The organism is Comamonas suwonensis, assembly GCF_012844455.2.
GTDB lineage: Bacteria > Pseudomonadota > Gammaproteobacteria > Burkholderiales > Burkholderiaceae_C > Comamonas > Comamonas suwonensis.
In genome coordinates this window covers 1-56,419 of record NZ_JABBCQ020000018.1, presented here as the reverse complement: position 1 = coordinate 56,419, position 56,419 = coordinate 1, and the positions used below count along the sequence as shown (strand labels likewise).

Here is a 56,419-nt window from a genome sequence, read left to right as displayed (position 1 = left end):
GTGCACGCCATGGTGAAGGCCTTCAAGACACGCTGGCCACAACTGGGCGTGACGCTGCACTTTCACAACACACGCGGCATGGCACTTGCAAATGTGCTGGCTTCTATTGATGCCGGTGCTGACAGGTTTGATGCATCCATTGGCGGGCTGGGTGGCTGCCCTTATGCGCCTGGTGCTTCGGGCAATGCCTGCACCGAAGAGATCGTGCATGCACTGCAGCTCATGGGCTATGACACCGGCACCGATCTGGCGCAGATCGTCGCGGCTGCAAGGGCCTTGCCTGCGCTGATCGGGCATGAGACACCCAGCCAGATTGTCAAGGCTGGCACACGCTGGGATCTGCACCAGCCGCCAGCAGATTTTGCAGACATCCAAGAGCGTGCTCTGGCCAAGGCCTGAGCCTGCGCAGATGCAACACAGTGGCAGCTCTTTCGGGGGAAAGGGCTGGCGCTGTCAGATATACCAACAAGGAGACAACATGACATTTCAACGTCAACGCCTATCTTTCGTGCTTGCTGTGGCGGCTGCCGCCGCAGGGCTCAGTGCCGCGCCAGCCATGGCGCAGGGCGCTTACCCCAGCAAGCCCGTGCTGCTGATCGTCCCAACCGCTGCGGGCGGGACGACAGACCTTTCCGGCCGCATGGCGGCGCAGGCACTGGCCCCGGTGCTTGGCCAGTCGGTGGTGGTGGATAACAAAGGCGGTGGCAATGGTGCCATTGCTGCCAATCTGGTCAAGCGTGCCGATGCCGATGGCTACACCCTGCTGATGCAGTACTCGGGCTATCACGTCATCTCGCCCCATCTGGTCAAGGTCAAGAGCTGGGAGCAGGGTGACTTTGCGCCTGTGGCCAATGTGCTGTCCGCTCCGCAGATCATTGTGGTGCGCGCTGATTTGCCGGTGAAAACGCTGGCTGAGCTGGTCAGCTATGCCAAGGCGAACCCCGGCAAGCTCAACTACGCCTCGTCGGGCAATGGCTCGCTGCAGCATGTGACGGGTGCCATGCTGGAGCAGCAGGCTGGTGCCAAGATGGTGCACGTGCCGTACAAGGGGACAGGCCCGGCGCTGCAAGATTTGCTGGGTGGTCAGGTGGATCTGACCTTCGGCACCGCGCCGCCCTTTATGCCCCATGTGCAAAGCGGCAAGCTGCGTGTGCTGGCGGTGACGGGCAAACAGCGTCTGCCCAGCTTGCCTGCAGTGCCGACCACGGCCGAAGCGGGGTATGCCGGCGTCAACGCCACATCGTGGTTTGCCATTTTTGCACCCAAAGCCACGCCCCAGCCGGTGATTGACAAGCTGACCGCCGACATCAAAAAAGTGGTGGAAGACCCCGCTTTCAAGAAAAAAGCCGAAGAGCAGGGCGCCCGCGCTGACTATATGAACCCGCAGCAGCTGGGTGCCATGGTCAAGACCGAATACGCCAACTGGGCGCAGGTGGTGAAGTCTTCCAAAATCGAAGCGGAATAAGTCGTCGCTTCCGTGCGCTAGCGCACACTCAAGGCCTGATTTGTCAGGCCTTTTTTGATGAAAAAAGGCGGTAGTGCATATAGATAAAGCGCTAGCAGCTATCAAAAGCATAGTTTTTGTTTTGATGGGTTTTGGCAGTCAAAGCGCATGAAAATAGCGCTTATGTCTTCCTCCATGCACTCCGCTGAACTGCTGGCCCAGGTGGCTGCGCTGCCGCCACTGCCCGGTGTCTATCGCTATTTCGATGCTGCAGAGGTCCTGCTCTATGTAGGCAAGGCCATCAACCTCAAGCGCCGCGTCTCCAGCTATTTCCAGAAAGACCATGGCGGCACGCGCATTGGCCATATGGTCAGCAAGATCGTGCGCATGGAGACCACGGTGGTGCGCTCTGAGGCCGAAGCGCTGCTGCTGGAAAACAACCTCATCAAGACGCTGCACCCCAAGTACAACATCTTGTTCAGGGATGACAAAAGCTATCCCTATCTCAAGATCACCGGTGTCGCGCATCGGGATGGCAAGGAGGGCGAGCCGGCGTTTCAGGAGTTCCCCCGCATCGCCTACTACCGCGGTGCAGTGGACAAAAAACACCGCTACTTTGGCCCTTATCCCAGTGCATGGGCGGTCAAAGAAAGCATTCAGCTGCTGCAAAAAGTCTTTCGCCTGCGTACCTGCGAAGACACGGTTTATGCCAACCGCACGCGGCCTTGCCTGCTTTATCAAATCAAGCGCTGCAGCGGCCCCTGCGTGGATTTGATCTCGCCCGAGGCCTATGCGCTCGATGTGCGCAATGCCGAAGCCATGCTGCGCGGCGAAACCAGCGAACTGCTCAAGCAGCTGGAAGTGCGCATGATGGCCCACTCCGACCAGCTGGAGTTTGAGCAGGCCGCCGAAGTGCGCAACCAGATCACAGCGCTATCGCGCGTGCTGCATCAGCAGGTGATTGAAACAGCAGACGATAAGGATGTGGATATTCTCGCGGTGAAGGTCCAGGGCGGTCGTGCCTGCGTCAACCTTGCCATGGTGCGGGGCGGGCGGCATCTGGGCGATCGGCCTTACTTTCCCGTCAATCTGGGTGATGCCACCTCGGTCTACTTCAGCGAAGAAGAGGCTGATGTCGCCGTGCAAGAGCGTCCTGTGGAAGAGCTGGTGCTGGAAGCCTTTATTGCGCAGCACTATGTAGATGTTGCCGTGCCGCCCACCCTGATCGTCAGCCACTTCGTAGAGAAAAAGCTGATTGGACTGCTGACTGAGCAGACCGGTGTCCGCATCACGGTGGTGCAGCAGCCGCGCGAGCAGCGTCGTATCTGGCTGGAGATGGCGCAAAAAAATGCGGATATTCAGCTGGCGCGTTTGCTGGCCGAGGAAGGCTCGCAACAGGCCCGCACGCGCGCACTGGTTGAAGCACTGGATCTGCCTGTTGAGAATCTGGATACCTTGACCATTGAGTGCTTTGACATCTCGCACACCAGCGGCGAAAGCACCAAGGCTTCCTGCGTGGTGTTTCATCACCACAAGATGCAGAGTAGCGACTACCGCCGATTCAATATCGAAGGCATTACCGGCGGCGACGACTATGCAGCCATGCGCCAGGTGTTGACGCGCCGCTACAAGCCGGTGGCCGATGCTCAGCGCGAAGCGGGTGGTGCCGAGCTCTCAGGCAAGCAACCACACCTGCCGGACCTGGTGCTGGTCGATGGCGGCAAGGGCCAGGTCAGCATGGCGCGCGAAGTGTTTACCGAGCTGGGGCTTGATCTGTCGCGCATCGTGGGCGTGGAAAAAGGCGAGGGCCGCAAGGTCGGCCTGGAAGAGCTGGTGTTTGCCGATGGACGAGAAAAGGTCTACCTGGGCCACGACTCTGCGGCGCTGATGCTGGTGGCGCAGATACGGGACGAAGCCCACCGCTTTGCCATCACCGGCATGCGCGCGGCGCGAGCCAAGGTGCGCACGGGCTCTAGCAGCCTGGAAGAAATTCCGGGCGTGGGCCCTAAAAAACGTGCGCGTCTGTTGCAGCGTTTTGGTGGTGTGCGTGGCGTGGGTGACGCGAGTGTGGAAGATCTCATGACGGTTGAAGGCATATCTGCCACATTGGCCGAAGAAATTTACCGCGCGCTGCACTGAGTGACAGCAGTGCATGTAGCGGGATATGCCGTTGTGTGCTGCTGCGCGTGACACAATGGCGCTCATGTTCCTGACCATCCCAACCTTGCTGACCTGTACGCGGATAGTGGCGATTCCGCTCATCGTCGGGGTGTTTTATGCGCCGCTGGATACACCGACTCGCAACCTCATTGCGACCATCATGTTCATTGTGTTCGCTGCCACCGACTGGTTTGATGGCTATCTGGCACGCAAGCTCAATCAGACATCGGCTTTTGGTGCGTTTCTTGACCCGGTGGCCGACAAATTTCTGGTCTGCGCAGCCCTGCTGGTGCTGGTTCATCTGCAGCGCACCGACGTGTTTGTCGCGTTGATCATCATCGGCCGCGAAATAGCGATCTCTGCGTTGCGCGAATGGATGGCGCATCTGGGTGCCAGCAAGAGCGTTGCGGTCCATATGATCGGCAAGCTCAAGACCATGGCACAGATGGTTGCCATTCCCTTTCTTCTCTACGACGGCGTAGCCTTTGGCGTGATGGATACAGGCGTCTGGGGGCAGTGGCTGATCTGGATTGCCGCCGTCCTCACGGTATGGTCCATGGTTTATTACCTGAAAAAAGCACTGCCAGAAATCAGAGCCAGACTCTGAATTTCGATTCTGATTACCTCAAAGCGCTTGCCTGTCAAGCGCTTTTTGCTATCTATTTCGTAGTTTTAGAGGTGTTTGGTGTGATTTGATGACAGATGCTGGATCGTTGCAGGGCTGCAGGCTTTGCGGCTGATTGTCAATCGGTGAAGCCGACACGAAACTATCGTTTAAAAAAGCCGTGATGAATGGCAGAACTGGCTCAAAAACCGCATAGAATCTGGTCCTGTCGCTGGAATGCGCAGCGTGAACTGACATCAAGAACGTCAGCCGCTTCAAGTTAAAAATGGGTGCAAAAATACTCAAACTGAAGCGCTGAAATTTGTCTTCATCGCGACTGGTTTCTTGCTGTGCAAAGTTTGCGCTAGAAGAGACATTCCATTTACTGATTTCTCGAGAGGCATCTTGTGAATAAAACCGAACTGATTGAGCACATCGCTAACAACGCCGATATTTCCAAGGCAGCCGCAGCGCGCGCTCTGGACTCTACGATCGACGCAGTGAAGAAAACACTGAAAAAAGGTGGTACAGTATCGCTTGTTGGTTTTGGAACATTTGCGGTTGGCAAACGAGCAGCTCGCACCGGTCGTAATCCACGTACTGGTGAGTCCATCAAAATCAAAGCGGCCAAAGTGCCAAAATTCCGTCCGGGCAAAGCATTGAAAGATGCTCTGAACTGACAAAAAAGTTTAAGTGGGTCCTTAGCTCAGTTGGTAGAGCGGCTCCTTTACACGGAGTAGGTCGGCGGTTCGAGACCGTCAGGACCCACCACTTTAAAAGCAAAGAAAAAGGGCTTAGAGCAATCTAAGCCCTTTTTCTTTGGGCTGGCAACCCACGAATAGGCCGCCAAAAGCCGCCTCTACCAACCGAAAATCGTTGTCTACCAGCTTGCATGGATTAGCAAAGTGCCTCTTTTCATGAGGTTAGGTATGGCAGGCAAAAACAATTTCCAACGGCTTCTGGTAATTCACGTTGAAAACGGTGTGCTCGAGAGGCCGCTGTTTCTCAGGTTTTCTGCAGAGGCCGAGGGAAGCGAATGTGCTGCCAGGTTGGAGGCGCTACTTGTGCGGGAGATCGCCCCTGGAGCGCCCGTCTCCGACATAGTGCTTACGGTTAGCGGCCTAACCCGGGAATATGAGCGGGAAGCGCACCCATTCGCTAAAGACTTCTCCGCACTTCACACGATCATCAAAGTCCTGCGACCGGGAAATCAATGTAAATTGGGCGGACAACTGGATTTGATGATGAAACGCATAAACAGGATTGCAGCCACCAGCATCCAGTGGAAGGTTAGGGTACTGGACCGCGCCACAGGCTGGGCGATGCGCAAGGTCTTTTTGACTATGCCGCGATGAAGCCGCTCTGGAATGCATGCCGTTGAGTCAGTGATGCGTTTGCGCAGAATATTCAGTCTGCGCTAGAGCTATGTGAATCTGGAGAGAAAATCTTCCAGAATAAGATCAAGCGTGTCCCTTCTTCGGCAGCGCTGGCGTCACGCCCCTGTCGGGTTAGGGGCGTTGAAGTAGGTTTGACCTGCTTCGGTTGGTTGATGATCAATGCCTGCCACCATCCCGGCTCGGTGGAGCGCTTGTAGGGTTACATTCTTGCGCTTGGCAGGCTTTTAAATAGAGGTTCCAAAAGCGGCGGCCTTCTTGGTAGTGCGCCTGCTTGCCCGGTATTGCCTTGGCAAATATGCAGTAGGGGCAGTTAACGTGCTGGATCAGTAGGCTTGGCCTTTTGAAAGGCCTACCGCGCTAGTGCTGGTTATCGTGACTTTTCGATGTGCTTGAAGTCGATCGCCCAGACTCATGGACTTGCGGTTTAGTTACCGCCAGTGAATTACTGGATTTCGGCAAACTATTCACGAGGCTCCACTCCATCGGCCATGTTGGAGAGTAGACATCCATTCTGAAATGGCATCGCCTCGGCTGATGGATTTCAGGCTCTCCACTTGAACGCCGGCTATCTTCAGCGAGCGTCGTGTAGCCCACTTGGATTTGCGAATTGCAGGTGTCCACTTTGGCACCCAGAGGAAGCTATCGCTTTCCTCAAATTCTTCGCGTTTGGCTCGGTACGCGATGTTTGTAAAGCTCGGATACCGGAAGAATGCTTTGCACCCTGAGTACCTGCAAGGTGAACTGGTGCGCTACATCAACCATCATCGAACCAAGATGAAATTGAACAGTCTGAGCCCGGTGCAATACCGAACTCAGGCCAAATACCCGTAATTTAACTGTCCAACTTTAAGGGGTAGTTCATAGGGGAGGGGTGCGGGATGGTTGATTGGTTCACGCCCTCTGCCACGCTGTTGCCTTGGTCGCGGGCTCGGTGGCTCATGGCTCAATCCTCGCTAGGCATCGTTTGCCAAACTCGAGTGGCTTTAGCGTGTGGTTGGCATTTTTTCGGCGGTACGGCGATAACAACTGAAGCACGAGCTATGCAGTGCACCTTTGGGAAATCCAAGGTTTACGGCGTTGTCGCGTGCAATTTTTTGTCGGATAGAAGTTTGTTGCTCATGCTTGGCCTTTCTATATTTGAGCGTGCTGTGCTGCCCATTTGACGAGTGTGACGATTGCTGTAGTTCGGTCTGTCGCAATGACGGCCAAGCGGTATGCGACTTCCTTGGTTCCAAAATTTTCGCATACCAGAATCGCTCTACCCTTATCCCGGTACGCGGGACTGAAGCTGTGTCACTCTCTGCATGGAGGGCCCCCAGAATGAGAAAAGCCTGCAGTGGCGGGCAGAAGTGATTACTTCGATTCTGGCTCGACTACCACTTACCGAGGTCCTCGGGCCTATCGCTGACCGATGGCGCTGGGGCAGATCAGACTGCAACTGCATTTTGCGGGTGGGTACCCTCGATCCAGATATCTGGATAGGTCATTCCAGATACATGCACTCGATCGCGACCAGCATTTTTTGCTTGATAAAGGAGTTGATCGGCTTCTTTTAAGGCTTGTTCTAGCTGGAGAGGGTTAACGACGGATGAAATTCCAAAGCTCATGGTGAGTTTTGGACCGGATGGAAGAACGGTATTACTTGATCCGAGGTCGCGTTGGATTCGCTGGGCAATTAGCTCTGCATCAGGCAGAGTTGTGTCGATCAATAAAAGCACAAATTCTTCACCGCCAAACCGCGCGACCAAGTCGTGCTCCCGGACATTCTTTTGAAGAGTCGCCGAAGTAAGTTGCAGCACCTGATCGCCACGCTCGTGGCCCCAAGTGTCGTTAATGCGCTTGAAGTGATCCATGTCACAGCTCAGAACTGCCATTGGATAAAGCCGTCTGTCAGCAAGGCGCTTCTGGGCATGTTCTTGAAAAGCGCGGCGGTTCAGAATTTTTGTCAATGCATCGTGATCGCGTTCTTCGCGCAGCTTGCAGATGATCTCTTTGACGGCAATGGCGATCATCACCACGGTGAAAAGGATTGAGAAGCTTAGAACGCTCATTAGCGTCAAGAGCCAATATGGTGACTTTGGAAGCGACCCAAGATCCGAGTATCCCAGTAGCCATATCAAAATGGGGCGAGTGAAGGTATAGGCCGTGAAGATGATGCTTAGCCATAGCAGTGACCTATCGAGCCAATCAAATGAGATTTTCTTTGCTCTGATTCTCAAGATCGGGAGTAGCAAGATGAGGCCAGAGCCGATGCTAAAAGAGCTCACTCGAGCCCAGACGTTTTGCTCGATACTGCTGAAGTAATGAAGGGTCGCTAGCGTGAAGATGGCGATAATTACTGCTGCATTCTGTTGAACAGATACCTTCCACCTTTCAGCCCAGCTGTTGGCAAGACACCAAGCTCCAAGCAAGTAGAAACAGCCAATGACGAGTACGTAGCGATTGAGAACTTCCAGGCTTAGTAGGCTTTGCATTCCAAGTGGAAGTGCAGTCAGTGAATATGCGCCAGATTGCCATAGTAAGAAGCTCTGGGAACGTTGAATGATCCAAGCAATGACCAACATTGTCGCCAAAGCCAGCATGGCCAACGACGGCATGAGAATCAAGTAGTCACTGTGCGCGAACATCTGATCGTGACCTCCTCGATTAAAGACCGCAATGGAACAGCATTGCTTGCACTCTCGAGTGCAAGAGCTACAACTAACAGTCGGTATTAATACATCTTGTCGCGGTGCATGACAAGCTGTTTCGATGTGAAGTACTGGATCTTTGTAGTCCTGATTCAAATAGGCTTTCTAGTCAGCAGCCTGACTACTTCCTCAATGCGGCCCTGGTGGGGTGCTCGTTCGAGTATTAGGGTACGCCCCTGCGGGTCGATACAGACACGCTATGCGGTACTACTGTTGCGTGGCGGCACCCAGCCCACCGAACGCTCTTAGGTCTTGCAACACTCGCCAAACACTGTCTTTTGCTGGGCATTAAGCAGCACCTCCAGATCGCCTTGCCAGCTCTCGGCAATGCGATAAATGATCCTGCTTTTAAAAACCGATGCCCCCATAAAAACCGCTGATTGAGGGGCGGGCTTTTTTATTCACTGAAATACTTCAGGGGGCGAGTAGCTGCAGAATTGAATGCAGATAAAAAATTGAGTTATCAGGATTGCTTCTTGTGTGTCATGTTATGAAAACAAAAGCCATTGCGTTCTTACTCGCCTCAATCTGTTTTACCACCCTGTCTGAAAAAGCGATTGCACAGGACACCAGCGAGGTTGCCAGTACAGTTTCCAGCGAGGTAAAGAGAGCGGTTTTTGACGCGTTGCAGGTTTACAGGAAGAGCGGCATATCGGGGCTGGCCGACGCTGTGTCTGAGTGCTGGAGGGTGCCGCGTGACTTTTGTCTCTATTTGGACTTCGCGTCACGCCGTATTGCGGTTAGTGTGACGTACACAGGAACGCCCTTGGAGCAGTATTTCTACACTGAATCCGTTTCTAAGCGAGGCCGCATATGGCTCAAACCTAACGGTCGAGGGCAAGTTGCGAATGATCAGTACTTGGATGCAGTCGATCAAGTAATGAGCCGCGTACTGATTAATCAACGGGACAAAATGTTCAACGGTAGTCCTTGATACTCGTCAGTGACTTTTCTTTAGGCACTGCGCAGTCTTGTCATGCATGCCGGGGCAGGCCAAGGCATCGCGGGCAACGAAGCTAACGGTGCCGACCGGAATGCTATTTGGTAGAGCTCCTGAATGATGGACGCACTTCCTGGGCAGGCTAAACCACAGCAGTACTGAACGTCTCGGGTAGACGCGCAAGCAGATGAGACAGTCGTTGAAGACCTGCCTGTAAGCGTCCACGGTCTTTCATGCTGCCCAAAGAGATCCGAATCGCATTCACGGATCCGCTGCTGGATCCATGATCGGTAGCGAATGCCTCCGCCGGAGTGATGGCGATGCCTTCGCGGTCGGCAGCGCGCGCAAGCTGCAAGGAGTTCCAATATCCCGGCAGCTCGAGCCATACATGCAGGCCGTCTCCAGTGCCGGTGTATCGACCCGCCAGAATATCCCTGGCCATCCAGTGGCGCAGACGGGCCTCCTTGCGTATGCCCTCCATTAATCTGGCAGCCGAACCGTCAAGGATCCATTGCGTGGTTAGTGCGGCTGTCAAGGGTGCAGTCATCAGCGCAAAGGATCTGAGTGCAGTCAGAAAACGTTCGCGTTCGTGCAGGTCTCGTATGAGTACGAACGCGACACGCAAGCCTGGCGTCAGGCATTTCGACAGAGTCGAGATATAGGCCACCTGTTCCGGGGCAAACGTGGCAATAGGTGGTGGCGGGGCATCGGCAAGCAACCAATAAGGGTCATCCTCAATGATGCGTACATTGCAGCGCTTCGCGATGCTGGCGAGTTCCTTGCGTCGGCGTTGCGGAATGGTGATGGCGGTTGGGTTCTGTAATGTTGGATTAAGGTAGAGCAGCGCCGGTTTGTGCTGGCGGCAAGCTTGGCTCAGCATCTCGGGAAGCATCCCGTGCTTATCTGCTTCCACCGTAATGATGCGTCGGCCTAACTGGGTCGCTGCGACACGCAAGCCTGGATAACTGGTCGGCTCTGCCAGGATTACATCGCCAAGCTGCGTCAGTGCAAGAATCAAAGCGGCTATCGCTGCTTGTGCACCCGGACAGACAACAACCTGCTCAGAATCCAGAACGCCAAACATGGGCTCAAGCCATTGGGCCGCAGCCTTACGGTCAGAGTTGCTTCCCCCGCCCAAGTGGTAAGTCATTAGCAATTCAGCATCTGTGCGCATCAATACTTGAGACAAACCTTGTTTTAACATGTCGTCGAAGTCCACGCCATCCGGCGGAGGTGGGGTATTCATGCTCAGGTCGAGGATGGAGGTCAATTCGACTTTCGGCGCCGAGACATAAGTGCCGCGGGCGCCGCGCCCTTCCAGCAAATGGCGGCGTCTGGCTTCATCGTATGCGCGCGTGATCGTCGTTAGATCGACATTCAGTTGTTCTGCCAGCCGGCGCTGAGGAGGTAGGCGATCACCCGGGTTCAGCGATCCGTCCGTCACTGCCGCCTGAAGCGCATCGGCGATCTGCAGAAAACGGGGTCCGCCCTGCGCGGTTAATTGCGGCAGCCAGAGTGGCAAATTTTTGCCTTGTATGGGTATTGACTGGGACAATTTGTCTCAATGTATGGAAATTGCTTTTGAGTAGTATGTCCTTGAACATTCAGCCGGACATATCCTTGTGTATTGGTCGCTGATGTTTTCGTCTATCACGTCTGGGAGGCAGTGTTCCTCACGATAGGCGGTGTCAAGTCACAGGCTGGAAATTTTCAAATGATCGATTGGATCCCCGTAGTCTTCGTTGCGTTCAAGGTTCTCATATTCGGCGCGTGCATGTTCTTCGCCATCAAGTGGCATTACGACCAAGGCAAGAAGCGGATGGATAAGCGCGCGCTGCTACGCACGGGCGGCAAGCTGGCTGCCATCTTCTTGCTTGCGCTCACGGCTGTGTTGCTTTTCACTTTTGGCCTTGCCAAGATGCTCGGGATGGACTTGAGCCTCCCGTGATGACAAAGACGGGTCTGCTGATATCCAAAAATTCTGCTTCGGCAAGAGCGATGTTTGGCTTTTTTAACAGGTCCAGTGGCTGGGTGATAGCTTTTTGCGCTCCAGACCCATGCAACGCGCCCCCAAGCCTACTTGGCCATTGCCGTTCAGCCCATCCAGCGCCTGGGTGTTGCAGTTGTCTGAACTGATTTCCACACTTTATAGTGATCATGAAGTCGCCGCCTGATGCAGCAAGACTTGGCATACGCAGACATCGAGACTAGGCTGTCGCTCGTCAGCCCTACACCACAGGCCGATGCAGCAGAACCGGTACTTTGCTGTTGACCAGAACGCGCTGGGTTTCGCTGCCCAGCAGAATGCCGGCGATGCCCTTGCGCCCGTGAGAGGCCATGTAGATCAGGTCGCGCTGGCTGTCTTGTGCCTGCGGCACGGTCGCCTGGTTGACGGAAATATTCATCACTCGCCCCGTCTTGCATTCCACGCCTTCGGCTTTGGCGATGTCGACTGCAAGCTGCAGCACCTTGTCGGCGTTCTTCCGGGTGCCGTTCTCGAACTCCGCCGCGTTATATGTCATTAACGCATCGGCGCTATAGATCATGGCGGAGTCGTCCAGCATCACGTACAGTGCCGTCACTTGGGCACCTTGCACCTTGGTCAGCTGAATGCCTGAGCGCTCTACACGCCTCAGAGATTTTGGATCCGTCTGTAGGTGTCGCATCCCAGATGATTGCATTGCATCAAACCGCTATCCGCTCTTCATGGCGCGGGCCGTGCTGCGGGAGTTGATAGAGTCCTTGCAATCGACTTCGGGAGCAAAGCCATGCTGATAGCCCTGCACAAGAACGCCCGCACCACGCCTGCCGTACGTGCCGAGATAGCAGCCAGCAGCGAGACCGCCAGTGCACTGGCCCAACGCTTTGGCATCACCGAGCAGACGGTCTACAAATGGAAGAAGCGCTCTGTCTTTGGCGACCGCTCGCACACGGCGCACCGCCTGCAGACCGTTCTTACGCCAGCACAAGAGAGTGTGGTGGTCCACTTGCGGCGTACCTTGCTGTTGCCTCTTGATGACCTGCTGGCGGTCACGCGGGAGTTCATTTGCCCCCATGTCTCACGCTCGTGCCTGGACAGGTGCCTGCGCCGCCACGGAGCGGGCAACCTCAACGCCCTCAGGCCCCAGGAGTCTGCGGTGACCCACAAGGCCTTCAAGAGCTATGAGCCAGGCTATGTGCACATGGATGTGAAGTACCTGCCCCAGATGCAAGATGAGAGCAGCAGGCGCTACCTGTTCGTGGCCATCGACCGGGCCACACGGTGGGTGTTCGTGCGACTCTTGAGCAACAAGACGGCCGCTAGCGCACAGGCCTTTCTGAAGGCATTGCACAAGGCCTGCCCGATCAAGATCAACAAGCTGCTGACCGACAACGGCAAGGAATTCACAGATCGCCTGTTTGCCAGCAGGGAGCGCGAGCCCAGCGGCAACCATGAGTTCGATCAGCTGTGCCGGGAGTTTGGCATAGAGCACCGGCTGACCAAGCCCAGGACCCCGAGGACCAACGGCATGGTGGAGAGGTTCAACGGCCGTATTGCCGATGTGCTCAAGACCCACCGATTCAACAGCCGCGAGGATATGGCGCAGACCTTGCTGCGTTATGTGGCCCTGTACAACCACCAGTTGCCGCAGTCAGCGCTCAAGAGCAGCACGCCTATGCAGGCAATGAAAGAGTGGTATCAGACGCACCCGCACCTGTTTCACAAGCGGCCATATGATCCTCTGGGATGCGACATGTAGGAATAGGAATGTGCTTGAACATTTCCAGCCTCCTTATGCGATGAAATAAAGCGATTGCTGAGTCCCTGGTCGCACCCAGGCGTAGCGAATGCAACACCTCATTGCGCGCATTTTTGCGGGTTTTAATGAGCATTAGAACCCACCATCTTAAGTAAAATCAGCCTCCATCCCTTGTCTGTAAATCGCTTCATGCTATCAAAATAGGACCGTTTGCGCAGATGCGGATGGTGCAACTTTGGGGGCAGCTTCGTTTTTATCACTGCCTGACTCGTCCGGACAAAGCCCGCCTTCACAACCCATGGCCTGAAAAGCAAGCGAACTGGTTAGCACTGCCTTGTTCAGCGAGGAAGGCATAGCATGAAAACAGACTCTAGCCCTTATAAAATAAGCGCTGACAGCTATCGAAAACAGATTGTTTGGACGCCATGTACCACTGTCGGGGGATGGTTGGTGTGGTTTCTTGCTTATACGATCAGGTGCTGGCATCTGCGTTGCATGTCAAATGCCTTGCGCGACGGTGAGCGTAAAGCGTGCGCTTTCGCCGCGCTGGGCGGCCTCGGGCGTCAGGCTGACAAGCACTCGGTAGTTCGCATCTGGCTCTGTGCGAAAGCTGCAGGTGTTTTGGGAGGCGGAGCTTTGGCACAGCGGTTTTGCAGAGCCGTCCTTAACCACATTGATGCGGCTGCTGGGGTTGTTGGTGTTGAGTTGGACGGTCAGTTGCTGGTGCGGCCGAGTATCCAGCCCGTATTGCACGACACCATTGCCGGTGATCTGGCCGCTGTAGCTGCTCGTGGGCGCGCCAAGTGTGCTGTAGCTGGAGTTCACCTGGGCCATGGCGGCGTTGCCAAGCAATGGGCTGATAAGGCCGAGGAGGCCGGCGGTTGCAAGCATCGGTTGGAAGCGCTTCATACGATTCTCCCGTTTGTGACGATCGGGGTGGGCTTCTTGCAAGATGGTTTGCTGTTGATGCCCAGAGGATCTGTTTACCCAGTGTGCGCAGTTTGTGCTGTTCACCCATACCTTGTTTGCTTGGTGATTTCCGGCGTCTGGTTCAACAGGCGCATGCACGGCATCTACCCTTGTGATGATGCGCGCGTGCGCGAAATCACCAGCTAGAGACTGCTACATCCTCCAAGGGGGCAAATTTGCACCGAGTGGGTGAGTGGGGGTGGAGTTCTGCTTAAGGTGTTGATTTGTAAAAATCTTATAATTTTTTGCAAGGAACAGGGTGACGTTTCGAGACCTTCAGGACCGACCACTAAAGGGCAAAAAGGCTTAGCGTTTTTAAGCCTTTTTGCGTTTGGCACTTGCATTCATGCCCTCGGGGGCTGGTTGAGGGTATTTCTGTGCACGATGCGCTTGCGCGACTGCAGCAATTGAAAAGTGCGCAGTTAGAATGAGTGAGATTAGCCTAACCCTGTTGGTGGAGGTTGGATGGCAGTTCTGTAGTGCTTCAATGCCCTGTAGAGGCCCGGTCAGTGGCGCACTCGGGTCGCACGGCTTTCACCATTGTTAATGAGGCGAACGCAAGTTCGCCTTTATTTTTGCTGCCGCAGAAAGATTGACCATGTTCGAATCCATCCGCAAGCATTCCAAGTTCATCATGATCTTGTTGTTCTTGCTGATTATTCCCTCTTTCATTTTTGTCGGGGTCAATCAGAACTACTTCACCGAATCCAGCCAGGCTGTGGCTCGTGTGGATGGTCATGACATTACCCAGCAAGATTGGGACAACGCTCACCGGGCTGAAAGTGATCGACTGCGTGCGCAGAATCCGACCATGGATGCCAAGTTGCTTGATTCGCCAGAGGCGCGCTATGCGACGCTGGAGAAACTGGTACGCGATCGCGTGCTGGCGGCTGCTGCCAACAAGATGCACTTGACCACACCGGATGCGCAATTGGTGCGTACCTTGCGTGAGATTCCTGCGATTGCCGCTTTGCAAAAGCCCGATGGCTCTCTCGATGCAGAAGCCTATAAGGCCTTGGTGGGATCGCAAGGCATGACCCCTGAAGGCTTTGAGGCGAACCTGCGCCGTGAACTGGCTCTCAACCAGGTGCTGGGCGGTGTGACGTCGACCAGCTTTACGACGAGTGCGCAGCTTCAGCAAGCGATGAATGCGCTGTATCAGCGTCGCGAAATTCAGGTTGCGAGCTTTGATGCTGCCGCCTATGCGAGCAAGGTGCAGCCTACCGAAGCTGAACTCAAGGCGTTCTACGACGCACACACAAGCCAGTTCAAGCAAGTAGAAGCAGCCACTGTGGAATACCTGCAGCTGGATCTGGCTGCAGTGCAGCAAGGCATTGTGCTCAGCGAAGACGATCTGCGCACCTATTACAAAGAAAATGCAGCGCGTCTGGCCGGCCCGGAAGAACGCCGAGCCAGCCACATCTTGATCAATGCCAGCAAGGATATGCCTGCTGCTGAGCGTGAAAAAGCCAAAGCCAAGGCTTCAGAATTGCTGGCCGAAGTGCGTAAAGATCCCAAGAGCTTTGCACAGCTTGCAAAGGCCAACTCGCAGGATCCTGGCTCGGCAGCCAATGGCGGTGATCTGGGCTACTTTGGTCGCGACGCGATGGTCAAGCCGTTTGAGGAAGCCGTTTTCAAGATGAAGGAAGGCGAAATCAGCGATGTGATTGAGTCTGATTTTGGCTTTCACATCATCAAGCTGACAGGCATCAAGCAACCCAAGGTGCCATCGTTTGAAGAAATGCGTCCCAAGCTGGAGGCAGATCTCACGCAGCAGCAGGCACAGCGCAAGTTTGCCGAAGCTGCTGAAGCCTTCACCAATGGTGTCTATGAGCAGTCTGACAGCCTCAAGCCTGTGGCTGAAAAATTCAAGCTGACCATTCACAAGGCAGAGAATGTGACGCGCGAGCCTGCGCCAGGTGCACAAGGACCCTTGGCAAACAAACGTTTCCTGGAGGCATTGTTCTCTGCTGACTCACTGGAAAACAAGCGCAATACTGATGCTGTAGAGCTGGCTCCAAGCACTCTGGTGGCCGGGCGTGTGCTGAGTTATTCCCCTGCGCATACCCAATCTATGGATGAAGTGGGTGAGAAGCTCAAGCAACTCTATGTGGTTCATCAGTCTGCAGAACTGGCTAAGCAGGATGCCAAGGCCAAGATGGCCGAGTGGAAGGCCAAGCCTGAAGCGGCTCAACTTCCTGCTGCAGTGGAAGTGGGTCGCGATCAGGCAAAGGACCTGCCCCGTGAAGTGCTGGATGCAGCGCTGCGCGCCCCAACCAATGCATTGCCTGCGTGGGAGGGTGTTGATTTGGGTAATGCTGGCTATGCCGTCATCAAGATCAATCGCATTGCCGAGCGCCCAGCCCAAGATGCTCAGGTGATCGAGCAGCAGAAGTCACAGTTCACACAGTGGGCTTCCATGGCGGAAGTCATGGCCTACTATGAACAGTTGAAAAAAGACTTCAAGGTTCAGATCAAGGTGCCGCGTCCGCAGTAAGGCAGATAAATCAGGTTTGAATTATTTCGGACCTGATTTCTGCATTACAATAGATGCTTCTACGGTGGCTGTAGCTCAGTTGGTAGAGTCCAGGATTGTGATTCCTGTTGTCGTGGGTTCGAGCCCCATCAGCCACCCCAGATTTTTTAAAGTGCACTTGCAAAGCAAAATGCTTTAGATCATTTAAACATCAGTGTTTATTGCTCTTAAATTTGATTTAAGAGTGCTAAAACTGGAGTAAAATAAAAACTTCTACGGTGGCTGTAGCTCAGTTGGTAGAGTCCAGGATTGTGATTCCTGTTGTCGTGGGTTCGAGCCCCATCAGCCACCCCAAATTTAAAACGCCCTGCAATTTTTTGCAGGGCGTTTTTGTTTGTGTATTTTCTTTGAAGTGATGCCTAAATTACCAGGGCGTTGAAGCGCTTGAGATGGCTGAGGAGCGTGATCTCTTAAAAATAGCTGCAGCGTACTGCCTGCCTTGATCGGTATTGAATATCGCAGGCCTGCCACAGCAGGCAATAACCTCTTGCATAAGATCCAGGAAAAACTGCAAAAATCCTTCCTCAGGGCGAGCTGGTCAACCCATGCTGTGCATGCCCTTCAAGTTCACGACATGGGCTACAGCGGTGGGGCTACGCCAATACATCGGTAGCCCGTGCCTGAAGTAGTTGTTTTTAATCAGCATTCGGGAAGAGGTGATTCATATTGCTGAGCCAGTTCGGCAATGTTGTACTCACCGCGCACCGTCTCCAATGCCACTTTGCATTTACTCAAAATCATAGTTATAACCCCGAGTGCCCAGCCTTCAGGTTGTTGTGACGGTAGCGATGAATGTGCAAGCGCAAGAGTGGCTGTACAAGCAGCATGCGCTGACGGCGTTTGCTTGAGGCAGTGCGTTCTCAACAAAAAAAGGGGCGCCACTAGCGCCCCTTTTTTGTCTGGATTACGTGTGCGGCACTTCAAGCGCCAATGGCTGTTTCCTCAGTGCTTTCTTCGGTGCTTTGCGGCCGCTGGGCATAGCGCTGGGCCAGCGCGGCACAGACCATCAGCTGGATCTGGTGGAAAAGCATCAGCGGCAGCACAATCGCGCCGACAGACGCGGCGGGGAATAGCACGTTCGCCATGGGGATGCCACTGACCATGCTCTTTTTGGAGCCGCAAAATACCAGCGTGATCTCATCTTCTTTGTTAAAGCCAAGGCGACGTGCACTCCAGGTCGTGACGACGAGCACAACGGCCAGCAAGATGCAGCACAGCACAGTCAGGCCGATGAGCGAAGGGATGGGAGTCTGCTTCCACAAGCCGCTAATGACGGCTGCACTGAATGCGGCGTAGACCACAAACAGAATCGAGCCCTGATCTACCAGCTTGATGACAGATGCGCGGTGCTGCAAAAAACCGCCAATCAAGGGGCGCAGCAAGTGGCCAACGACAAAGGGCAGTAGCAGCGTCATCGCAATCTTGCCAACGGCGTGCAATGCATCGCCGCCTTCGGCATTTTTATTGAGCAGCAAGCTGACCAGAATGGGCGTTACCAGAATGCCCAGCAAGGTCGAGGCCGAGGCACTGCAGACTGCCGCGGGCACATTGCCGCGCGCCATGGATGTGAAGGCAATGGCGGATTGCACCGTGGCGGGCAGGGTGCAGAGGAAGATGACGCCGATATACATCTCGGTAGTGACCAAAGGCGAGAGTAGCGGGCGCAGCGCCAGACCCAGAACCGGGAACATGACAAAGGTGGCGATGAAGATGCACAGATGCAGCCGCCAGTGCCCTATGCCCGCCAGAATCGCCTGGCGAGAAAGCTTGGCGCCGTGCAGAAAGAACAGCAGGCTGACAATGGCCGTGGTGGCCAGTTCTACATACTCGGCTATCTTGCCGGAGGCGGGTAAAAAGCTGGCGATGATGACGGTGACAATCAATGCCAGCGTGAAGTTATCGGGGATAAAGCGAGGGCGCGACATATTTCGAACTCTGACCATTCATGCAAAGCACCGATGGGGTGCGTGATGGCTGTGTATTGGATACGCAATCCATTCAAAAGAGAAATGGATTTATTCGATAGATCTATAATTTTTTGATATGAATGTAAGTCTGCGTCAATTGCGTGTTTTTGTGGCCGTGGCTGAAAGCAGCAGCTTCAGTCGTGCGGCGGATGCGCTGGCCCTGACGCAACCGGCGGTGAGTCGCAATGTCACGGATCTGGAGCAGGCTATGGGCCTGCAACTGCTGCACCGCACTACGCGCGAGGTGGAGTTGACTGAGGCGGGCCGTTTGCTGCTGGGCAGTGTTTCGCGTGTACTTGAAGATCTGGATGCCTGCTTGCAGGAAGTGCAGGGGCTGGCCACGCAGCGCAAGGGGCGGGTCAAAGTGGCCAGTAGTCCCACCTTGTCGGCCCATCTGCTGCCGCAGTGCATTGCGCGTGGCAAGCAGCAGATGCCGGACGTCAACATCCAATTGCTGGACCGTATTCAAAGCGATGTCTTGCTCAGCGTGCGCAGCGGCGAAGTGGATTTCGGCGTGGTGATTGACCCGTCAGAAAAGCAGGACCTGGATGCGCAGACCATTGTGGCTGAGCCTTTTTGTCTGGTCTGCCTCTCATCGCATCGGCTGGCGCGCAAGAAAGAGGTGCACTGGTCAGATCTGGCGGGTGAGTCGCTGGTGCTGCTCGACCATGCTTCTGGCAGCCGTCGCCTGATTGATGCTGCGCTGCAGGCGCATGGGGCCGTCGCCTCGGTGGTGCAGGATGTGGGGCATACAGCCACGATCTACAGCATGGTGCAGCAAGGGTTGGGTTTGAGCGTGGTGCCACGGCTGGCTATTCCTGTGGGCTGGGGCAAGCAGGCAGCGACATCGTCCAAATCAGCGGGTAGCGCCGTGCTGCTCAGCCGCCGGTTGGTACCCAAGGTCCAGCGCAGCATCATGCTGGTCAAGCGCCAGCAGCGCGAGCTATCACCCGTCGCGCACTTGGTCTGGGACCTAATTGCTGCCGAAGCGTTGAATCTGCTGGATGAATAAGAGCGCCTTCAGGGTCTGAGCACAATGCGCGAGTCAATCACCAGCCCCTGTGGCTGGGGTGTGACATATACGGGCTGGGGCGGTGCCATATAAACAGGGTGAGGCGCGTGGTGGTGGGAGCGGTTTTTGCACTTGCGCTTTTCCTTGTATTCGCCATTGCTCTTCCACTTGCGCTCCACCTTGCACTGACCATCCCAATACTCTTCTTTGTGTTCGCGCTTGTGATGGTGGTGATGCCGATGATCGTGCGCCTGGCTGGTGAGTGGCGTGGCGATCAGCGCAATGGGCAGGCAAATAGAGGCGAGGGCAAGGATTCGTTTCATGGAGAGTGGTGCAGCGCAGCAGGCAAGTCACGCCATGCACAGAGGTTCAAAATGCTGCGAGCTTAAGCCCAATGCGCCAAAGATGCTGTATCAATTCATGAGCAGCAATCGCAATACTCATCAAGGCTGCAGGGTAGTGGGTGACGAAGCTCTCAAAAATGTGAGCGGCTTGCGATTTCTATCATTGAATTCTTGAGTGCTTGATGCATTAAAAGAAGATGAAACCAGCGCAAGCAGCTATTTTGTTGATAGCGGATCTGGCGCTGCAAAGTGTTCAACAAATAGAAGTGAAGGAGACATTTTTATGCCCGGTACAACAATGGCTGACGTGACCAAGGTACTTGGCTGGCAGCCCGGGCGCCTGACGCAGTCGCGGCATGGAGAAGCGTCGCGCATGGTTGCGCTGATGTCTTCCATGCCGTACGCAGTCGCTGGTGGCCCGTCGCGTCTGGGCTTCATGATGGAGGTGGCATCTGTTGCTGCGGGCTGCGCGCTGGAGCAGGGCATGGCCATGGTGCTGGTGCCTCCGCTGGAGTCAGGTCAGCGTTCGCTGGACTTCATGAGTGTGGATGGCGTGCTGCTGATTGAGCCGGCGGCCAATGACAAGCTGCTCATGGATCTGACGGTACGTGGCTTGCCCGTCGTCTCCATTGGCAAGCCCGGAGGCCACGGCTTCAATACCGTTCCCTATGTAGATTTGCGCCCTGGCGATTCGGTGCAGCTATTGCTGGAGCACTTGCAGGCGCAAGGCGCACGGCAAATCGCCATGATTCTGGGGGCGGCCGAGCGTGACTCTTATGCGCAGGCGGAAGCGGCCTATCAGCGCATGGCCCATCTCATGAGGATGGAGTACAGGGTGCTGCGCGTGGATGATGCCCTGGGCGAAGCTGGCGGCCGCGATGCGGCCCGCCAACTGCTGGCGAGTTATCCGCAGATTGACGCATTACTGGTCTTGGTCGATGTGCTTGCCGTCGGTGTGATGCAGCATGTACATCAAATCGGCTTGAGAGTGCCTCATGACATCAAAATTGCCACCCGCTACGACGGAATGCGAGCGCGGACTTGCGAGCCCGCGCTGACAGCCGTGAATTTGCATCTGGATCAGGTCGCTCGTCTGGCGATTGACCTGCTGGCTGAGCACCTCAGGGGTGTCAGCGTCCGGCAGGTGGCGCAAGCCCCCATGCCGGAGTTGGTGGCCAGAGCCTCCACCAAATCGCTTGCTCGTTGATTAGCGCTTGCGCTGCTGACCTTGAGGCGCAGGGCCGCTGCCCGAACGCTCGATGTGACGGAAAGTCAGGCGACCTTTGTTCAGATCGTAGGGCGACATTTCCAGAGTGACCTTGTCACCGGCCAGCACGCGAATGCGGTGCTTGCGCATCTTGCCGCCGGAGTAGGCGATCAACTGGTGGCCGTTATCCAGCGTTACACGAAAACGGGCATCGGGCAACACTTCGTCGACTCTGCCTTGCATCTCAATCAATTCTTCTTTGGCCAAAACAATTCCTTTTTAGAAAGACTCAGTTCAACTGGTTTTCCAGCACCATGCAACGCCCTTCGGCGAGTGCATATTTGCTGGCCATATCCGGTGTATCAAACTGTCGAATGAAGCTGAAAATCCGGTCATATTCGCCACGGCGGATGGAAACCGCTGCAGCTACCTTGCCGGAGTGGGTGATGTTGGTGAGGGCAGTCACAATGTAGTTGCCGACACGCTCTGTAATTTGTTCTTTGTGCATATCGTGTCAGCGGTGGCGCAAACCCAGACATGGGCCATGCCATCCACTGAAAAAATGAAAAAGATCCTGCTTGAGTGAGCTTGGATCAAGTGAGCCAGCCGCTTGAGGGTGGCTTTGCTTCTTGCCGAAGAGAAACACTCAGGCTATACGGAGCCGAGCATGAGGCAACGTGAGATCTGCCGTTGATGCTGCATGAGGCAAGTTCCATGCAGCAAACCTGAGGATTATAAAGCATTGCCCCTTGATAGGCAAATTCCAAGGGTGTTGGGGCGATGGTGAGCGTTTGCCCTGAGGCGAGGCGTCGATTGGCCCTTGCATCGCAGAAACGCATACGGGCTGCGAAAGCAAAAAGCCTTGATTGCGTGAGCAATCAAGGCTTTTAGATGTTCTGGCAGGGGAAGAAGGACTCGAACCTTCGCATGCTGGAATCAAAATCCAGTGCCTTAACCAACTTGGCGACTCCCCTAGAAGATGCGTATTGTATAGCAATTTTGCTATGAATTTAGAAAATTCTGGCGATGAATGCCATCACTGCTCAATTCAGGCTTCTTCGAATGGGCAGAGTTGCTGATGAAATGAACGGAAGAAGGCGGCTGCTTTTGCCACTGCACCTTGAATGGGCGCTTAGATGCGTTCCACTTTTCCTACCGCTTGCTTGATGAAGCTGCTGATGCACAGGCGCTGAAAGCCAGCTCCTACATCGGGGCGTTGCTACGATATACTGCGCGGCGATTTGAAGAAGAATTTCCGACGTATTGAATGCGTTCGGTGCTCCCGCTTCAATTTCATGTTACAGGTGCTCGGGCTAAGTCCCGGGTTAAACGGGAACAGGGTGTAAAGCCCTGGCTGCCCCCGCAACGGTAAGCAGATCAAACCGACTCACGGCTTTTGCAGCGCAAGAGCCAGTCACTGATGTTTTACGTGGCCTCTTCTCTTATATGAGGCGCGCGGAAACATCGGGAAGGCGAGTCGGCAGGCACCAAGCCATCTGCCAGCCCGGATACCGGCCTGTAAAGCGCTGCGCGTTGCCGGGTCCAACCCTGCTGCCAGCATTTGCAACGACCGTCTGCGGGGAGCAGCGTGACGGCAACAAGCCTGCGGCAGGTTCGTTCAACGCGAGCCCATGCCCTTGGCATGATCTCGTCACCAGCAGGCGGTCAGCATCGACTGACACGAATGAATCACCTCACCTTGCCTGCCGCACTGATCGGCCTGGTCCCCGCTGCACTGGCCCTGGCCGCAGAACCCGTGGCCCAGCCCACGCAAGCTTCAGCCACCCGTGCTGCTAGCGTTGCACCTGCGGCGCAACTTCCAACCGTTCAAGTCATTGACACTGCCGAAGGAGGCCAGGGCCTTTCGTTGCCCACGGTCTCTGGCAGCCGCACCGGCATTGCCACGCTTGATTTGCCAGCCAGTCTGGATCATGTGAATGAACAGACCTGGCAGGAGCGCGGCGACAGCCGCATGGCCGACATCATTGGCCGCACCGTGGGCATGACGCCCCTGTCTGCGACCAGCTACAGCAGCCTGTCCTTTAGCACGCGCGGCTTCACGGGCACCAACTCCGTGGGCATTGCTGAAGACGGTGTGCGCCTGGGTGTCGCGTCTTCCACCACGCCTTACCCTGCCAATAGCTGGGGCTATGAGCGTGTGGAAGTGCTGCGCGGCCCGGCCTCCATCGTTTATGGCTCTGGAACTGTGGGGGCCACCGCCAATGTGGTGCGCAAGCAGCCCACGCGCGAGACGGTTCGCGACGTGCTGGTCGGTGCCGGCTCGCATGGTTCGGCCAAACTGGGACTGGGCATGGGCGGCGCGCTCAGCGACACCCTGAGCTACCGGGTTGACGCTTACGGCCACTACACCAACGGCGAGCACGACATGAGCCGCGCCAGCGGCAGCAAACTGATGAGCACGCTGCGCTGGCAGCCCACGGCCGCGCTGCGCATGGAGCTGCTGGCAGATATCAGTGATGAAAAGCCCACGCGCTACTTTGGCACGCCCACCGTCAATGGAGCCATCGTGCCCGAGTTGCTGGGCCGCAACTTCAACACCTCTGACAGCGATATCCGCATCAAGGACAAGCGCGTGCGCGCCCGCGCCCAGTACCAAGTCAACGACTGGCTGAGCGTGAGCAACGAGCTCTACCACTTCAAGGCTGACCGTTACTGGCGCAATATCGAAGCCTATAGCTACAACCCCAGCAAGCAGCAAGTCACGTTGGGGGATTATCTGGAGCTGGCCCATGATCTGGAGCAGACCGGCAACCGCCTGGAGACCACCCTGCAGGCCGGCGCACACAAGCTGGTCGCGGGCTGGGAGGTGAGTCGCGCCCGGTTCAACTTTGCGCGCAACGACTACGCCGGCAGCACGATCATTGGTGTGAGTGAGTCCTCGCTGAGCTACTGGCCCAATACCTCAGACATGCTGCCCAACTATCGCACGCAGGCCACCACGCATGACTTCTATGTCGAGGACGCCTGGACGCTCAGCGACAAATGGCTGTTGTTGGCCGGCATTCGCCGCGATCTGACGGACTTTGACCGCAAGGATCTGGTCGGCAGCGGCACGTTTGACAAAAGCCTGGGTGGCACCGCCTGGCGCCTGGGCCTGACGCACAAGCTCAACGCACAGACCAGCCTGTATGGCCAGGTCTCGCAAGGCCATGACCCGGTCACCAACATCCTGACCCTGAACCTCGCCAATCGGGATTTCAAGCTGACCACGGCGCGCCAGATCGAAATCGGCCTGAAGCAGCAGTTCGCCCAGGGCCAGGGCGAATGGACGGCTGCCGCCTATCGCATCGAGAAAAAAGACATCATCACCCGCGACCCGAACAACGCCCTGCTGTCTGTGCAAGGCGGCAAGCAGCATTCCCAGGGACTGGAGCTGAGTGCGGTGATGCGCCTCTCGCCCAGCTGGCGCGTGGAAGGCAACTACGCCTTTGTCGATGCCAAATACGACCAGTTGATCGAGGCCGGCGGTGCCGACCGATCGGGCAATCGCCCCAGCAATGTGGCGCGCAACACCGCCAATCTGTGGGCCCACTACACCATGCATAGCAGCATCGGTCGCTGGCAGGCATCGCTGGGCGCGCGCGCCGTGGGCAGCCGCTTTGCCGACAACGCCAACACCGCTCTCAGCGGCGGCTACACCGTCTGGGATGCCGCTTTGAGCTGGCGCCCTCAGGCACGCAGCACCTACCGCCTGTCTGTGCGCAATCTCACCGACAAGCTCTACACCTACTCGGCAGTCTCCAGTGCCAGGGCGGCTCAGGCCTATCCGGGTGAAGGTCGCCGAGTGGATCTGACGGCAGAGTTCGCGTTCTAAAACGCGTTCTTCAGAAGTTTAAAAACAGTAGCGACTAGCGTATGTATTTACTTGAATTCAGACATAAAATGCCATGAAATCCAATAGATATATGCGCAAGCAGCTCCTGGTTTCTTGCTGCCTGAAGCGTTCTGCTCTCATGACGATGGCCAGTCTGGCGCTGGCTTTGACGCTTTCCGCCTGCTCCGACCATCGCACCGAAGACACCTCGGTTATGCCAGGCAAGGCGGCACGTGCGCCGCTCTCCATCGAGGTCTGCGGTCGGCCCGTGGTCTACGACAAGGTGCCGCAGCGCGCCGTGGTTCACGGCATCAATCTGCTGGAGATGTTTCTGGCACTCGGCCTGCAGGATCGACTCGTTGGCTACGGTGGTTTGCGCGATATCCAGCGCCTGCCCAAAGCCATGCAGCCGCTGCTGGCCCAAGTGCCAGACCTGTCCAGCCAGGGCATGAACCTTGAGACCTTGCTTAATGCCGAGCCCGATTTTGTCTTCAGCGGCTGGTCCTACGGCTTCAGGCAAGGCCAGATCACGCCCGCCAGCTTGCAAGAGCTGGGTATTGCCAGCTATGTGCTCAGCGAATCCTGCATCCGCCAGGTTGCACGAGAGCGCGTGTCACTGGAGGACACATTCAGCGACCTGCTTAATCTGGGTCGTATTTTTGATATCGAAGCGAGGGCCGGAGCCTTGGTCAGAGGCCAGCGCGCCGAGCTGCAGCGCATCACCGATGCGCTCAAAGACCAGGTGGATAAACCCAGGGTGTTTGTGTTTGACAGCGGCACTGATATTCCCGTGACCACGGGCCGCTACGCCATGCCGCATGCCATGATCGAAGCGGCGGGGGGCAGCAATATTTTTGACGATCTGAACAGCAGCTGGATGCGTGGCAACTGGGAAGATGTGATTGCGCGCGACCCGGACTGGATTGTCATCGTCGACAACGACAGGCCCACTGCTGACGGCAAGCGCCAGTTTCTTTTAGCCAAGCCTGAACTGTCTCAGCTAAAAGCCATCCGCGAGCAGAAATTCGTGCTGATGGACTTCTCCGAGGCCACGCCTGGCCCGCGCAATGTGGAAGCCACGCGCAGGCTGGCACACGCCTTGCACCCCGCGCACATTCCACGGCCATGAGCACATCCTCCACCTTGGCCTTTGCACTGCAGCGCCGCCGTCTGTCGCTGTGGCTGGCGGCCCTGCTGGCCTTGCTGCTGGTGTCGCTCACCTTGGCCATTACGCTGGGACCCGTGCGTATTTCGTCGCAACAGGCCTGGTTGATCACGGCGCATGAGATCGGCGTGCGCCTGGGGCTGGATTTGCAGCCTGGCGACTGGACATCGGCCCAATTTCAAATCGTCTGGCGTGTGCGCATGCCGCGTGTGCTGCTTGCGGCCCTCGTCGGCGCGGGCCTGGCACTGGTGGGAGTTGCTATGCAGGCCATGGTGCGCAACCCGCTGGCCGATCCGTATTTGCTGGGCGTGTCGTCTGGCGCATCGGTGGGTGCGGTCAGCGTGATTGCATTTGGTTCTCTGGCGTTTGCGGGCGAGCTGGCCCTGCCGCTGGGCGCATTTGGTGGCGCGTTGGCCGCCTGCATGGCTGTGTATTTTCTGGCCTATGCCAATGGGCGCTTGCAGGCCTCGCGCCTGATTCTGGGTGGTGTGGCGATTGCCTATTGCCTGGGCGGTATCACCAGCCTCATCGTGCTCACCGCAGATCAGCGCGAGCTGGCCAACTCGGTGCTGACCTGGACGCTGGGCAGTCTGGCCGGCACGCGCTGGGATGAGCTGGGCCTGCCGGCAGCACTGCTGGTGATCGGCGCTGCTTTGCTGCTGACGCAGGCACGCTCGCTCAACGCCTTGCTGTCGGGCGAGGAGAGTGCTGCAACGCTGGGGGTGGACACCACGCGCACAAGGCGCTGGCTGTTTGTGCTGGTCTCGCTGGTCACCGGCGTGCTCGTGGCCTTGACCGGACCGATCGGCTTTGTGGGCCTGATCGTGCCCCATGTCACGCGCATGCTGGTGGGTGCCGAGCACCGCAGCGTGCTGCCTGTGGCTGCGCTGACAGGTGCCATTTTTCTGGTCTGGGTAGACGTGTTTTCGCGCATCACCTTTGCCCCGGCGGAGGTGCCAGTGGGCGTCATCACCTCGCTGCTGGGCGGCCCCTTCTTTGTCTGGATGCTGTGCCGCAAGAACGCTCGCGAAAGGTTGGTGGCATGAGCGAGACCTTGCCAAGCGCACATCTGCAGGCCAGTCACTTATGCTGGCAGGCCGCTGCAGCCCACATCTTGCGCGACGTCAGCCTGCATGTGGCACAAGGCGAGTTGGTCGGCCTGCTAGGCCCCAACGGCAGCGGAAAATCCACGCTGCTGCGCATGATTTACCGCATCCTCAAGCCCGCCAGTGGCAGCGTGGAAGTGAGTGGTAGCGATGTCTGGCGCAGCAGTGCCCGCGACAACGCCCGTGCCATGGCCGTACTGGCGCAGGAAAATACCAGTGAGTTCGAGTTACTGGTGCGCGATGTAGTGCTGATGGGTCGCACCCCCCACCAGTCGCCTTTTGCCCGCGATAGCGCGGAGGACTTTCATATCGTCGCACAGGCGCTGGAACGGGTGGACGCGAAATACCTGTCCGAGCGAATGTTTTCCACCCTTTCCGGTGGCGAAAAGCAGCGTGTGCTCATGGCCCGCGCGCTGGCCCAGCAGGCACCGCTGCTGGTGCTGGATGAGCCCACCAACCATCTCGATGTTCGCCACCAGTTCGAGCTGATGAACCTGATCCGCAGCCTGGGCTTGACGGCATTGGCGGCACTGCACGAGCTGCCCCTGGCCGCGCATTACTGCGATCGTCTGTACCTGCTCAAAGACGGTGTGCTCGTTGCAGAGGGCACGCCCTCCGAGGTGCTGACACCCGAAATCATTGCCGATGTCTACGGCGTGCGCGCCCTGGTGCGCCCCAGTCCGCGCAGCGGCAAGCCACTGATTGAATTTATGCCGGACGAGTTGTTATGACGTCACTGACTCAAGGCTCCACCACCAGCGATGCCCCCACGGCCATCATTCTTCTGAGCCGTGGCGCAGCCTATGCCAACGGAGCCACTGAGCTGACTGCGCTGGCAGATCGCCTGCATGCCGCGCTGACGGTGCAAGGCAGAGCGCCCTTGCTGGTGCAGCCTGCCTTTGTGGACCGGTCTCAACCCGCTTTGCCCCAAGCACTTGATCTGTGTGCCAAAGCGCAGACCATCATCATCGTGCCGGTGATGGTGCCCGACGAGCCTTCGCTACGCCGCTGGCTGCACAAGCTCATCATGCGCTGGCGGGCTCATCCAATGCAGAGCATGGAAGGCGCGCATTGCCCACGCCTTGTCTTTGCCGAGCCACTGCTGCAAACACCGTATCTGGCCGATGTGCTGGCGCGTACCGTGGAAGACGCCTTGACTCAGCCCGATGTGCCTGCCGTTGTTGATGATGACCGCTGGGAGCACGACCCTGCGGGCTGGTCTGCTGTGCCCGAGCATCAGCACCATGTGCTGTGGTGTGTGGGGCCGCGTTGTGCAGCCAAGGGCTCGGTTCAACTCTGGCCACAACTTGTCAAAACGATACGTGATACGCCCGGTCTTAAAAATAGCGTCATGCCGCTGCAAACCAGCTGCCAGTTTCCATGCAACCATGGCCCGCTGATGATTGTCTACCCCGCTGGTGCGTGGTACGGGCCGCTTGCTGAAGCGGATATTGAGCGGGTGTTAACCCAGCATGTGCGGCAAGGCCAGGTCAATGAACACTTGTGTGTCCATGGGCCTGCAAGCGTAACGGGCGTGCAGCAAAAATCTGACGCGTAACACTGCTTCGCCTTGCCCGGTACTGTGTGAGTACGCTTCTATAATCCGAGTACGCGATCAGGAGACTTGGCCTTTCAGTAGGCCAGTTGAAACGGGAAGTCCGGTGCAGTGAAGCTTGCTCTTCATGATTCCGGCGCAGCCCCCGCTGCTGTAAGCCTGACAGTCACATCGAAATACCACTGGTTTGACAAACCGGGAAGGTGATGTGAGCTGGATGACGGCGAGCCAGAATACCGACCTGTTCGTTCTCGGTCTTGTTCCACGGGGCGTGGTGTTCGCGGGCGAAGCTATGTGTACTCTGATGCACGTCATGGTTTCCCTGGCTGTCGTTCGCTCCTCGGAATGGGTTTTATCGCCTTTAGCTCGGGGAGAGCATGGACGAACAGTTCATTCAAGCGCATGCGCAATGCATGACGCATCCAAACAAGCCAGCCAGCAAACCGCCTGCAGACAACCTGTCTGCACAGCGCTGCGAGGCGTCCATTTTCAATGGCGTCTGGGCAAAGCCCATACCACTGCGTTTTCTGCGAAATCTGTGGCGAGCCTCTGCGGCTGCTGACGATCACTCCGTGACTTCGGCACGCATGGCCAGCACAGCACTCACCCATACCTATTAGTGCAAGTCATCAAGGGCTTTGCGGTAGAGCTGTGCGCCTTTGACGACAAGCAGCGGTGGTTCCTCAAAGGCGAGTGAGCCTGAGTGAGTCACATGCACTGCAAACCGGTACTGCCGCAGCGACAACGAGCAAGAACCAGCGGCTTCCTCTCACCTTGAATAACTGGAGTAGAGCTTTGAATAGCAGTAAAAAAATCCCCGCCACCATCGTGACTGGCTTTCTGGGTAGCGGTAAAACGACTTTATTGCGCCACATTTTGCAAAACGCCAACGGCCGTCGCATTGCCGTCATCGTCAACGAGTTTGGCGAGCTGGGCATTGACGGCGACATTTTGCGCGGCTGCGGGATTGGGTGCGAAGACGAGGCTGGCGAGCAGGGCGGCAAGCTCTATGAGCTGGCCAATGGCTGCCTGTGCTGCACGGTGCAGGAAGAGTTCTATCCCGTGATGCGCGAGCTGATTGAGCGACGCGGTGAGATTGACCATATCCTGATCGAGACCAGTGGTCTGGCTTTGCCCAAGCCTCTGGTCCAAGCCTTTAACTGGCCCGAGATCAAGAACGCCTGTACGGTGGATGCCGTGATTACGGTGGTCGATGTTCCCGCCACTGCCGCTGGCCAGTTTGCCGCCAACCCGGCAGCGGTGGATGCGCAGCGCAAACAGGATCCGAATCTCGATCATGAATCACCGCTGCATGAGCTGTTTGAAGACCAGTTGATCTCTGCCGACCTGGTGGTGCTGACCAAGCTGGATCAGGCGAGGGCCGAAGATCGCGCCCGGGTCGAAGAAATCGTGCGCGAGGAAGTACCCGCGCAGGTCAAGATTGTGGCCGCCGACCATGGCCGTATTGATCTGGATGTGGTGCTGGGTCTGTCCAGCGCATCGGAGGAAACGATTGACCAGCGCATGGGCCACCATGAGCACGAAGACGGTCATTCCCATGATGAACATGACCACGACGACTTTGACTCCATCGTCATCAAGCTGCCCGAGTTGGAGCGCGCAGCCTTGTTTCAGGCCATGGAAAAGATCGTGGCTGAGCACACGGTCTACCGCATCAAGGGCTTTGTGGCTTTGCCAGGTAAACCGATGCGACTGGTGATCCATGGCGTAGGCAAGCGCTTTGACAGCTACTTTGACCGCATGTGGCGCGCAGGCGAAGAGCGTCAGACCTATCTGGTTTTCATCGGTCATGACCTTGATGAAAGTGCCATCACTGCTGAATTGAACGCCCTGTCGGTCGGAGCGATCTGATGCATCTGCTTGCCGTTCAACCCGGTGGCTTTGTCGATGATGAAGCCTTTGTTGCCAGCATGGCGCAGACGCCCGGCCAGATCGTGATTCTGAGCGCGGCGGATACCACGCTGGCGTTGCTGGCCGATGCGTATGCGCAGCTGCAATCGGGAGTGAACGGTGAGCAGTTGCCGACGGTGCGCCTCGCCAATCTGATGTATTTGCGCCAGCCCGCCTCGGTCGATCTGTATGTCGACGAGGTGCTGCAGCATGCCAAGGTGATTGTGATTGACCACCTTGGAGGGGAAAGCTACTGGCCCTATGGCACCGATCGCGTGCGCGAAATTTGCCGCAGCAAGGGCATTGCGCTGGTGATGTTCTCGGGTGATACCACCGAAGACTTGAATCTGCTGCAGAAAAGCACGGCCAGCAAAGAGCAATGTCGCACGCTGTGGCGCTATCTGCGTGAAGGCGGGGCCGCGAATGCGCGCGAGCTGTTCTGTTATCTGTGGCAGGAATTTCTGCAGGGCCCGCAGCAGCCATTGCCGCCAAGACCGCTGCCTGCCGTCTCGATGTACCACCCGGATGGGCATGCTTCGGTAGAGTGCTGGCAGCAAGGCGCAGGCATGCGCTGGGACGCTGGCGCACCCGTGGTACTGGTGGTCTTCTACCGCGCGCATTTGCAGTCTGGCAACACCCAGGTTTTTGATGCCTTGTGTGCGCAATTGCTGGCCAATGGCTTGAATCCCTTGCCCTTGGCGTTGCTGTCACTCAAGGATGCTGCCTGCCTTGAGATGCTGCATGGCCTTTGCGCTGAGCATCAGGTGGCGCTGATTCTCAATACCACGGCGTTTTCTCAGTCCTCACTGGAGGCCCCGGGCGATTATGCGCTGGCGGGTGATATTCCGGTGCTGCAACTGATTCTGTCGGGCGGCAACGAGCAAAGCTGGCTCAATGATGCGCATGGTCTGCAGCCACGCGACATCGCCATGCATGTCGCCATGCCTGAGGTGGATGGTCGCATCATCACGCGGGCCATCAGCTTCAAGGGGCTGTCGCATCGCAGCGAACTTACGCAGTCCGATGTGGTGCAGTACCAGGCGCATACCGAGCGCATGGGCTTTGTGGTGGAGCTGGCAAGGCGCTGGTGCGACTTGCGCGCCAAGTCCAATGCTGACAAACGGCTGGCGCTGATTCTGGCCAACTACCCGACCAAGGAAGGGCGCATCGGCAACGGCGTGGGACTGGATACACCGGCCTCGGTCATTCAAATCCTGCAGGAGCTGGAACGCCAGGGCTATGCGCTGGATGCCCTGCCTGCCGATGGCGATGCCCTGATGGAGCAGCTGCAGCATGGTGTGACCAACGATCCGGATTCCTGGCAGCTGCGGCCTGCCTGGCAAAGTCTGGATCTGGAGAGCTATCAGCGCTTTTTTGACAGCCTGCCCGATGAAAACCGGCAAGCTGTTCTGCAGCGCTGGGGAACGCCCCAGCAAGACCCCATGCTGCGCAACAGCCGCTTCATGATTGCGGGTCTGCGTCTGGGTCAGGTGTTCGTAGGCATTCAGCCCGCGCGTGGCTATCAGCTCGATGCTATGGCCAGCTACCACGATCCCGATCTGGTGCCGCCGCACTACTACCTGGCGTTTTACTTCTGGCTGCGCAGCGCGTGGGCAGCAGATGCCTTTGTGCACGTGGGCAAGCACGGCAATATGGAGTGGCTGCCGGGGAAAAGCGTGGCCTTGTCTCAGACCTGCTGGCCAGATCTGGTCTTTGGGCCCATGCCGCATCTCTACCCCTTCATCGTCAACGATCCGGGTGAGGGAACGCAGGCCAAGCGCCGCGCCCAGGCCGTCATCATCGATCACCTGATGCCGCCGCTGACGCGTGCCGAAAGCTATGGTGCGACGCGGGATCTGGAGCGCATGGTGGACGAGTATTACGAAGCGGTGACGCTGGACGGGCGGCGCGCCAAGCTCCTGCGCAAGCAGATTCTGGCGCACATCGTGGCCCACGACCTGCACCAGGATCTGGGACTGGCCGCACCGCGCTCTGAGGAAGACGAGCAGCTTCTGCTCAACAAGACCGATGCCTATCTGTGCGAGCTCAAGGAAAGCCAGATACGCGATGGGCTGCATGTCTTCGGCTGCTCGCCTCAGGACCGACTGGAGCGCGATACCTTGCTGGCGCTGGCACGCCACCCCGTTGGCAATGGCAAGGGCGCCCATGCCAGCCTGATTCGCGCTTTGGCGCAGGACTTGAAGCTCGGTGCCGACTTTGATCCGCTGGATGCCGACTGGGCCAAGCCATGGACAGGCAATCGCCCCGCCTTGCTGGCGCAGGTGGATGAACAAGCCTGGCGCAATACCGGCGATACGCGCGAGCGACTGGAGCTGTTGGCGCTATCGATACTGGAGCGTGATGCGCTTATTCATCAAGCGCTGGAGCCGTATTTCATCCAAACCCAGGCCGTGCTGCAGCGCGTGGAGCAGGACCTGCGTCCGCGCCTCAATCAATGTGGCCCGCAGGAATTGCTGCAGCTGATGCGCGGTCTGGCCGGGCGCTTTGTTCCGGCGGGCCCCAGCGGTGCCCCCACGCGCGGCCGACCCGATGTGCTGCCCACCGGGCGCAATTTTTTCTCGGTCGATACGCGTTCTGTCCCCACACCCACCAGTTGGACGCTGGGTTTGAAATCCGCCAATTTGCTGGTGGAAAAATATGCGCAGGAGCATGGCGAGTACCCCAAGTCCATTGGCCTGTCGGTCTGGGGCACGGCCACCATGCGCACTGGCGGTGACGATATCGCCCAGGCCCTGGCCTTGCTGGGTGTGCGCCCGACCTGGGCGGGCGGCAGCTGGCGCGTCAGTGATTTCGAAGTGCTGCCCATGTCGGTGGTAGGGCGCCCGCGGGTCGATGTGACGCTGCGTGTGTCTGGCTTTTTTCGCGATGCATTCACCAATGTCATTCGCTTGTTTGATGCCGCCGTGCAGAAGGTGGCGGCTCTTGAGGACGAGGATGAATTCACCAACCCCATCCGGGCGCGCGTACTGCGTGAGGCTCAGCTGCTGAGCGCGCGAGGCATGGAGCAGGCGGATGCCCGCCATCAGGCCGGGTTGCGTGTCTTTGGTGCCAAGCCCGGCAGCTATGGCGCGGGTTTGCAAGGGCTGATCGACGGGCGCAACTGGGACAGCGACGAAGACCTGGCCACTGCCTATCGCAACTGGGGTGCCTATGCCTACGGGCAAAAGGATGATGGCACGGCCGTGCCCGAGACCTTTGTGCGTCGGCTCTCCGATATGCAGCTGGTGGTGCACAACCAGGATAACCGCGAGCATGACTTGCTGGACTCTGACGACTACTACCAGTTTCAAGGCGGCATGGCGGCGGCGGTGCGCCATTTCAGCGGTCAGCAGCCGACCCTGTACTTTGGTGATCACAGCAATCCTGAATCGCCGCGCATGCGCACGCTGCAGGAGGAGATCAGCCGCGTGGTGCGCTCCCGCGTGACCAATCCCAAATGGATAGATGGCGTCAAGCGCCATGGCTACAAAGGCGCTTTTGAGATTGCCGCCACGGTGGACTATCTGTTTGCCTTTGATGCCACGGCCCGTGTGGTGCGCGATGACCAATATGCGCGCGTCACCGATGCCTTTGTGAGCGATGAGCACACCCGGGCCTTCATGCAAAAGCACAACCCGCAGGCCTTTCAGGGCATGTGCGAGCGCCTGCTGGAAGCCATTCAGCGCGGCCTGTGGCAGGACGCTGCCGACTATCAACCCATGCTGGAGCAGCATTTGCTGCAGACAGAGCAGATGCTGGAGATGCGATGAGCGCTGCACCCAAGAACGAAATGCCTTGTTTTCCGTTCACGGCGATTGAAGGCCAGCCTCAGTTGCAGCTGGCTTTGCTGCTGCTGGCGGTGGACCCGCTATTGGGCGGCGTGCTGGTGGAAGGGCCGCGCGGTACCGCCAAGTCCACGGCGGCCCGTGCGTTGGCCGACTTGTTGCCCGCCGGCCGCTTTGTGAACCTGCCGCTGGGTACGACCGAGGAACAGCTGCAGGGCTCGCTGGATTTACAGGCTGCGCTCAAGCATTCCGAAGTGCAGTTCAAGCCCGGTTTGCTGGCACAGGCGCATCAGGGCCTGCTGTATGTGGATGAGGTCAATCTGCTGCCCGATGGCTTGGTGGATCTGCTGTTGGATGTCAGCGCCAGCGGCATCAATCGCGTCGAACGCGATGGTGTATCGCATCAGCATGCGGCTCGCATCGCTCTAGCGGGCACCATGAACCCGGAAGAGGGGCAGCTGCGCCCACAGCTGCTGGACCGATTCGGCCTCTTTGTGCGCCTGACGAATGTGCTCGATGCACAGGCACGCAAGCGCATTGTGCGCACCCGCATGGCGTTTGATGCAGAGCCGTCTTTGTTTGTCGCCCGTCATGCCGATGCGCAAGCGCAACTGGCTGAGCAGGTGCTCCAGGCCAGGGCAAGGCTTGATGCGGTGAGCTGGCCTGAGTCGGTCTTCGATCAGGTGGCCGATCTCTGTCAGCAGGCGCAAGTCGAGGGCGTGCGTGCCGATCTGGTCATGTTGCGCGCCGCTCGTGCCCATGCAGCGCTGCAGAGCCGCGCCGAGGTGGCGGGTTCTGACGTGGCCAAGGTGGCAGAGCTGGCCTTGGCCCATCGCCGCCATCCTCAGGTTCACCCGCCGGTTCCGCCTGCGGAAAAGCCGCAGTCGCAGCTCGAAGATTCGCAAGCCCAGAGCCAACCCGAGCCGTCTGCAGCGTCGACTGATGCTCCACAGGATAGTGGCGGTGCTGCGAACTCCGACGGCTGGGGCGGCATGGCCGCGCCGCAGCAAGTGGGCATTCAAACCATCAAAGAGTTGAGGCCGCTACACACAAAAAAAGCCTGACGCGTCCTGTTCACCCCGGTAAAACCAGAACAGGGCGCGGACCAAGCCCTGTCTTGAAAGGGCGGTCACAAGCCATCAATGATCAGCGTATGGATTGGGTCAGGACTCTGACGTGCAAAGGTGCGCAAGCCTTGGCCGCAGAGCATTTTCGCTATCGCAGGCATGGAGCAGGCTCTGCCGTTGTGCATCTGGTGCTGCTCGATATGTCGGCTTCCATGCTGCGTGCCGGAAAGTTGGCCAGTGCCAAGGGCTGTTTGCTGGCCTTGATGCAGCAGGCGTATCGCGATCGCGAGCATGTCGGGGTGATCAGCTTTGGCGGTCAGGGGGCTTACTGGCTGGCCCGGCCCGGCAAGGCTCAGGCCTTCAATGACAGCTGGATTGCGCCTTTGGGCGGCAGCGGCGGAACGCCTCTGGAGTCGGGTTTGCAATTGCTCGCGCCTGCCATCCAGAAAGCCGATCGTTTAACCCATGTCTGGCTGCTGACCGATGGGCGTTTTGCGCAACTGCCTGAAAAGCCGCAGGGCATGGACCGTTGCACGATTGTGGACCTGGAGCTTGATGGGCTGCGGCTGCAGCGTTGCCAGGCGCTGGCCGAGCATTGGCAGGCACAGTGCATCAGTCTGGACGAGGTCAGCGATGCATAAGAGTGCGGCCATCAAGGTGCAGGGCTGGTGCCCTACGGCGTGGGCTCCCATGCAGGCGCAGGACGGCTGGATTGTGCGCGTGCGCCCGCATTGCGCATCCATTAACGCCCAGCAATGGACGGTACTGGCCGAGCTGTCGCTGTCCTGTGCTCACCCCGAGATCGAGCTGACAAGGCTGGGCAGCGTGCAGTTGCGCGGCGTCAGCGAAGCGCATTTGTCAGCAGTTCGCTCAAGACTGGTTGAGGCGCGACTGGTGCCCGCAGATGCCGATGCCGATCAGGCTCCGGCCGTGCATTGCACGCCGTTTTATAAGCAGGGGGATTTGACCCATGCCCTTGCCTTGTTGCTGTCGCAGGCAGTGATGGCTCAACTTTCGCCGAATGCACTGCAACGTCAGGGAGTCGATGCATTGCCCAGTAAATTTGGCTTGGCGGTGGATGATGCACAGCGACGTATGCGAGGTATTGCCGCCGATATATCCGTCTGGGTGACGGCGGACGAGCGCTACGGGCTGGCGCTGGGCGAGCAATCTGGCTGGTATGCGTTTGACGGCGCAGCCGAAGTGGTTGCCGCGGCATTGGCGGTGGCGCTGTGGTTTGCCAAAGAGCGTACAGCTATTGCGCCCATCCCCGTCCCCACTTTCACTCGTTTGCGCCAGCTGCTGCCGCTGCATGCGTTGAAGCTGCCCTGTCTCAAGTTGGCGGAGTTTAGGGCTGACAACTCGGTGGCAGCAGTTGCTGCCCTGCCTGGTCAATGGGCGCAGTCCGGTCACGTGATCGGCGCGCCCATGGGCCGAATCAGCGCGGCGGCTTTGCTTGAGGCCTTGAAACCTATATCACCTCAGACAGAGATCCGCGTTACGCCGTGGCGCTCTTTGTTCTGCGCGGACGAGGCCATTGCTGCGCGGTTTTTCTCGTCCGCGCACTGGATCACAGAGGCAGACGATGCCCGTTTACGGGTTTCTGCCTGCACCGGGGCACCGCGATGCACCCAGGCAGTGCTGGCGTCGCGGGAGCTGGCCCTGGTGTTGGCGCCCCATGTACCGCCTCAGACCCATGTTCATGTCAGCGGCTGTGCCAAGTGCTGCGCACTTTCGCCGGAGGCCACGGCAGTCTTGATTGGAACTGGGGTGCCCGCTGGTGACTCAGGGCAAGCGCTGCTGAATCTGAGCTGGCCGAATCTGCCCCAGCAACCGTTTTCTCAAATTTCGACTCAGGCATTGCGTCAAGAGCCGAGCCATATTTCGACCCTCATTCATGACCTACACATACGAAACCCAAGGTGACGAGATTTACCGGCAGTCCTTTGCCATCATTCGCCGGGAAGCCGATCTAAAGCGCTTTACCACTCTGGAAGAGCGTGTGGCCTGTCGCATGATTCATGCCGCAGGCATGGTCGAGCTGGCTGCGCATATTCGCTTCTCGCCTGACTTTGCAGTGGCCGCCGAGTCGGCGCTGCAGCGCGGCGCCCCCATTCTTTGCGACGCCCGCATGGTCAGCGAAGGCATCACGCGCAAGCGCATGCCCGCCAGCAATCCCATCATCTGCACCCTGAACGATCCAGCTGTTCCCGATCTGGCGAAACAAATGGGCAACACCCGAAGCGCTGCTGCACTGGAGCTGTGGCGGCCGCATCTGGCAGGCGCCGTGGTGGCCATTGGCAATGCGCCGACTGCGCTGTTTCATCTGCTAAATATGCTGCAAAACCCTGACTGTCCGCGCCCGGCGGCCATCATCGGCTGCCCGGTGGGCTTTGTGGGCGCAGCGGAGTCCAAGGATGCACTGGAGCAATGGGGTGGCATTCCCTTTGCCGTGGTGAAGGGCCGGTTGGGAGGCTCTGCCATCACGGTGGCGGCCGTCAATGCGCTGGGCAGCGTGATTGAGTGAAGGACGCATCATGAATCGTGGAAAAATCATCTGTGTGGGACTGGGTCCCGGCGATCCGGAACTCATGAGCGTCAAGGCCGATCGACTACTGCGCAACGCGCGGCATGTGGCTTTCTTTCGCAAGCGCGGACACCCTGGCAAGGCGCGGCAACTGGTCAATGGCATGCTGCATGCCGAGGTCACCGAGTACCCGATGGAGTACCCGGTGACCACCGAAATTCCGCACGACGATCCGCGCTACATCGCGCAGCTCTCGGATTTCTATCTGGGCTGGCAATCCAGGTTGACGGAGCTGACGCGCAGCGAAGATGTGGTGGTGCTCTGCGAAGGCGACCCGTTTTTCTATGGTTCCTTCATGCACTTGTATGTGCGCCTGCGCCAGGCGAGTGTGGTGCTTGTCGAAGTACTGCCCGGCATTCCAGGCATGGTGGGGTGCTGGCATGCGACGGGGATTCCTGTCACCTGGGGCGACGACGTCATGAGCGTGCTGCCGGCCACCTTGCCCGATGCTCAACTACGTCAGCATATGGCGCGATCTGATGCCTTGGTCATCATGAAAGTGGGGCGTCACCTGGGCCGTATCCGCGGACTGCTGACCGAGCTGGGCAAGCTCGACCAGGGTTGGTTGGTGATCAACGGCACCATGGCGGATCAGCAAGTCATGCCCTTGCGTGATGCGCCCGAGCGTTGCCCGTACTTTGCCATCGTGATTGTTCATGGGCAGGGGCGACGTCCTGCCAATGACATGTAAGGGCCAGCGGTGATAACTCATACAACACAGCGCGGCAGCCTTCGCGTCGTGGGCCTGGGGCCCGGAGCCGATGCGCTGCTGACGGATAGCGTGCGCAGTGCTATTGCTGGCGCAACGGATGCGTTTGGCTATTTTCCCTATGTCGAGCGTCTTTCGGGTCTCGGCCATCTGACCTTGCATGGCAGTGACAACCGCGAAGAGCTGGGGCGTGCGCGCAGCGCCTTGAATCTGGCCGCACAAGGTCGGAAAGTGCTGATGCTGTCGTCGGGCGACCCGGGTGTCTTTGCCATGGCCAGTGCGGTGTTCGAGGTGCTGGATGAAGCAGGGCCCGAGGAGCTGGCGCGCTGGGTGGCCGTGGATATCGATGTTCAGCCCGGTATCACGGCCATGCTGGCGGCGGCGGCAAGACTGGGTGCCCCGCTGGGTCATGATTTTTGCGCCATCAACCTGTCGGACAACCTCAAGCCTGCGGCCGTGATCGAACGCCGCATCCAGCTGGCAGCGCAGGCCGACTTTGCCATGGCCTTCTACAACCCCTGCTCCAAATCTCGGCCCGAGGGCTTTGAGCGGGCGTTGCGGGTGCTGAGGCAGGAATGTGAACCCCAGCGCCTGATCTGCTTTGCCCGCAATGTCAGTCATGCCGATGAAACGCTGCGCGTGGTACAGCTGCAGGATGTACAGGCCGAGATGGCGGATATGCGCACCGTGGTCATTGTGGGCAACAGCCAGACGCGCCAGGTGGGTCGTTATGTCTATACGCCGCGCAGTTATGGAGTGGCGGGCAGCCGCTAACGCTTAGTGCTAGCGCTTCAACCATTCCATGGCCTGCTGCGGTGTCTCGCATTGCACGCGCGCGGGCAATCGGGGACGGTCGACCATGATGACGGGAATCTGCAGCTGCCTTGCCGCTTCAAGCTTGGCATAGGTGTCGGTGCCGCCCGCATTTTTACTGACCATACAGGCTATGGCATGTTGTTGCAGCAGAGCCAGTTCGTCCTGCAGCTGAAACGGTCCGCGTGCAATCAACAGCGTGCAGCTGGATGCAGGCAGGGCCACATCCACCGGGTCTATCACGCGCAGCAAAAAGTGATGCCGTGCAGTCTGGTCGCTGAAGGCCGGCAGCTGCTTGCGACCAATGGCCAGGAAAACATTTTTGAGCCCCGGCGGCAGCGCTGCAGCGGCGGTGGCCATATCCGGCACATGCGTCCATTGGTCACCGGCTTGCGCTTGCCAGGCCGGGCGCTCCATGGACAGCAGCGGAATGCCCAGCGCCTTGCAGGCGGCAATGGCGTTGCGGCTCATTTGCGCGGCAAACGGATGGGTGGCATCAATCACATGGCTGATTTGCTGCTCCCGCAGATAGTGCATCAAGCCTTCGACGCCGCCAAACCCACCCACACGGCTGGGCAGGGCGGGTTGACGGCGAGTCTGCGTGGCACCGGCATACGAGTAAATGGCTTGGATACCGGCTTCATGCAGGCGAGTGGACAAGAGATAGGCATCAAACGTGCCGCCTAACAGGAGAACTTGGGTCATGGCCAATCCGTGGCTTTCGATAATCGGTATACATCCATCCGGCCGAGATGCGCTGAGTGCAGCGGCCCGGCAGGCGCTCGATGATGCCAGCGTGGTGTTCGGTAGTCCACGCCATCTGGCGCTGGGGCAGGTCGGCGAGCGGGGCCACCCCTGGCCTGTGCCTTTTGATGTGGAGCCCGTGCTGCAACTACGCCACCAGGAAAAAGTGGCCGTCCTTGTCTCGGGCGACCCTTTTCATTTCGGCGCGGGCGCATCGCTGTCCAAGCACCTTGAAGTGGGCGAGTGGCGCAATTATCCGCAGCCTTCGACGTTTTCCTTGATTGCCGGAGATCTGGGCTGGTCACAAGAACATACCCATTGCCTGGGTCTGCACGCGCGGCCTCTGGAGACATTGACTGCTTTGCTGGCCAAGGGTCAGCGTTTCATCTGTTTGCTGCGCGATGGTTCGGCGGCTCGGCAACTGGCGCTCTGGCTGGCGGAGCAAGGCTGGGGTGATAGCCCGCTGTGGCTTGTGTCCCATGCGGGCAGCGAGGCGCAGCAGATTCGCCATGGCCTGGCCCATCAGCTCGCTCAGCAGCTGGATGGCGATCCCGTTTCAGCCCCAGTCGCAGCGGCCTTTGAAGCACGCGGTGGCCATGGTTTGGTCCAGGTGGCGGGCCGCAGCACCGACCAGTTTGTGCATGACGGCCAGATCACCAAAAGCCCCGTGCGTGCCATGACACTGGCAGCGCTGGCACCGCGCCGGGGTGAATGCCTGTGGGATCTGGGCGCGGGTTCCGGATCGGTCTCGGTGGAGTGGTGTCTGGCCGGTGGTCGGGCTATTTGCGTGGAGCAGCATGCGACGCGGGTTGCGGGCATCGAGCAGAACGCCGAGCGCTATGCATTGCCGCTACAGGTGCTTCATGGCGATAGTTTGACCCTGCTGGATCAACTCGGTTCGCCCCCACAGGCGGTCTTTGTCGGCGGCGGTTTCGAGCTGAATTTGTTCAATGCCTTGCGCCAACGCTTGCATGCGCCATGGCGACTGGTCGTGAATGCTGTGGCACTGGAGACGCAAGCGCTGCTCATGGAGCTGCATCGCCTGCATGGTGGACAGTTGCTGCAACTGCAGTGGAGCGAAGCCGTGCCGCTGGGGCGCATGCAGTCCTGGCAAGCCGCCAGACCCGTGGTGCAGTGGCTATGGCAGACATGATGCGTCTGGTGGCTGGCTGGGGCTTTCAATCCAGTGCGGTGCAGCAGTCCTTTTCCAGCTGCTGGCTGCAGGTGCGTCAGGCTCTTTCAGCGGCACAGGTGGCGCATGCGCATTGGGCTCATGCCTTGCTGGAGACTCGGGCACAGACTCCGGCCTGGGCCGAGTTTACGGCCTGGGCGGCCGAGCAAACGCCTGACGCCGAGTTGCTGCGGTGCAAGGAAACCGATATTCAACAGGTCACCACGCAGACCGCGTCTGCACGCGTACAGCAGCGTTTTGGCTGCGGCAGCGTCTCCGAGGCCTTGGCCGTTATTGGGGTGGAAAAGCTTATTCAGCAATGGGTTTTTGCACCTGAATATATAGCAGATGCCTCGCATATTGCGCCAAACATCCGGCTGATTCTGCCGCGCATGGTGTCCGCCGATCGACAGGCCACGCTGGCGATTGCCGCTGTGGCGGGCTTTGCGCCGGCTTCCCCTTGTTTTGAAACAGGAGTTATTTCTTGACAGTTCACTTTATTGGCGCAGGCCCTGGCGCCGCGGATCTGATCACGGTACGAGGGCGCGATCTACTGGCTTCCTGCCCCGTGTGTTTGTACGCTGGATCTTTGGTGCCCGCTGAGTTGCTTGCGCATTGCCCCGTTGGCGTGCGCTTGATCAACACCGCGCCGCTGTCGCTGCAAGACATCGTGGCAGAGATGGCTGCAGCCCATGCACAAGGCCTGGATGTGGCGCGTCTGCATTCGGGAGATCTCAGCATCTGGTCGGCCATGGGCGAGCAGCTGCGCCGTCTGCGCGAGCTGGAGATTCCCTATACGGTAACGCCTGGCGTGCCCTCGTTCAGCGCTGCGGCTGCTGCGCTGGAAGCTGAACTGACCTTGCCCGGCTCTTGCCAGTCGGTGGTGCTGACGCGTACCTCGGGGCGCGCCTCCAGCATGCCCGATGGTGAAACGCTGGCCGCTTTTGCCGCGACCGGGGCGGTGCTGGCGATTCACCTGTCGGTCCATGTGGCGCAACAGGTGCAGCACGAATTGCTGGTTCACTACGGGGCCGATTGCCCGGCGGCGATTGTCTGGCGTGCCTCTTGGCCCGATGAGCGAGTGGTACGTACCTCAGTGGGGGAGATTGCGGCAGCGGCTCAGGCCAATGCACTGCAGCGCAGCGCCTTGATTCTGGTTGGACGTACGCTGAGCCAGGAGGGTTTTGGTCTGAGTCGCCTCTATGCTGATGACTATGACCGCCGCTACCGCCCGCGTGGCGAAGAGCCGAGATTTCCTTCCGGAACCGAGGCTAACTGATGCTGGAACTGTTTCTCATTGGTATCGGGACTGGCAACCCCGATCACATCACGCGGCAGGCCGAGAAGGCCATCGAGCAGGCGGATCTGGTGCTGTTGCCGCACAAGGACGACAGCAAGGCCGAGCTGGCGCAGGTGCGCCTGACGCTTTTGGAGAGCCTGGCCGTGCAGGAGCCGCGCATTGCGCATTTCGATATGCCTGTGCGCCGCCAGCAAGGCGATGACTACGACCAGCAGGTCGATGAATGGCATGACGCCATTGCCCAGCGCTGGAATGAATGCCTGAGTTCTCATCTGCCTGCAGGCTTTGGTCGCGTCGCACTGCTGGTGTGGGGTGATCCTGCACTCTACGACAGCACCTTGCGCATTGCGTCCCGACTGGGCTTGAGCAAGGCCCAGGTACATGTGGTGCCGGGGATTACCTCCATGCAGGTACTTTGCAGCGCGCATGGCATTGCGCTCAATGAAATCGGTGCTCCATTTCTGGTGACAACGGGGCGGCAGCTGCGCGAATCTGGCTGGCCGCAGGGCATTAATACGCTGGTCGTGATGCTTGATGGACAGTCTTCTTACGAGCAGCTAACAGAGCCCGATATCGATATTTTCTGGGGCGCCTATCTCGGTATGCCGCAGCAAATATTGATGCAAGGGCGACTGGCAGAGGTCAAGGACAGCATCAGTGCCAAGCGCCAGCAAGCCCGCCAGTTGCACGGCTGGATCATGGACATTTACCTGCTGCGCAGGAGGTAGCGTGAATCCCTTTTGCATGTGTTTTTGCGTGATTGCCAAGTGTGGAAGTGTAGCAAACTTTAAAAGCGATGTGCTGCTTGTTGCATGGTGGTGACATTGGGAAAAAAAAGAAGAACCAATGCTATGTTTTGCATAGCAAGGGTTATTTTATTTACTTGATTTTCGAGACATGGCTCTGTTGCACAAATCCAATTTAAAGCGAGCTATTCAAAACCCTCGCCATGGCTACCATCTGAGGACGAACCAACTCTGTAAATCAATTCAAAAATGGCTGCTCTGATATACAGCTTGTTGATTTGACGTTCAAAGGTTCGGTATATCACTCGTCCGGCAAGTTAGGCAGGACTGAAGCATCGTTCACATTGTTTGAATTCAAACAGACGACTCTGATCTGCAATGTCTGGGCATCAATATTGCGATACTGGCGAGCGAATGCAGCAACGCCTCTCGATAAAGAAGTTGATGTAGCTCAACGAGTTGAGAAGTGCCTTGTTTTGACCCGCATTTGTGTGTAATCTCGTGGCAAAGTTTCGTTGTCTGATCTCTATCGCCAAATCACGGGTGCTGATACATCCAAGCCAAGGGAGATTACTAATGACAGAATCTCAGTCTGAATCGACTCGCGCTGAGGAACTGCGCAGCTTCGCATTTCTCGCAGTTGTTATGGCGCCCATATTGGCCGTTGTACTCATTGCTGCATTCGGTTTCTCTATCTGGTTTTATCAGATGATCATCGGTGGACCGCCACATGCATGAAGAATCTGACCCAATTGACGCGAATACAGACTTGCATATCACCAGCCTGGTTGTGCATGTGCTCCCCAAAGCTTTGGAGCAGGTAGTCGTTGGAATCATAAAGATTAAAGGCGCTCAAATACATGGAAGTCATCCAGCCGGAAAGCTGGTGATTACCTTGGAGGCGCACCATGCAAGGGACATACTTGATTGCGTATCTCAAATTGAGCTGCTTGATGGAGTGATCAACGCATCCCTGGTTTACCAGCACGTTGAGAACTGGCAGTCGTTAAACCAAGAGGTAACACATGACTAGCACTAGGCGTGATTTTGTCCGTCAATCTGCGGCCGCTGCTGCAGGGGCGGTTGCTGGTATCCCCATAGAAGTTATATCTCAAGACGCAGGTGCAACAACCACTGATCTGAAGTGGTCCAAGGCACCATGCCGATTTTGTGGCACGGGATGTGGCGTCATGGTTGCTGTCAAGAACAACCGAGTAGTTGCCACTCAGGGTGACCCTGAGGCCGAGGTCAACCGAGGGCTGAACTGCGTCAAGGGTTACTTTCTGTCTAAGATCATGTACGGAGGTGACCGTCTAACCAAGCCACTGCTTCGCATGAAGAATGGTCGCTATGCAAAGGACGGCGAATTCCAACATGTCTCTTGGGATACGGCCTTCGACGTTATGGCAGAGCAGTTTAAAAAGACGCTCAAGGCCAAGGGTTCCGATGCAGTGGGCATGTTCGGCTCTGGCCAGTGGACGGTGTGGGAAGGCTATGCTGCCTCCAAGTTGTTCAAGGCCGGCTTTCGATCGAACAACATCGACCCCAACGCTCGGCACTGCATGGCATCTGCTGTGACGGGCTTCATGCGCACCTTCGGCATGGACGAGCCCATGGGCTGCTATGACGACATCGAGGCTGCGACGGCCTTCGTGCTCTGGGGCTCAAACATGGCTGAAATGCATCCGGTGCTGTGGACGCGCGTCACGGATCGACGTTTGTCCACGCCTGGTGTAAAGGTGGCCGTGCTGTCGACCTTCGAGCACCGCTCGTACGAACTGGCTGACATGTCTCTGACTTTTAAACCTCAGACCGACTTGGCCATTCTCAATTACATCGCCAACCACATCATCAGCACGGGGCGAGTCAACAAGGACTTTGTCTCCAAACACTGCAACTTCAAGCTCGGCAACGCTGACATCGGCTACGGTCTGCGTCCAGAGCATCCGCTGCAGAAGGCGGCTAAAAACGCCAACGATCCCAACGGTGCAAAGCCCATAGGCTATGAGGAATACGCCAAGTTCGTATCTACCTATACGCTTGATTACACGACGAAGCTCACGGGGGTTCCAGCTAACCGCCTCAAGGCTTTGGCTGAACTCTACGCAGATCCCAACAGCAAGGTGATGTCGTTCTGGACCATGGGTTTCAACCAGCATACGCGCGGTACCTGGGCCAATAATATGGTCTACAACATCCACTTGCTTCTGGGAAAGATCGCAACACCCGGCAATAGCCCGTTCTCGCTGACGGGGCAGCCTTCAGCCTGTGGAACGGCCCGTGAGGTGGGAACGTTCTCGCACCGCCTACCTGCTGACATGGTTGTGACGAATCCCGAGCATCGCAAGACCGCTGAAACTATCTGGAAACTGCCCGAAGGCACGATTCCGCCCAAGCCCGGCTACCACGCCGTGGAACAAAACCGTGCACTCAAGGACGGCAGGCTCAATGCCTACTGGGTAATGGTCAACAACAACATTCAGGCTGGTGCCAACCTGGCGCAGGAAGGCTATCCGGGCTACCGTAATCCCGATAACTTCGTGGTGGTGTCAGATGTTTATCCCACAGTCACAGCTGTGGCCGCTGATCTGATCTTGCCGTCGGCCATGTGGGTCGAGAAGGAAGGTGCCTATGGCAATGCCGAGCGCCGCACTCACTTTTGGCACCAACTGGTCGAAGCTCCGGGGGAGGCTCGTTCTGACCTGTGGCAGTTGATGGAGTTTTCCAAGCGCTTCAAAGTCGAAGAAGTCTGGCCTGAGGAGCTACTGGCCAAGAAGCCACAATTGCGCGGCAAGACTTTGTTCGAAGTGCTGTACCGCAACGGCAATGTGGACAAATTTCCATTGGCTGAAATGGATCCTGCCTATGGAAATGATGAGGCCAAGGCCTTTGGCTTTTATCCGCAAAAAGGCCTGTTCGAAGAGTACGCCTCGTTCGGTCGTGGCCATGGTCATGATCTAGCGCCATTCGACCAATATCACAAGGTACGGGGCTTGCGCTGGCCCGTGGTCAACGGCAAGGAAACCCGCTGGCGTTACCGGGAAGGCTCGGACCCTTATGTGAAGGCCGGTACGGGCTACCAGTTTTACGGCAATACCGACGGCAAGGCCAACATTTTTGCATTGCCGTATGAGCCGCCGGCAGAAGCTCCGGACAAGGAATACCCATTCTGGCTATCCACGGGTCGAGTGCTTGAGCACTGGCACTCGGGCTCCATGACTCGGCGCGTACCTGAACTGCACCGTGCCGTGCCTAATGCACTGTGCTACATGCATCCTGACGATGCCAAGGCGCTGGGCGTGCGCCGTGGTAGCGAAGTGGAAGTGTCCTCGCGGCGTGGAGCCATGCGCACGCGCGTCGAGACTCGCGGTCGCAATAAGCCACCACGCGGATTGGTCTATGTACCCTGGTTTGACGCCAGTCAGCTGATCAACAAGGTGACGCTGGATGCAACCGACCCGATTTCGTTGCAGACGGACTTCAAGAAGTGCGCTGTGAAGGTCACCAAGGTTTGACTAAAGGGAGGTTGGCCATGAACTTCTTCCGTAATTTCATCCGTATTGTGGGCATGCTGCTCATGCTAAATATAGGTATGACATGGGCACCATCTGCTGTCGCTGAGACCTTTTATGACGCAGCGCGAGGCCCTACGCCGATCATGCAGGCAACCAAGCCGCCAGTGCTGGGGAATGCCATCAACGACGACGTGCGCCGCACGCGAAACTACACCTGGCAACCTCCAACGATTCCCCATCGTGTTGACGGCTATCAGGTAGACAAGAACTTCAACAAATGCATGGACTGTCATTCGCGAACCAAGGCTGAAGTCTCGCAGGCCGTGCCAGTTTCGGTAACGCACTATATGGATCGTGACGGGCGCATGTTGGGGCAGGTATCCACGCGACGCTATTTCTGCCAGCAATGTCATGTGGCCCAAGATGCCGTCCGCCCCATAGTCAGCAACACCTTCGAAGACGTGGACACCGTGATTTTGAAGGCCCTGCAGTCACAGTCGGGCAAGGCATCCAAGAAAAATTGACGCTGCGGCGTACGAGGTTCATCTATGTTGACACTACTCAAGCGTTATTGGGCGGTGATTCGTCGCCCCAGTGTTCATTTCAGTCTGGGCTTTCTGACCATTGGCGGCTTCATCGGCGGTATTCTCTTCTGGGGCGCGTTCAACACGGCCATGGAGTTGACGAATACGGAGAAATTTTGCACGGGTTGCCATGAGATGCGGGACAACGTATTTGCCGAGCTCAAGAGCACGATCCACTACACCAACCGTTCGGGCGTACGTGCCGTTTGCTCAAACTGTCATGTGCCGCACGACTGGACCGACAAGATAGCTCGCAAGATGCAGGCCTCTAAGGAGGTGTGGGGCAAAATCTTCGGAACAATCGATACGCCTGAAAAGTTCGAGGCCAAGCGGCTGGAGTTGGCGCAGCACGAGTGGGCTCGGTTCAAGGCCAACGATTCGCTGGAGTGTCGCAACTGCCATAACTACGACTCCATGGATTTGACGCGGCAGAGTTTACGTGCGCAGAACATGCATAGCACCTATCTGGACAGCAAGGAAAAAACCTGTATCGACTGCCACAAGGGTATTGCCCACAAGTTGCCTCATATCCCCCCCGGACAAGGTCCCAGCGATTCTCCAGGTCAGAAGGTGCCGGGGTCAGCTGGCGCTTCGGTTGCTTCGGTGCAGTAGCGTTATGAAGGGTTTGAGCACGGCTGCTTCCACGTTACTTTCCATATCCAGCCTAGGCTGCGCGCGCGGCGGCCGCGTGGTGTTGCGCGATCTGGGCTTTGAACTCGGTGCCGGTCAGCTGCTGATGCTTAGAGGTCATAACGGAGCAGGCAAGAGCAGTTTGCTGCGTTGTCTGGCCGGCCTGCTGCCGTGGCGTGCGGGAAGCCTCCAGTGGTGTGGCGATACTCTGTCACCCCGTGATCCCGCCTACCAGCGGCAGCTGGTCTATATGGGACATCAGGCTGGAATGAGCGACGCTTTGACCGGGCTGGAGAATCTGCGCTTTGCGCTGGATCTGATGGCTGTGCACTGGAATGAAGCACGAGTGCAAGCTGTTTTGCAGGTTCTGTCGTTGTCGGGCGTTGTCACACGGCCTTTCGGTCGTCTGTCGCAGGGACAGCGTCGGCGGCTGGGGCTGGCCCGTGTTTTGCTGGGCGAGCGTTCACTGTGGCTGCTGGACGAACCTGACAACTGCCTGGATGTCCAGGGCGAGCAATATCTAGGCGATGCGCTGGACCAGCACCTGTCCTCGGGAGGAATGGCAGTGGTGGCTTCGCACCGCAATCTTGTGTTGCCAGCAGTTCGGGTGAAAGTACTGGATTTGTCCCTCGCCTTGGCGGGGGCGTCGAAGAATGAGCGGGAGGCTGTTTGCTGAGGGCAGTGTGCGCAAGAGAGTTGAAATTGGCTGCACGAAGGCCTTCTGATGCTTTCGGAGGGGTGTTTTTTTTCGTGCTGGTGGGCAGTCTTTTTCCTTTGGCATTGGGGCCGGACGCGGCCTTGCTGAGGCAGGTTGCGCCAGGCATCGTGTGGGTGGCTGCATTGCTGGCCGTGTTGCTGGGGCAGCACCGGCTGTTCGAGAGCGACATGGCCGATGGATCACTGGAGCAGTGGTTGCTGGCACCGGTGCCCTTGCCGCTGTTAGTGGGCCTCAAGGTGGGTACGCACTGGTTATTGGGTGTGCTGCCATTGTTGCTGGTGGCTCCATTGCTGGGATGGCAGTACGGCCTGAATGGGGCGGTGGTCGGAGTTTTGCTGGCTTCGCTTGCCTTGGGGACGCCTAGCCTGTACCTGCTGGCGGCTTTGGGCGCGGCGCTGACACTGGGTATGCGGGGGCAGTTGCTGCTGGCGCTGGTGGTGCTGCCGCTGAGCGTTCCCATTCTTATTTTTGGCAGCCATGCAGTTGCTCAGGCTCAGCAAGGGCTTAGTGCTGCGCCGGCCCTCAATCTGCTGGGAGCCAGCCTGTGCTTGGCTGTACTGACTGGACCTTGGGCCATAGCAGGCGCCTTGCGCCTAGCGCTGGAGTGACATGAGTTCCGTGACTTCCGATGCTTCTTCGACACCTGCTGCAGGGACCGGTTCCCGCAAATGGCGCCAACTCTCTTCACCGCCGGTTTTTTACGACTGGGCGGGCAGGGTGTGGCCCTGGATGGCTGTGTTGGCCACCGTGCTGGCGGTCGCTGGCCTTTGGGTCGGGTTTGGGTTGGCACCTACTGATCATCAGCAAGGCGAGGTCTATCGCATCATCTTTTTGCACGTACCGGCGGCTTGGATGTCCATGTTCATTTATCTGGTGGCTGCGGTTCATGCTGCCTTGGGATTGGTCTACGGTTCGCGACTTTCGCCCCTGCTGGCAAGGGCTCTGGCGCCCACCGGAGCTTTGTTCACTGCCATCGCCCTTTGGACCGGAGCGGCTTGGGGGAAGCCGACCTGGGGAGCCTGGTGGGTGTGGGATGCCCGGCTGACATCAGAGCTGATACTGCTGTTCCTCTATCTGGGCTATATGGCTATGGTCTCTGCCATCGAGGATTCGCGCCGGGCCGACGGTGCCGGTGCCATCGTGCTGCTGGCTGGGGTGGTCAATATTCCCATCATCTATTTCTCGGTGCAATGGTGGAGCACCTTGCACCAAGGTGCCAGCATTCGCATGGATGCAGCTCCCAGCATGACGCACACGATGTTGGCAGGTATGCTGCTGATGACGCTGGCCTGCTGGGCCTATACCCTGGCCGTCGCCTTGGTGCGGGCCCGTTGTCTGATTCTGGAGCGAGCCCGAGAGGAGACTCTGTAATGCAAGACCATGTCTTTTTCATTGCACTGGCCTACGGGGTGAGCGTGATAGCGTTGGGCGTTGAACTGGTCTGCTTAATTGTGCGCAGCCACCGCCTAAGGGCTGAAGCGGCGTCTGGACTCACAACCAAGGAGCGCCCATGAAGCCGCGCCAGCGTCGTCTATTGTGGGTTTTGGCAGGACTTGTTCTGGTGGCCGCCGCCGTCACGTTAGTGCTGCGCGCGCTCAACTCTAATGTGATGTTCTTCTACAGTCCCAGCCAGGTCCATGCGGGCGAAGTTCCGCAGGGCGCGGCTTTCCGTCTGGGTGGACTGGTAGAGCAGGGGTCGTTGCAACGCAGCGGCGACGGAATGCTGCTGCGCTTTTCTGTGACTGATGAAGTGCGCAGCGTGCCGGTGCAGTACCGGGGATTGCTGCCAGATTTGTTCCGTGAGGGCAAGGGCGTAGTGGTCTCGGGCCGTCTACAGCCGGATGGAGCCTTCCAGGCCTCCGAGGTACTGGCCAAACATGATGAGAACTACATGCCGCCTGAAGCGGCCCATGCCCTAAAGAATGCTGCCGGAAAACCGCCAGAGAAATCGATCAAGGACGAATCCGTTCAGGATAGCGCTGATGGCACATCCAAGGGAGAGCGCACATGATCGCTGAACTTGGAGTGTTTGCTCTGGTGCTGGCTCTGGTAACAGCGGGCTTGCTGGCGGTGCTGCCGCTGGCAGGAGCTCATTGGGGCTTCGCAGGATGGGTGAAACTGGCTCGGCCCGCGGCGTTATTGCAATGCCTGCTTTGCATGCTGTCGTCGGCGAGTCTGTTCTGGTGCTTCTGGCGCGGAGATTTCTCAGTGCTGTACGTGGCCGCTAACTCGCACAGTGATCTGCCCATGGCCTATAAGCTGGCTGCCTTCTGGGGTGGGCACGAGGGCTCCATGCTGCTTTGGCAGCTCATGCTTTCTGGGTGGACGCTGGCGGTGGCATGGCGTAGCCGTGACTTGCCGCCTGCTTTCGTGGCGCGCGTGCTCGCAGTACTGGGTTGGATTAGTGTGGGCCTGTTGCTGTTTCTGCTGTTTCTGTCCAACCCCTTTACGCGTCTGGTGCCGGCTGCCGCCGAAGGCAAGGACCTCAATCCATTGCTGCAGGACCCCGGCATGGTGCTGCATCCGCCGCTGCTGTACATGGGCTATGTGGGCTTTGCCGTGCCGTTCGCGTTTGCCCTGGCGGCGTTGATCTCGGGTGAGCTGGGTGCGGCTTGGGCGCGTTGGTCGCGCTCCTGGACGCTGGCGGCCTGGGGGTTTCTGACGCTGGGCATTCTGCTGGGCAGTGCCTGGGCTTATTACGTGCTGGGCTGGGGTGGCTGGTGGTTCTGGGACCCGGTGGAAAACGCCTCTTTCATGCCCTGGCTGGTGGGCACAGCGCTGGTACATTCGCTGATAGTCACTGACCAGCGTGGAGCCTTTCGCAGTTGGTCCGCCCTGTTGGCCATCTGTGCCTTTTCACTGAGTCTGCTGGGCACTTTTCTCGTGCGCTCGGGTGTGCTCACCTCGGTTCATGCCTTTGCCGTAGACCCGGGGCGGGGCCTCTTCATCCTGTGCTTCGTCGTGGCCGTGGTGGGCGCTTCGCTTTGGTTGTTTGCCTGGCGTGCGCCGGAGCTAGGCCGAGGCTCGGGGGAGTTCGCCATGCTTTCGCGCGAAACCTTCTTGCTGATCAACAACGTGCTCTTTACAGCCGCCGCGCTGGCCGTGCTCATAGGCACGCTTTACCCGCTGGCGCTGGATGTGCTGAGCGGCGAGAAGATCTCCGTGGGGCCGCCGTACTTTCAAGCTGTCTTCCTGCCTTTGGTGCTACCGGCCCTGGCCTTGATGGGAGTGGGTACTGTGACGCGCTGGAAGAGCAGCCAAGCTGGAGAGCTGTGGAGGCGCCTTCGCATGGCCCTGGTGCTGAGCGTGGTATGTGCCGCCTTGCTGGCGCTGGCCGGAGGGTGGACAGGAGTGCGTCTGTCGCCGGCCACCTTGCTGGGACTTGCCTTGGGTTTGTGGTGTGTGTTGAGCACGCTGGCCCATGTCTGGCAGCGTCTGGGCCAAGGTAGGGGGGCTGGTCATCTTGGCCAGCGACTGTCGCGCCAGCCTTGGGGCTGGTGGGGCATGCTGATGGCGCATGCCGGCGCAGGGGTGTTCGTGCTGGCGGTAAGCCTGGCCGACGGATTGGAGAGTCGTCACGAGACCACGCTGGCGCAGGGCGAGACCGCCGAAGCGGGCGGCTACCGCTTCCGCTTTGACAGCCTGGGCCCGACCACTGGCCCCAACTATGATGCACAACGTGCCCAGTTCACCGTCAGCCGGAAAGGGCAGGGCAACTGGAATATGTTCCCTGAGAAACGGGTTTACCGCGCCCAGGGCATGGCGCTGAGTCAGGCCGCCATAGACAGTGGTTGGACGCGCGACGTGTTTGTGGCCTTGGGTGACCCGTTGGACGAACAAGGCCAGCGCTGGACAGTGCGCCTGCAGGTCAAGCCCTTCATGGACTGGGTATGGATAGGAACACTGATGATGGCGCTTGGTGCGGGCCTGAGCCTTATGGACCAGCGCTTTCGCACGGCCGCGCAGCGTGCGCGTCGTCCGTCTGGTGCAGCGGCCCTGCAAGGGGTTATTTGATGCGGTTTGTTTTGCCTCTAGCGATATTCTTAGCTCTTGCTGTCTTGCTCGGGTTGGGTCTGCAGCGTGATCCCCGGGCTTTGCCCTCTGCGCTGCTAGAGCAACCCGCGCCGGCCATAGATCGACCGCTGCTCGAAGACCCACAGCAGCGCCTGCAACTGCAGGACCTGCGTGGCCAGGCCTGGGTGCTCAATGTCTGGGCCTCGTGGTGCGCGCCTTGCCGCCAGGAACTGCCCGTGCTGGCCGAACTTTCCAAACGCGATGCGGTCCCCGTTTACGGACTGAACTACAAAGATCAACCGGACAAGGCGCGTGCGCTGCTGCGGGTGGCGGGCAACCCCTACAGGGCTTCGGCCATGGACGGAGATGGTCGCGTGGGTATGGACTTCGGCATCCAGGGCGTGCCTGAAACCTTTGTCATCGATGGCCAGGGTCACGTGCGCTATCGCCATGTGGGTCCGGTCACCTCAGAGATATGGCGTGACCGGCTGTTGCCGGTCATCAGGAGTCTCGAATGAAACTGCGAAGAACTGCCACAGCCTTCGCTGCGTCCGTACTGGCTAGCATGGCGATGCTGGTCCAGGCCAGCGCACCCATGCAGGACCAGGAGTTGCAGGACCGCGAAATGGAGCTGGCCGCTCAACTGCGCTGCGTCGTCTGCCAGAACCAGACTGTGGCCGAATCGCGGGCACCCATGGCCGAAGACATGCGCCTCGAAATCCGTAGCCAGCTCGAACAGGGCCGCAGCAATGATCAGGTGATCGCTTTCTTTGAACAGCGCTACGGTGCGTTTGTGCGCTACAACCCGCCCTGGAAGCCATCGACCTGGCTGCTGTGGAGCGGCCCTTTCCTTGTTGCACTGGGTGGCCTTGCCCTGTTGCGCAGAACACTGCGCCGCACGCGTATGTCGCATGCGTCCCTGACCCCGCAGCAGCGCGACCGCGCGCGCCAGTGGCTGGACTCTTCTTCGCAGGAGGAAAGCCCATGACCTCCATGCACTGGTTGTGGTTGGGTGCTATCGCCCTGATGTTGCTGAGTCTGGCGGTACTGCTACCGCCCCTGCTGGTCGAGAACCTGTCACCCGTTGGCGAAGCTGATGAAGCGTTGCGCCGCCTGTACCAGACACAGTTGGTCGAGTTGGAACAGGAGTGGTTGGGCGGACGGCTGAACGACGCTGACTATGCTCAGGCTGTCGAAGAGCTGCAGCGTCGTCTGCTTGGCGAATTGGACAAGCCTAGGCCATCAGTCGCCTGGCACCACAGTCTATGGCTGCGCCGTGGCAGTGCGCTATTGTTGGCGGTGTTTCTCCCTATAGCCGCTTTTTCTCTGTACTTGCAAGTTGGAGACCCCAAGGCTGCGGCACAGCTGGCGCAGGAGCAACCCGGCGCGCACGGAGAGGCGGGGGGCGATGCACAGGTGCAGGCCATGGTGGATGGGCTTGCCCGACGCCTTGAAGAGCAACCGCAAAATTTGCCTGGCTGGGTGATGTTGGCCCGCTCTTACGAAACCCTGGAGCGTTATGACGTTGCGGCCCAAGCGTATCGCCAAGCGTTGCACGAGGCACAGCGCAGCCTGATAGATGAGGAATTCCAGGCCAGGCTATGGGCTGATTTGGCCGATGCGCTGGCATCCGCACATGGCGGCGATCTGGACGGCGAGGCCGGCGAAGCGATAAGTCGGGCACTGAAATTGCAGCCCAGTCAACCTAAAGCCTTAGCCCTTGCTGGCAGCGCTGCTGTGCGCCACGGCAAGCTGGAAGAGGCGCAAAAGCATTGGCAAGCCCTGCTGAATCAATTAGAGCCTGGATCGGATATGGCACTGCGCGTGCAGGACGATCTGCTCAAGCTGGAAACCCAGGCTTCTACGGGTAGCCAGACTATTACGACCAAGGCAGCAGGTGACTCCAGAAGTCGCCTGAGCGGCGAGCTGCGCTGGGCTGCCTCACAGGCTATGCCATCTGGGTCAGCCAGCCTGGCCAAGGCTCAAGTCTTTGTTGTGGTGCGTGCTGACGGACAGTCCCGCCCTGTGGCTGTGCTGCGCCTGCCGGCAGTGTCTTTGCCTGTTCATTTCACGCTAGGACCAGAAAATCTGCTCGATTCTGCAGTTTCCTTGTCGACATTTCCTGTATTGCGCCTGCAGGCTCGGCTGTCACTGGAGGGGCAGGCCATGCCGCGAACAGGGGACGTTTACAGCCAGGCGATTGTGGTGACTCCCGGCTCGTCCAATTTGCTGCTGGAGTTGAATTAGATCCTTTAGGGGGCCTCTGTATAAATCCCAGATACATAAATGTTGATTTCCACGCAAGACTGACACGCTGGGGATAGAGATGAGATCTTGGACTACTGAGAGAAGTTCATATACATACACGAGCTGCACGGGCCTCTCTTCACGCTTTGGTTTAGGTGCTCAATCCTCAAGCCCGGCCACGTGTGCTTGGAGTGTCGTCGCACGACGATTTTCATAAAAGACCAGTGCATGGACCTTCATCTTCTGACCAGTTGGAAGAAGACATTGCTGGTTGATGCCATGCGCCATGCTTACACGCTGGCCGAGTTGATCGCCTAGCTAGCCTTGGCTCGCAGCTCGTACCTCTACCATCGCGCTACGGCTTGAAGCGGACGAGCAGTATGTCGCGGTGCACCGTACGAATGCCGATATCTTCGAACGCAACCAATGCGCTATGGCTATCGTCGCATTCAGGCCTCGCTAGTCAGACAATGTGTATGGGTCTCGGGGAAGGTGGTGCAGCGCCTGATGACGCAGGAAGGGCTGTTAGCTGCTGCACCCAAACGACGCCGCTACGGTTTCTATTTTGGATAATCAGTCCGGCGCAGGAGAGCTTGCTGAACCGTAACTTCAACGCCATTGCACTTAGTTAAAGTGGTTTACAGACAACTCTGCGTTCCAGCTGCCCGCAGAAAAAGTCTACGTTTCGCCCATGATCGATTGCTTCGATGGAATGGTTGTGAGTTGGTCTAGAGGCTCCAGGCCGTACGCTGAACTGGTTGACCGATGCTGGATACTGGATGCTGTGATCGCCTCACTGAATTGCAGCGAAGTGCAACCTGTGGTTCGCTCCGACCGTGGTGCCCACTATCGTTGAGCAGGATGACTGTCACGAATCGCGGATGCAGAACAGGTGCGTTTGATGCCATGCAAGGGCTACTGGCCCGACAATACAGTCTATGAAGGCTTGTTCGGGCGGCTTAAGAATGGGCTGTTCTATGCCCGCGACTGACCAGCCGCCACCATTGAGCAGTTCATTGATGCTGTCGCTACTTACATTCACTGGTACAACGGAAAACGTATCAAGCTACCTCTGGGAGGTTAAGTTCCTGTGGAATTCTGACAAGAACTGGACCTAGCCGCATAAAAACCAGTCCAAGTTTTTATATGCCTCCCCAGTAGGACACTTCTGGGTGGAAATCATCAGAATTTTTTCATGAGGCTCAAG

General features: G+C 58.0%; 51 protein-coding genes, 4 tRNA genes, 5 pseudogenes and 2 riboswitches (1 of these 62 cut by a window edge). Of the genes and pseudogenes, 48 read left to right on the top strand and 12 right to left on the bottom strand.

Annotated elements, in window-relative coordinates; genetic code table 11:
- The 8 genes and pseudogenes from HF327_RS18125 to HF327_RS22370 all read left to right on the top strand — a co-directional run.
- A protein-coding gene (locus HF327_RS18125; protein ID WP_198461723.1) for a hydroxymethylglutaryl-CoA lyase crosses the window boundary here: on the top strand, positions 1 to 399 show its 3' end. The gene continues 582 nt to the left of window position 1, outside the view; only the last 399 of its 981 coding nucleotides appear in the window; its start codon lies beyond the left edge, outside the window; the stop codon is at positions 397 to 399.
- 79 nt (positions 400 to 478) lie between these two features.
- Entirely contained in the window at positions 479 to 1,465 is a 987-nt protein-coding gene (locus HF327_RS18120; protein ID WP_198461722.1) for a Bug family tripartite tricarboxylate transporter substrate binding protein, read from the top strand.
- Positions 1,466 to 1,627: 162 nt separating this feature from the next.
- Positions 1,628 to 3,583, top strand: coding sequence for an excinuclease ABC subunit UvrC (gene uvrC, locus HF327_RS18115; protein WP_198461721.1), 1,956 nt, complete (start codon positions 1,628 to 1,630; stop codon positions 3,581 to 3,583).
- Between the two features lie 64 nt (positions 3,584 to 3,647).
- The gene (gene pgsA / locus HF327_RS18110) at positions 3,648 to 4,211 is read left to right on the top strand and encodes a CDP-diacylglycerol--glycerol-3-phosphate 3-phosphatidyltransferase (protein WP_198461720.1); all 564 of its coding nucleotides are present in this window, start codon (positions 3,648 to 3,650) and stop codon (positions 4,209 to 4,211) included.
- A 404-nt stretch (positions 4,212 to 4,615) separates the two neighbouring features.
- Positions 4,616 to 4,888 carry an HU family DNA-binding protein gene (locus HF327_RS18105; RefSeq protein WP_099737394.1) on the top strand — a complete coding sequence of 91 codons (273 nt, stop codon included), beginning with the start codon at positions 4,616 to 4,618 and terminating at the stop codon, positions 4,886 to 4,888.
- Between the two features lie 15 nt (positions 4,889 to 4,903).
- Positions 4,904 to 4,979 (top strand) — tRNA-Val (locus tag HF327_RS18100).
- 158 nt (positions 4,980 to 5,137) lie between these two features.
- Positions 5,138 to 5,563: a hypothetical protein gene (locus HF327_RS18095; RefSeq protein ID WP_198461719.1), complete on the top strand. Its 426-nt coding sequence runs from the start codon at positions 5,138 to 5,140 to the stop codon at positions 5,561 to 5,563.
- Between the two features lie 765 nt (positions 5,564 to 6,328).
- Positions 6,329 to 6,436: pseudogene (locus HF327_RS22370) on the top strand (IS3 family transposase); the annotation flags it as partial.
- Positions 6,437 to 7,032: 596 nt separating this feature from the next.
- On the opposite strand, the gene HF327_RS18090 reads toward HF327_RS22370, so the two are convergent.
- The gene (locus HF327_RS18090; protein WP_198461718.1) at positions 7,033 to 8,232 is read right to left on the bottom strand and encodes a GGDEF domain-containing protein; all 1,200 of its coding nucleotides are present in this window, start codon (positions 8,230 to 8,232) and stop codon (positions 7,033 to 7,035) included.
- A gap of 311 nt (positions 8,233 to 8,543) precedes the next feature.
- Positions 8,544 to 8,663: pseudogene (locus HF327_RS22190) on the bottom strand (recombination-associated protein RdgC); the annotation flags it as partial.
- Between the two features lie 122 nt (positions 8,664 to 8,785).
- Between HF327_RS22190 and HF327_RS18085 the strand changes: the two are divergent.
- Entirely contained in the window at positions 8,786 to 9,229 is a 444-nt protein-coding gene (locus HF327_RS18085) for a hypothetical protein (protein ID WP_236024272.1), read from the top strand.
- A gap of 148 nt (positions 9,230 to 9,377) precedes the next feature.
- On the opposite strand, the gene HF327_RS18080 is transcribed toward HF327_RS18085, so the two are convergent.
- Positions 9,378 to 10,772 carry an aminotransferase-like domain-containing protein gene (locus tag HF327_RS18080; protein WP_198461771.1) on the bottom strand — a complete coding sequence of 465 codons (1,395 nt, stop codon included), beginning with the start codon at positions 10,770 to 10,772 and terminating at the stop codon, positions 9,378 to 9,380.
- Between the two features lie 177 nt (positions 10,773 to 10,949).
- Between HF327_RS18080 and HF327_RS18075 the strand changes: the two genes are divergently transcribed.
- Positions 10,950 to 11,183: a hypothetical protein gene (locus HF327_RS18075; RefSeq protein WP_198461716.1), complete on the top strand. Its 234-nt coding sequence runs from the start codon at positions 10,950 to 10,952 to the stop codon at positions 11,181 to 11,183.
- A 280-nt stretch (positions 11,184 to 11,463) separates the two neighbouring features.
- Here the strand turns inward: HF327_RS18075 and HF327_RS18070 are convergent.
- Positions 11,464 to 11,911: pseudogene (locus tag HF327_RS18070) on the bottom strand (universal stress protein).
- Positions 11,912 to 12,003: 92 nt separating this feature from the next.
- On the opposite strand from HF327_RS18070, the gene HF327_RS18065 reads away from it, so the two are divergent.
- The gene (locus tag HF327_RS18065; RefSeq protein ID WP_198461715.1) at positions 12,004 to 12,975 is read left to right on the top strand and encodes an IS481 family transposase; all 972 of its coding nucleotides are present in this window, start codon (positions 12,004 to 12,006) and stop codon (positions 12,973 to 12,975) included.
- Positions 12,976 to 13,473: 498 nt separating this feature from the next.
- Here the strand turns inward: HF327_RS18065 and HF327_RS18060 are convergent, their stop codons facing one another.
- Positions 13,474 to 13,884 carry a DNA breaking-rejoining protein gene (locus tag HF327_RS18060; RefSeq protein ID WP_198461714.1) on the bottom strand — a complete coding sequence of 137 codons (411 nt, stop codon included), beginning with the start codon at positions 13,882 to 13,884 and terminating at the stop codon, positions 13,474 to 13,476.
- A gap of 658 nt (positions 13,885 to 14,542) precedes the next feature.
- Here HF327_RS18060 and HF327_RS18055 point away from each other — a divergent pair.
- The 3 genes from HF327_RS18055 (at position 14,543) to HF327_RS18045 (ending at position 16,774) form a co-directional block, all read left to right on the top strand.
- Positions 14,543 to 16,441: a SurA N-terminal domain-containing protein gene (locus tag HF327_RS18055; protein WP_198461713.1), complete on the top strand. Its 1,899-nt coding sequence runs from the start codon at positions 14,543 to 14,545 to the stop codon at positions 16,439 to 16,441.
- A 64-nt stretch (positions 16,442 to 16,505) separates the two neighbouring features.
- A tRNA-His gene (locus HF327_RS18050) sits at positions 16,506 to 16,581 on the top strand.
- A gap of 117 nt (positions 16,582 to 16,698) precedes the next feature.
- A tRNA-His gene (locus HF327_RS18045) sits at positions 16,699 to 16,774 on the top strand.
- Between the two features lie 626 nt (positions 16,775 to 17,400).
- On the opposite strand, the gene HF327_RS18040 is transcribed toward HF327_RS18045, so the two are convergent.
- Positions 17,401 to 18,405: a bile acid:sodium symporter family protein gene (locus HF327_RS18040; RefSeq protein ID WP_198461712.1), complete on the bottom strand. Its 1,005-nt coding sequence runs from the start codon at positions 18,403 to 18,405 to the stop codon at positions 17,401 to 17,403.
- 118 nt (positions 18,406 to 18,523) lie between these two features.
- On the opposite strand from HF327_RS18040, the gene HF327_RS18035 reads away from it, so the two are divergent.
- Positions 18,524 to 19,459 (top strand): LysR family transcriptional regulator, encoded by a 936-nt coding sequence (locus HF327_RS18035; RefSeq protein ID WP_198461711.1) that lies wholly within the window; start codon positions 18,524 to 18,526, stop codon positions 19,457 to 19,459.
- Positions 19,460 to 19,467: 8 nt separating this feature from the next.
- On the opposite strand, the gene HF327_RS18030 is transcribed toward HF327_RS18035, so the two are convergent.
- Positions 19,468 to 19,782 carry a hypothetical protein gene (locus tag HF327_RS18030; RefSeq protein WP_198461710.1) on the bottom strand — a complete coding sequence of 105 codons (315 nt, stop codon included), beginning with the start codon at positions 19,780 to 19,782 and terminating at the stop codon, positions 19,468 to 19,470.
- A 304-nt stretch (positions 19,783 to 20,086) separates the two neighbouring features.
- Between HF327_RS18030 and HF327_RS18025 the strand changes: the two genes are divergently transcribed.
- Positions 20,087 to 21,010: a substrate-binding domain-containing protein gene (locus tag HF327_RS18025; protein WP_198461709.1), complete on the top strand. Its 924-nt coding sequence runs from the start codon at positions 20,087 to 20,089 to the stop codon at positions 21,008 to 21,010.
- Here HF327_RS18025 and infA read toward each other — a convergent pair whose 3' ends face one another.
- From infA to HF327_RS18010, 3 genes are all read right to left on the bottom strand, one after another.
- On the bottom strand, positions 21,011 to 21,277 hold the full coding sequence (gene infA, locus HF327_RS18020; RefSeq protein WP_099737386.1) for a translation initiation factor IF-1: 267 nt from the start codon (positions 21,275 to 21,277) through the stop codon (positions 21,011 to 21,013).
- 22 nt (positions 21,278 to 21,299) lie between these two features.
- Entirely contained in the window at positions 21,300 to 21,518 is a 219-nt protein-coding gene (locus HF327_RS18015; RefSeq protein WP_099737385.1) for a hypothetical protein, read from the bottom strand.
- A 389-nt stretch (positions 21,519 to 21,907) separates the two neighbouring features.
- Positions 21,908 to 21,984: transfer RNA gene (locus HF327_RS18010), tRNA-Gln, on the bottom strand.
- A gap of 311 nt (positions 21,985 to 22,295) precedes the next feature.
- Positions 22,296 to 22,544: riboswitch (cobalamin riboswitch) on the top strand.
- Positions 22,545 to 22,694: 150 nt separating this feature from the next.
- Here HF327_RS18010 and HF327_RS18005 point away from each other — a divergent pair.
- The 14 genes from HF327_RS18005 to cobJ all read left to right on the top strand — a co-directional run bounded on the left by HF327_RS18005 (position 22,695) and on the right by cobJ (position 39,504).
- A complete protein-coding gene (locus tag HF327_RS18005) occupies positions 22,695 to 24,845 on the top strand; it encodes a TonB-dependent receptor (protein ID WP_198461708.1) in 2,151 nt (716 codons plus the stop codon).
- Positions 24,846 to 24,984: 139 nt separating this feature from the next.
- The gene (locus HF327_RS18000; RefSeq protein ID WP_236024271.1) at positions 24,985 to 25,974 is read left to right on the top strand and encodes an ABC transporter substrate-binding protein; all 990 of its coding nucleotides are present in this window, start codon (positions 24,985 to 24,987) and stop codon (positions 25,972 to 25,974) included.
- The gene (locus HF327_RS17995; RefSeq protein ID WP_198461706.1) at positions 25,971 to 27,056 is read left to right on the top strand and encodes a FecCD family ABC transporter permease; all 1,086 of its coding nucleotides are present in this window, start codon (positions 25,971 to 25,973) and stop codon (positions 27,054 to 27,056) included. Before HF327_RS18000 ends, HF327_RS17995 begins: the two co-directional genes overlap by 4 nt.
- Complete coding sequence (locus tag HF327_RS17990) at positions 27,053 to 27,847, top strand: ABC transporter ATP-binding protein (RefSeq protein WP_198461705.1); 795 nt, start codon at positions 27,053 to 27,055, stop codon at positions 27,845 to 27,847. Before HF327_RS17995 ends, HF327_RS17990 begins: the two co-directional genes overlap by 4 nt.
- A complete protein-coding gene (locus HF327_RS17985) occupies positions 27,844 to 28,674 on the top strand; it encodes a (2Fe-2S) ferredoxin domain-containing protein (protein ID WP_198461704.1) in 831 nt (276 codons plus the stop codon). The genes HF327_RS17990 and HF327_RS17985 overlap by 4 nt, the downstream gene beginning before the upstream one ends.
- Positions 28,675 to 28,716: 42 nt before the next feature.
- A riboswitch (cobalamin riboswitch) is annotated at positions 28,717 to 28,930 on the top strand.
- 118 nt (positions 28,931 to 29,048) lie between these two features.
- Complete coding sequence (locus tag HF327_RS17980) at positions 29,049 to 29,291, top strand: hypothetical protein (RefSeq protein WP_198461703.1); 243 nt, start codon at positions 29,049 to 29,051, stop codon at positions 29,289 to 29,291.
- Positions 29,292 to 29,466: 175 nt separating this feature from the next.
- Entirely contained in the window at positions 29,467 to 30,543 is a 1,077-nt protein-coding gene (gene cobW / locus HF327_RS17975) for a cobalamin biosynthesis protein CobW (RefSeq protein WP_198461702.1), read from the top strand.
- Positions 30,543 to 34,352: a cobaltochelatase subunit CobN gene (gene cobN, locus HF327_RS17970; protein WP_198461701.1), complete on the top strand. Its 3,810-nt coding sequence runs from the start codon at positions 30,543 to 30,545 to the stop codon at positions 34,350 to 34,352. Before cobW ends, cobN begins: the two co-directional genes overlap by 1 nt.
- Positions 34,349 to 35,431: an ATP-binding protein gene (locus tag HF327_RS17965; protein ID WP_198461700.1), complete on the top strand. Its 1,083-nt coding sequence runs from the start codon at positions 34,349 to 34,351 to the stop codon at positions 35,429 to 35,431. The genes cobN and HF327_RS17965 overlap by 4 nt, the downstream gene beginning before the upstream one ends.
- Positions 35,432 to 35,562: 131 nt before the next feature.
- Positions 35,563 to 36,075: a vWA domain-containing protein gene (locus HF327_RS17960; RefSeq protein WP_198461699.1), complete on the top strand. Its 513-nt coding sequence runs from the start codon at positions 35,563 to 35,565 to the stop codon at positions 36,073 to 36,075.
- Positions 36,068 to 37,360 (top strand): nitrite reductase, encoded by a 1,293-nt coding sequence (locus HF327_RS17955; protein ID WP_198461698.1) that lies wholly within the window; start codon positions 36,068 to 36,070, stop codon positions 37,358 to 37,360. The genes HF327_RS17960 and HF327_RS17955 overlap by 8 nt, the downstream gene beginning before the upstream one ends.
- Positions 37,332 to 37,961 carry a precorrin-8X methylmutase gene (locus HF327_RS17950; protein WP_198461697.1) on the top strand — a complete coding sequence of 210 codons (630 nt, stop codon included), beginning with the start codon at positions 37,332 to 37,334 and terminating at the stop codon, positions 37,959 to 37,961. Before HF327_RS17955 ends, HF327_RS17950 begins: the two co-directional genes overlap by 29 nt.
- A 10-nt stretch (positions 37,962 to 37,971) precedes the next feature.
- The gene (gene cobI / locus HF327_RS17945) at positions 37,972 to 38,712 is read left to right on the top strand and encodes a precorrin-2 C(20)-methyltransferase (protein WP_198461696.1); all 741 of its coding nucleotides are present in this window, start codon (positions 37,972 to 37,974) and stop codon (positions 38,710 to 38,712) included.
- A 9-nt stretch (positions 38,713 to 38,721) separates the two neighbouring features.
- Positions 38,722 to 39,504 carry a precorrin-3B C(17)-methyltransferase gene (cobJ, locus tag HF327_RS17940; RefSeq protein WP_328701901.1) on the top strand — a complete coding sequence of 261 codons (783 nt, stop codon included), beginning with the start codon at positions 38,722 to 38,724 and terminating at the stop codon, positions 39,502 to 39,504.
- A gap of 9 nt (positions 39,505 to 39,513) precedes the next feature.
- On the opposite strand, the gene HF327_RS17935 is transcribed toward cobJ, so the two are convergent.
- A complete protein-coding gene (locus HF327_RS17935) occupies positions 39,514 to 40,254 on the bottom strand; it encodes a cobalt-precorrin-6A reductase (protein WP_198461695.1) in 741 nt (246 codons plus the stop codon).
- Here HF327_RS17935 and HF327_RS17930 point away from each other — a divergent pair.
- The 4 genes from HF327_RS17930 to cobF are packed head-to-tail and all read left to right on the top strand — an operon-like array spanning position 40,247 to position 43,486.
- Positions 40,247 to 41,440 (top strand): bifunctional cobalt-precorrin-7 (C(5))-methyltransferase/cobalt-precorrin-6B (C(15))-methyltransferase, encoded by a 1,194-nt coding sequence (locus tag HF327_RS17930; RefSeq protein ID WP_198461694.1) that lies wholly within the window; start codon positions 40,247 to 40,249, stop codon positions 41,438 to 41,440. The genes HF327_RS17935 and HF327_RS17930 overlap by 8 nt on opposite strands.
- Positions 41,428 to 41,946 (top strand): cobalamin biosynthesis protein, encoded by a 519-nt coding sequence (locus HF327_RS17925; protein ID WP_198461693.1) that lies wholly within the window; start codon positions 41,428 to 41,430, stop codon positions 41,944 to 41,946. The genes HF327_RS17930 and HF327_RS17925 overlap by 13 nt, the downstream gene beginning before the upstream one ends.
- The gene (gene cobM, locus HF327_RS17920) at positions 41,943 to 42,737 is read left to right on the top strand and encodes a precorrin-4 C(11)-methyltransferase (protein WP_198461692.1); all 795 of its coding nucleotides are present in this window, start codon (positions 41,943 to 41,945) and stop codon (positions 42,735 to 42,737) included. Before HF327_RS17925 ends, cobM begins: the two co-directional genes overlap by 4 nt.
- Complete coding sequence (cobF, locus tag HF327_RS17915; RefSeq protein ID WP_198461691.1) at positions 42,737 to 43,486, top strand: precorrin-6A synthase (deacetylating); 750 nt, start codon at positions 42,737 to 42,739, stop codon at positions 43,484 to 43,486. Before cobM ends, cobF begins: the two co-directional genes overlap by 1 nt.
- Positions 43,487 to 43,817: 331 nt before the next feature.
- Here cobF and HF327_RS22430 read toward each other — a convergent pair.
- Positions 43,818 to 43,913: pseudogene (locus HF327_RS22430) on the bottom strand (IS5/IS1182 family transposase); the annotation flags it as partial.
- A 167-nt stretch (positions 43,914 to 44,080) separates the two neighbouring features.
- On the opposite strand from HF327_RS22430, the gene HF327_RS17910 reads away from it, so the two are divergent.
- The 14 genes and pseudogenes from HF327_RS17910 to HF327_RS22185 all read left to right on the top strand — a co-directional run.
- A complete protein-coding gene (locus tag HF327_RS17910; protein ID WP_198461690.1) occupies positions 44,081 to 44,242 on the top strand; it encodes a periplasmic nitrate reductase, NapE protein in 162 nt (53 codons plus the stop codon).
- A complete protein-coding gene (locus HF327_RS17905) occupies positions 44,235 to 44,537 on the top strand; it encodes a chaperone NapD (protein WP_236024269.1) in 303 nt (100 codons plus the stop codon). Before HF327_RS17910 ends, HF327_RS17905 begins: the two co-directional genes overlap by 8 nt.
- A complete protein-coding gene (napA, locus tag HF327_RS17900) occupies positions 44,530 to 47,019 on the top strand; it encodes a periplasmic nitrate reductase subunit alpha (protein WP_198461689.1) in 2,490 nt (829 codons plus the stop codon). The genes HF327_RS17905 and napA overlap by 8 nt, the downstream gene beginning before the upstream one ends.
- A 17-nt stretch (positions 47,020 to 47,036) precedes the next feature.
- Positions 47,037 to 47,543, top strand: a complete 507-nt coding sequence (locus HF327_RS17895; protein ID WP_198461688.1) for a nitrate reductase cytochrome c-type subunit — start codon at positions 47,037 to 47,039, stop codon at positions 47,541 to 47,543.
- A 24-nt stretch (positions 47,544 to 47,567) separates the two neighbouring features.
- The gene (locus HF327_RS17890; RefSeq protein ID WP_198461687.1) at positions 47,568 to 48,215 is read left to right on the top strand and encodes a cytochrome c3 family protein; all 648 of its coding nucleotides are present in this window, start codon (positions 47,568 to 47,570) and stop codon (positions 48,213 to 48,215) included.
- Between the two features lie 4 nt (positions 48,216 to 48,219).
- Positions 48,220 to 48,909, top strand: coding sequence for a cytochrome c biogenesis heme-transporting ATPase CcmA (gene ccmA, locus HF327_RS17885; RefSeq protein ID WP_198461686.1), 690 nt, complete (start codon positions 48,220 to 48,222; stop codon positions 48,907 to 48,909).
- Positions 48,906 to 49,559 (top strand): heme exporter protein CcmB, encoded by a 654-nt coding sequence (gene ccmB / locus HF327_RS17880; protein WP_198461768.1) that lies wholly within the window; start codon positions 48,906 to 48,908, stop codon positions 49,557 to 49,559. The genes ccmA and ccmB overlap by 4 nt, the downstream gene beginning before the upstream one ends.
- A 1-nt stretch (position 49,560) precedes the next feature.
- The gene (gene ccmC, locus HF327_RS17875; RefSeq protein ID WP_198461685.1) at positions 49,561 to 50,322 is read left to right on the top strand and encodes a heme ABC transporter permease CcmC; all 762 of its coding nucleotides are present in this window, start codon (positions 49,561 to 49,563) and stop codon (positions 50,320 to 50,322) included.
- A gap of 139 nt (positions 50,323 to 50,461) precedes the next feature.
- On the top strand, positions 50,462 to 50,962 hold the full coding sequence (gene ccmE, locus HF327_RS17870; RefSeq protein WP_198461684.1) for a cytochrome c maturation protein CcmE: 501 nt from the start codon (positions 50,462 to 50,464) through the stop codon (positions 50,960 to 50,962).
- A complete protein-coding gene (locus tag HF327_RS17865) occupies positions 50,959 to 52,965 on the top strand; it encodes a heme lyase CcmF/NrfE family subunit (RefSeq protein WP_198461683.1) in 2,007 nt (668 codons plus the stop codon). The genes ccmE and HF327_RS17865 overlap by 4 nt, the downstream gene beginning before the upstream one ends.
- Complete coding sequence (locus HF327_RS17860) at positions 52,965 to 53,483, top strand: DsbE family thiol:disulfide interchange protein (RefSeq protein ID WP_198461682.1); 519 nt, start codon at positions 52,965 to 52,967, stop codon at positions 53,481 to 53,483. The genes HF327_RS17865 and HF327_RS17860 overlap by 1 nt, the downstream gene beginning before the upstream one ends.
- Positions 53,480 to 53,953 carry a cytochrome c-type biogenesis protein gene (locus HF327_RS17855; RefSeq protein ID WP_198461681.1) on the top strand — a complete coding sequence of 158 codons (474 nt, stop codon included), beginning with the start codon at positions 53,480 to 53,482 and terminating at the stop codon, positions 53,951 to 53,953. The genes HF327_RS17860 and HF327_RS17855 overlap by 4 nt, the downstream gene beginning before the upstream one ends.
- Positions 53,950 to 55,212: a c-type cytochrome biogenesis protein CcmI gene (gene ccmI, locus HF327_RS17850; RefSeq protein ID WP_198461680.1), complete on the top strand. Its 1,263-nt coding sequence runs from the start codon at positions 53,950 to 53,952 to the stop codon at positions 55,210 to 55,212. Before HF327_RS17855 ends, ccmI begins: the two co-directional genes overlap by 4 nt.
- Positions 55,213 to 55,428: 216 nt before the next feature.
- Positions 55,429 to 56,296 (top strand): annotated as a pseudogene (locus HF327_RS22185) (IS3 family transposase); the annotation flags it as partial.
- Between the last annotated feature and the right edge of the window lie 123 nt (positions 56,297 to 56,419).

Bases quoted from the DNA above. Each gene is read 5' to 3' on its own strand.
- HF327_RS17985 (WP_198461704.1), top strand. From the start codon at position 27,844: ATGACGTCACTGACTCAAGGCTCCACCACCAGCGATGCCCCCACGGCC.
- HF327_RS18040 (WP_198461712.1), bottom strand. From the start codon at position 18,405: ATGTCGCGCCCTCGCTTTATCCCCGATAACTTCACGCTGGCATTGATT.
- ccmA (WP_198461686.1), top strand. From the start codon at position 48,220: ATGAAGGGTTTGAGCACGGCTGCTTCCACGTTACTTTCCATATCCAGC.
- HF327_RS17965 (WP_198461700.1), top strand. From the start codon at position 34,349: ATGAGCGCTGCACCCAAGAACGAAATGCCTTGTTTTCCGTTCACGGCG.
- ccmI (WP_198461680.1), top strand. From the start codon at position 53,950: ATGACCTCCATGCACTGGTTGTGGTTGGGTGCTATCGCCCTGATGTTG.
- HF327_RS17860 (WP_198461682.1), top strand. From the start codon at position 52,965: ATGCGGTTTGTTTTGCCTCTAGCGATATTCTTAGCTCTTGCTGTCTTG.
- HF327_RS17895 (WP_198461688.1), top strand. From the start codon at position 47,037: ATGAACTTCTTCCGTAATTTCATCCGTATTGTGGGCATGCTGCTCATG.
- ccmE (WP_198461684.1), top strand. From the start codon at position 50,462: ATGAAGCCGCGCCAGCGTCGTCTATTGTGGGTTTTGGCAGGACTTGTT.
- HF327_RS17855 (WP_198461681.1), top strand. From the start codon at position 53,480: ATGAAACTGCGAAGAACTGCCACAGCCTTCGCTGCGTCCGTACTGGCT.
- HF327_RS18075 (WP_198461716.1), top strand. From the start codon at position 10,950: ATGATCGATTGGATCCCCGTAGTCTTCGTTGCGTTCAAGGTTCTCATA.
- HF327_RS18085 (WP_236024272.1), top strand. From the start codon at position 8,786: ATGAAAACAAAAGCCATTGCGTTCTTACTCGCCTCAATCTGTTTTACC.
- pgsA (WP_198461720.1), top strand. From the start codon at position 3,648: ATGTTCCTGACCATCCCAACCTTGCTGACCTGTACGCGGATAGTGGCG.
- HF327_RS17950 (WP_198461697.1), top strand. From the start codon at position 37,332: ATGACCTACACATACGAAACCCAAGGTGACGAGATTTACCGGCAGTCC.
- napA (WP_198461689.1), top strand. From the start codon at position 44,530: ATGACTAGCACTAGGCGTGATTTTGTCCGTCAATCTGCGGCCGCTGCT.
- HF327_RS18005 (WP_198461708.1), top strand. From the start codon at position 22,695: ATGAATCACCTCACCTTGCCTGCCGCACTGATCGGCCTGGTCCCCGCT.
- cobN (WP_198461701.1), top strand. From the start codon at position 30,543: ATGCATCTGCTTGCCGTTCAACCCGGTGGCTTTGTCGATGATGAAGCC.
- cobF (WP_198461691.1), top strand. From the start codon at position 42,737: ATGCTGGAACTGTTTCTCATTGGTATCGGGACTGGCAACCCCGATCAC.
- HF327_RS18055 (WP_198461713.1), top strand. From the start codon at position 14,543: ATGTTCGAATCCATCCGCAAGCATTCCAAGTTCATCATGATCTTGTTG.
- HF327_RS18065 (WP_198461715.1), top strand. From the start codon at position 12,004: ATGCTGATAGCCCTGCACAAGAACGCCCGCACCACGCCTGCCGTACGT.
- HF327_RS17890 (WP_198461687.1), top strand. From the start codon at position 47,568: ATGTTGACACTACTCAAGCGTTATTGGGCGGTGATTCGTCGCCCCAGT.
- HF327_RS17930 (WP_198461694.1), top strand. From the start codon at position 40,247: ATGGCCAATCCGTGGCTTTCGATAATCGGTATACATCCATCCGGCCGA.
- HF327_RS18025 (WP_198461709.1), top strand. From the start codon at position 20,087: ATGCCCGGTACAACAATGGCTGACGTGACCAAGGTACTTGGCTGGCAG.
- ccmC (WP_198461685.1), top strand. From the start codon at position 49,561: ATGAGTTCCGTGACTTCCGATGCTTCTTCGACACCTGCTGCAGGGACC.
- HF327_RS17980 (WP_198461703.1), top strand. From the start codon at position 29,049: ATGGACGAACAGTTCATTCAAGCGCATGCGCAATGCATGACGCATCCA.
- HF327_RS17995 (WP_198461706.1), top strand. From the start codon at position 25,971: ATGAGCACATCCTCCACCTTGGCCTTTGCACTGCAGCGCCGCCGTCTG.
- HF327_RS18120 (WP_198461722.1), top strand. From the start codon at position 479: ATGACATTTCAACGTCAACGCCTATCTTTCGTGCTTGCTGTGGCGGCT.
- HF327_RS17865 (WP_198461683.1), top strand. From the start codon at position 50,959: ATGATCGCTGAACTTGGAGTGTTTGCTCTGGTGCTGGCTCTGGTAACA.
- HF327_RS17925 (WP_198461693.1), top strand. From the start codon at position 41,428: ATGGCAGACATGATGCGTCTGGTGGCTGGCTGGGGCTTTCAATCCAGT.
- HF327_RS18030 (WP_198461710.1), bottom strand. From the start codon at position 19,782: ATGAAACGAATCCTTGCCCTCGCCTCTATTTGCCTGCCCATTGCGCTG.
- HF327_RS18035 (WP_198461711.1), top strand. From the start codon at position 18,524: ATGAATGTAAGTCTGCGTCAATTGCGTGTTTTTGTGGCCGTGGCTGAA.
- HF327_RS17990 (WP_198461705.1), top strand. From the start codon at position 27,053: ATGAGCGAGACCTTGCCAAGCGCACATCTGCAGGCCAGTCACTTATGC.
- HF327_RS18000 (WP_236024271.1), top strand. From the start codon at position 24,985: ATGACGATGGCCAGTCTGGCGCTGGCTTTGACGCTTTCCGCCTGCTCC.
- cobI (WP_198461696.1), top strand. From the start codon at position 37,972: ATGAATCGTGGAAAAATCATCTGTGTGGGACTGGGTCCCGGCGATCCG.
- HF327_RS17910 (WP_198461690.1), top strand. From the start codon at position 44,081: ATGACAGAATCTCAGTCTGAATCGACTCGCGCTGAGGAACTGCGCAGC.
- HF327_RS18015 (WP_099737385.1), bottom strand. From the start codon at position 21,518: ATGCACAAAGAACAAATTACAGAGCGTGTCGGCAACTACATTGTGACT.
- HF327_RS18060 (WP_198461714.1), bottom strand. From the start codon at position 13,884: ATGAAGCGCTTCCAACCGATGCTTGCAACCGCCGGCCTCCTCGGCCTT.
- HF327_RS17905 (WP_236024269.1), top strand. From the start codon at position 44,235: ATGCATGAAGAATCTGACCCAATTGACGCGAATACAGACTTGCATATC.
- HF327_RS18090 (WP_198461718.1), bottom strand. From the start codon at position 8,232: ATGTTCGCGCACAGTGACTACTTGATTCTCATGCCGTCGTTGGCCATG.
- HF327_RS18095 (WP_198461719.1), top strand. From the start codon at position 5,138: ATGGCAGGCAAAAACAATTTCCAACGGCTTCTGGTAATTCACGTTGAA.
- HF327_RS17955 (WP_198461698.1), top strand. From the start codon at position 36,068: ATGCATAAGAGTGCGGCCATCAAGGTGCAGGGCTGGTGCCCTACGGCG.
- uvrC (WP_198461721.1), top strand. From the start codon at position 1,628: ATGTCTTCCTCCATGCACTCCGCTGAACTGCTGGCCCAGGTGGCTGCG.